The 57,671-nt window shown below is 42.3% G+C and carries 49 protein-coding genes (2 of these 49 running past the window's edge); 43 read left to right on the top strand and 6 right to left on the bottom strand.

Annotation, left to right across the window (positions count from 1 at the left end; all coding sequences use genetic code 11):
- From IGJ12_RS09955 to IGJ12_RS09945, 3 genes are all read left to right on the top strand, one after another.
- Positions 1-607, top strand: partial view of an AEC family transporter gene (locus IGJ12_RS09955; protein WP_005235411.1) — the 3' portion only. 305 nt of this gene lie to the left of the window's left edge; the window shows 607 of its 912 coding nt (coding positions 306-912); its start codon lies beyond the left edge, outside the window; its stop codon occupies positions 605-607.
- 88 nt (positions 608-695) lie between these two features.
- Complete coding sequence (locus IGJ12_RS09950; RefSeq protein ID WP_008378462.1) at positions 696-1,589, top strand: deoxyribonuclease IV; 894 nt, start codon at positions 696-698, stop codon at positions 1,587-1,589.
- Between the two features lie 44 nt (positions 1,590-1,633).
- Complete coding sequence (locus tag IGJ12_RS09945) at positions 1,634-2,020, top strand: cytidine deaminase family protein (protein WP_430618970.1); 387 nt, start codon at positions 1,634-1,636, stop codon at positions 2,018-2,020.
- 140 nt (positions 2,021-2,160) lie between these two features.
- Here the strand turns inward: IGJ12_RS09945 and IGJ12_RS09940 are convergent, their stop codons facing one another.
- Entirely contained in the window at positions 2,161-2,778 is a 618-nt protein-coding gene (locus IGJ12_RS09940; protein WP_430618969.1) for an FMN-dependent NADH-azoreductase, read from the bottom strand.
- A gap of 162 nt (positions 2,779-2,940) precedes the next feature.
- Here IGJ12_RS09940 and IGJ12_RS09935 point away from each other — a divergent pair, with 162 nt between their 5' ends.
- From IGJ12_RS09935 to IGJ12_RS09850, 18 genes are all read left to right on the top strand, one after another.
- Positions 2,941-3,636, top strand: a complete 696-nt coding sequence (locus IGJ12_RS09935) for a response regulator (protein WP_430618968.1) — start codon at positions 2,941-2,943, stop codon at positions 3,634-3,636.
- Entirely contained in the window at positions 3,633-4,580 is a 948-nt protein-coding gene (locus IGJ12_RS09930; protein ID WP_008378454.1) for a sensor histidine kinase, read from the top strand. Before IGJ12_RS09935 ends, IGJ12_RS09930 begins: the two co-directional genes overlap by 4 nt.
- An 89-nt stretch (positions 4,581-4,669) precedes the next feature.
- The gene (locus IGJ12_RS09925; protein ID WP_008378452.1) at positions 4,670-5,446 is read left to right on the top strand and encodes an ABC transporter ATP-binding protein; all 777 of its coding nucleotides are present in this window, start codon (positions 4,670-4,672) and stop codon (positions 5,444-5,446) included.
- Positions 5,418-7,508: an ABC transporter permease gene (locus IGJ12_RS09920; RefSeq protein WP_422705922.1), complete on the top strand. Its 2,091-nt coding sequence runs from the start codon at positions 5,418-5,420 to the stop codon at positions 7,506-7,508. The genes IGJ12_RS09925 and IGJ12_RS09920 overlap by 29 nt, the downstream gene beginning before the upstream one ends.
- 265 nt (positions 7,509-7,773) lie before the next feature.
- Complete coding sequence (locus IGJ12_RS09915; RefSeq protein ID WP_101699155.1) at positions 7,774-9,324, top strand: Ig-like domain-containing protein; 1,551 nt, start codon at positions 7,774-7,776, stop codon at positions 9,322-9,324.
- Positions 9,325-9,506: 182 nt separating this feature from the next.
- On the top strand, positions 9,507-10,556 hold the full coding sequence (locus tag IGJ12_RS09910; RefSeq protein WP_430618967.1) for an LPXTG cell wall anchor domain-containing protein: 1,050 nt from the start codon (positions 9,507-9,509) through the stop codon (positions 10,554-10,556).
- Positions 10,557-10,854: 298 nt separating this feature from the next.
- The gene (locus tag IGJ12_RS09905) at positions 10,855-12,378 is read left to right on the top strand and encodes a helix-turn-helix domain-containing protein (protein WP_082741613.1); all 1,524 of its coding nucleotides are present in this window, start codon (positions 10,855-10,857) and stop codon (positions 12,376-12,378) included.
- Between the two features lie 252 nt (positions 12,379-12,630).
- Positions 12,631-13,539, top strand: a complete 909-nt coding sequence (locus IGJ12_RS09900; RefSeq protein WP_005235429.1) for an ABC transporter ATP-binding protein — start codon at positions 12,631-12,633, stop codon at positions 13,537-13,539.
- 2 nt (positions 13,540-13,541) lie between these two features.
- Positions 13,542-14,345, top strand: coding sequence for an ABC transporter permease (locus IGJ12_RS09895; protein ID WP_005235431.1), 804 nt, complete (start codon positions 13,542-13,544; stop codon positions 14,343-14,345).
- Between the two features lie 107 nt (positions 14,346-14,452).
- A complete protein-coding gene (locus IGJ12_RS09890) occupies positions 14,453-14,671 on the top strand; it encodes a YneF family protein (RefSeq protein ID WP_005235432.1) in 219 nt (72 codons plus the stop codon).
- Between the two features lie 198 nt (positions 14,672-14,869).
- A complete protein-coding gene (locus IGJ12_RS09885) occupies positions 14,870-16,618 on the top strand; it encodes an ABC transporter ATP-binding protein (protein WP_220426609.1) in 1,749 nt (582 codons plus the stop codon).
- Complete coding sequence (locus IGJ12_RS09880; RefSeq protein ID WP_430618966.1) at positions 16,618-18,393, top strand: ABC transporter ATP-binding protein; 1,776 nt, start codon at positions 16,618-16,620, stop codon at positions 18,391-18,393. Before IGJ12_RS09885 ends, IGJ12_RS09880 begins: the two co-directional genes overlap by 1 nt.
- A gap of 668 nt (positions 18,394-19,061) precedes the next feature.
- Positions 19,062-20,414 (top strand): SLC13 family permease, encoded by a 1,353-nt coding sequence (locus IGJ12_RS09875; protein WP_008378434.1) that lies wholly within the window; start codon positions 19,062-19,064, stop codon positions 20,412-20,414.
- A 62-nt stretch (positions 20,415-20,476) separates the two neighbouring features.
- Positions 20,477-22,606: a hydantoinase/oxoprolinase family protein gene (locus IGJ12_RS09870; RefSeq protein ID WP_430618965.1), complete on the top strand. Its 2,130-nt coding sequence runs from the start codon at positions 20,477-20,479 to the stop codon at positions 22,604-22,606.
- A complete protein-coding gene (locus tag IGJ12_RS09865) occupies positions 22,603-23,337 on the top strand; it encodes a hypothetical protein (protein WP_005235446.1) in 735 nt (244 codons plus the stop codon). Before IGJ12_RS09870 ends, IGJ12_RS09865 begins: the two co-directional genes overlap by 4 nt.
- A gap of 148 nt (positions 23,338-23,485) precedes the next feature.
- Positions 23,486-24,595, top strand: a complete 1,110-nt coding sequence (locus IGJ12_RS09860) for a LacI family DNA-binding transcriptional regulator (protein ID WP_005235448.1) — start codon at positions 23,486-23,488, stop codon at positions 24,593-24,595.
- Between the two features lie 414 nt (positions 24,596-25,009).
- A complete protein-coding gene (gene licT / locus IGJ12_RS09855) occupies positions 25,010-25,852 on the top strand; it encodes a BglG family transcription antiterminator LicT (RefSeq protein ID WP_005235451.1) in 843 nt (280 codons plus the stop codon).
- A 197-nt stretch (positions 25,853-26,049) separates the two neighbouring features.
- Positions 26,050-27,969 (top strand): beta-glucoside-specific PTS transporter subunit IIABC, encoded by a 1,920-nt coding sequence (locus tag IGJ12_RS09850; protein WP_005235453.1) that lies wholly within the window; start codon positions 26,050-26,052, stop codon positions 27,967-27,969.
- A 76-nt stretch (positions 27,970-28,045) separates the two neighbouring features.
- On the opposite strand, the gene IGJ12_RS09845 is transcribed toward IGJ12_RS09850, so the two are convergent.
- Positions 28,046-28,966, bottom strand: a complete 921-nt coding sequence (locus IGJ12_RS09845; protein ID WP_005235454.1) for a MurR/RpiR family transcriptional regulator — start codon at positions 28,964-28,966, stop codon at positions 28,046-28,048.
- Positions 28,967-29,226: 260 nt separating this feature from the next.
- On the opposite strand from IGJ12_RS09845, the gene IGJ12_RS09840 reads away from it, so the two are divergent.
- Both IGJ12_RS09840 and IGJ12_RS09835 read left to right on the top strand, forming a co-directional pair.
- Entirely contained in the window at positions 29,227-30,618 is a 1,392-nt protein-coding gene (locus IGJ12_RS09840) for a 6-phospho-beta-glucosidase (RefSeq protein ID WP_005235456.1), read from the top strand.
- Positions 30,619-30,638: 20 nt separating this feature from the next.
- Complete coding sequence (locus tag IGJ12_RS09835; protein WP_008378424.1) at positions 30,639-32,072, top strand: 6-phospho-beta-glucosidase; 1,434 nt, start codon at positions 30,639-30,641, stop codon at positions 32,070-32,072.
- Between the two features lie 231 nt (positions 32,073-32,303).
- On the opposite strand, the gene IGJ12_RS09830 is transcribed toward IGJ12_RS09835, so the two are convergent.
- Together IGJ12_RS09830 and IGJ12_RS09825 are read right to left on the bottom strand one after the other, a co-directional pair.
- A complete protein-coding gene (locus tag IGJ12_RS09830) occupies positions 32,304-32,774 on the bottom strand; it encodes a glutathione peroxidase (RefSeq protein ID WP_005235460.1) in 471 nt (156 codons plus the stop codon).
- Between the two features lie 153 nt (positions 32,775-32,927).
- Positions 32,928-34,313: an MATE family efflux transporter gene (locus tag IGJ12_RS09825; RefSeq protein WP_008378420.1), complete on the bottom strand. Its 1,386-nt coding sequence runs from the start codon at positions 34,311-34,313 to the stop codon at positions 32,928-32,930.
- Between the two features lie 185 nt (positions 34,314-34,498).
- Between IGJ12_RS09825 and trxB the strand changes: the two genes are divergently transcribed.
- From trxB to thrB, 6 genes are all read left to right on the top strand, one after another.
- The gene (gene trxB / locus IGJ12_RS09820) at positions 34,499-35,431 is read left to right on the top strand and encodes a thioredoxin-disulfide reductase (protein WP_008378419.1); all 933 of its coding nucleotides are present in this window, start codon (positions 34,499-34,501) and stop codon (positions 35,429-35,431) included.
- Between the two features lie 147 nt (positions 35,432-35,578).
- Entirely contained in the window at positions 35,579-37,306 is a 1,728-nt protein-coding gene (locus tag IGJ12_RS09815) for a phospho-sugar mutase (RefSeq protein ID WP_016620427.1), read from the top strand.
- Positions 37,307-37,552: 246 nt separating this feature from the next.
- Positions 37,553-37,846 carry an ArsR/SmtB family transcription factor gene (locus tag IGJ12_RS09810; protein WP_005235473.1) on the top strand — a complete coding sequence of 98 codons (294 nt, stop codon included), beginning with the start codon at positions 37,553-37,555 and terminating at the stop codon, positions 37,844-37,846.
- A gap of 116 nt (positions 37,847-37,962) precedes the next feature.
- Positions 37,963-39,213, top strand: a complete 1,251-nt coding sequence (locus IGJ12_RS09805) for a homoserine dehydrogenase (RefSeq protein WP_139960173.1) — start codon at positions 37,963-37,965, stop codon at positions 39,211-39,213.
- Between the two features lie 2 nt (positions 39,214-39,215).
- Complete coding sequence (gene thrC, locus IGJ12_RS09800; RefSeq protein ID WP_016620425.1) at positions 39,216-40,274, top strand: threonine synthase; 1,059 nt, start codon at positions 39,216-39,218, stop codon at positions 40,272-40,274.
- Positions 40,271-41,140, top strand: coding sequence for a homoserine kinase (gene thrB / locus IGJ12_RS09795; RefSeq protein ID WP_008378411.1), 870 nt, complete (start codon positions 40,271-40,273; stop codon positions 41,138-41,140). The genes thrC and thrB overlap by 4 nt, the downstream gene beginning before the upstream one ends.
- 79 nt (positions 41,141-41,219) lie before the next feature.
- Here thrB and IGJ12_RS09790 read toward each other — a convergent pair whose 3' ends face one another.
- The gene (locus IGJ12_RS09790; protein ID WP_430618964.1) at positions 41,220-42,107 is read right to left on the bottom strand and encodes a pyruvate, water dikinase regulatory protein; all 888 of its coding nucleotides are present in this window, start codon (positions 42,105-42,107) and stop codon (positions 41,220-41,222) included.
- Positions 42,108-42,202: 95 nt separating this feature from the next.
- Between IGJ12_RS09790 and IGJ12_RS09785 the strand changes: the two genes are divergently transcribed.
- The 9 genes from IGJ12_RS09785 (at position 42,203) to recO (ending at position 49,474) form a co-directional block, all read left to right on the top strand.
- A complete protein-coding gene (locus tag IGJ12_RS09785; protein WP_008378408.1) occupies positions 42,203-42,634 on the top strand; it encodes a Fur family transcriptional regulator in 432 nt (143 codons plus the stop codon).
- A 160-nt stretch (positions 42,635-42,794) separates the two neighbouring features.
- Positions 42,795-42,971, top strand: coding sequence for a 30S ribosomal protein S21 (gene rpsU, locus IGJ12_RS09780; protein WP_002356740.1), 177 nt, complete (start codon positions 42,795-42,797; stop codon positions 42,969-42,971).
- 33 nt (positions 42,972-43,004) lie between these two features.
- Entirely contained in the window at positions 43,005-43,454 is a 450-nt protein-coding gene (locus IGJ12_RS09775; RefSeq protein ID WP_005235483.1) for a GatB/YqeY domain-containing protein, read from the top strand.
- Positions 43,455-43,640: 186 nt separating this feature from the next.
- Complete coding sequence (locus tag IGJ12_RS09770) at positions 43,641-44,600, top strand: PhoH family protein (protein ID WP_016612213.1); 960 nt, start codon at positions 43,641-43,643, stop codon at positions 44,598-44,600.
- A gap of 21 nt (positions 44,601-44,621) precedes the next feature.
- Positions 44,622-46,823, top strand: a complete 2,202-nt coding sequence (locus IGJ12_RS09765) for an HD family phosphohydrolase (RefSeq protein WP_016612212.1) — start codon at positions 44,622-44,624, stop codon at positions 46,821-46,823.
- Positions 46,823-47,299 (top strand): rRNA maturation RNase YbeY, encoded by a 477-nt coding sequence (gene ybeY / locus IGJ12_RS09760; RefSeq protein ID WP_008378268.1) that lies wholly within the window; start codon positions 46,823-46,825, stop codon positions 47,297-47,299. The genes IGJ12_RS09765 and ybeY overlap by 1 nt, the downstream gene beginning before the upstream one ends.
- Positions 47,283-47,672: a diacylglycerol kinase family protein gene (locus IGJ12_RS09755; protein ID WP_016612211.1), complete on the top strand. Its 390-nt coding sequence runs from the start codon at positions 47,283-47,285 to the stop codon at positions 47,670-47,672. The genes ybeY and IGJ12_RS09755 overlap by 17 nt, the downstream gene beginning before the upstream one ends.
- Positions 47,673-47,707: 35 nt before the next feature.
- Positions 47,708-48,607: a GTPase Era gene (gene era / locus IGJ12_RS09750; RefSeq protein ID WP_008378264.1), complete on the top strand. Its 900-nt coding sequence runs from the start codon at positions 47,708-47,710 to the stop codon at positions 48,605-48,607.
- Between the two features lie 93 nt (positions 48,608-48,700).
- Positions 48,701-49,474: a DNA repair protein RecO gene (gene recO / locus IGJ12_RS09745; protein ID WP_005235491.1), complete on the top strand. Its 774-nt coding sequence runs from the start codon at positions 48,701-48,703 to the stop codon at positions 49,472-49,474.
- On the opposite strand, the gene IGJ12_RS09740 is transcribed toward recO, so the two are convergent.
- Positions 49,468-50,274 carry an AraC family transcriptional regulator gene (locus IGJ12_RS09740; protein WP_008378261.1) on the bottom strand — a complete coding sequence of 269 codons (807 nt, stop codon included), beginning with the start codon at positions 50,272-50,274 and terminating at the stop codon, positions 49,468-49,470. The genes recO and IGJ12_RS09740 overlap by 7 nt on opposite strands.
- Before the next feature lie 121 nt (positions 50,275-50,395).
- Between IGJ12_RS09740 and IGJ12_RS09735 the strand changes: the two genes are divergently transcribed.
- The 5 genes from IGJ12_RS09735 to glyS form a co-directional block, all read left to right on the top strand.
- Positions 50,396-52,408: a beta-galactosidase gene (locus tag IGJ12_RS09735; protein ID WP_430601013.1), complete on the top strand. Its 2,013-nt coding sequence runs from the start codon at positions 50,396-50,398 to the stop codon at positions 52,406-52,408.
- Positions 52,408-54,165 carry a glycoside hydrolase family 35 protein gene (locus IGJ12_RS09730; RefSeq protein ID WP_008378257.1) on the top strand — a complete coding sequence of 586 codons (1,758 nt, stop codon included), beginning with the start codon at positions 52,408-52,410 and terminating at the stop codon, positions 54,163-54,165. The genes IGJ12_RS09735 and IGJ12_RS09730 overlap by 1 nt, the downstream gene beginning before the upstream one ends.
- Positions 54,166-54,463: 298 nt before the next feature.
- A complete protein-coding gene (locus IGJ12_RS09725; RefSeq protein ID WP_008378255.1) occupies positions 54,464-54,703 on the top strand; it encodes a hypothetical protein in 240 nt (79 codons plus the stop codon).
- Between the two features lie 15 nt (positions 54,704-54,718).
- Positions 54,719-55,630: a glycine--tRNA ligase subunit alpha gene (glyQ, locus tag IGJ12_RS09720; protein WP_430618963.1), complete on the top strand. Its 912-nt coding sequence runs from the start codon at positions 54,719-54,721 to the stop codon at positions 55,628-55,630.
- 1 nt (position 55,631) lies between these two features.
- On the top strand, positions 55,632-57,671 hold the 5' portion of the coding sequence (gene glyS, locus IGJ12_RS09715) for a glycine--tRNA ligase subunit beta (RefSeq protein WP_430618962.1). 33 nt of this gene lie beyond the right edge of the window; the window shows 2,040 of its 2,073 coding nt (coding positions 1-2,040); it begins with the start codon at positions 55,632-55,634; its stop codon lies beyond the right edge, outside the window.

Below are 57,671 nucleotides of genomic sequence, written 5' to 3'. Positions count from 1 at the left end.
TATCGGCAATTTTGCAATTCCTTTTGCCCAAAGTTTTTATCCTTTAGGGATTCCACTGATTTCGCTGTTTGATATGGGGAACAGTATCATGTTGGCAGGGGGAACGACGATTTTCATCGAGTTCTTGATTGGAAAGCGGACGACGTTTGAACCAGGAAAAATCTTTTTGAATCTCCTGCGCTCGCCAACATTTACCATTTATCTAGTGATGCTGATTATCCGCAGTGCGGATTGGAGGATTCCCGAGTCAGCCTTGGCGCTCGTTCAGCCAATCGGGATCGCAAATACGTTTCTGTCCATGTTTATGATTGGCTTATTTTTGGATTTCCGCTTACCGAAGCACACTACGCCAACGGTAATCAAAATTTTAAGCTTACGCTACGGACTGGCTTTCGTGCTGTTCGCGGCTTTCTATGTTTTACCGATCCCAGTTTTATTAAAACCAGTACTTTGTTTGTTAGTGTTTGCTCCGATCCCTTTATTTGGGGTCATTAATTCCGTGATTGCTGGGATGGAGGAAGAGGCGGTGGGATTTGTTTCTTCCATTAGCTTTTTGATAAGTATGCCGCTAATGACGGGTGTCCTGATGTTATTTGGACTCGCTTGATAAAAAAATACGGCAATGAGCAAAATAATCGCTTTACAAGGTGCTTTTATCGATAATAGAGAAGACTAGATTTAGGAGGAAAAGAAAAATGTTGATTGGTTCACACGTTTCAATGAGCGGCAAAAAAATGCTTTTAGGAGCAGCAGAAGAGGCGGCTAGCTATCAAGCTACTACGTTTATGATCTATACCGGAGCTCCGCAAAACACGCGGCGCAAACCGATCGAAGAGATGCAGATCGCAGCTGGACAAGATTTTATGACGGAAAAGGGAATTTCGAATATCGTTGTCCATGCCCCTTACATCATTAATTTAGGTAATACCATCAAACCAGAAAACTTTGGCTTTGCCGTTTCGTTCTTACAAGAAGAAATCCAACGAGCCCAAGCTTTAGGTGCAACTCAAATCACGTTGCACCCCGGTGCCCATGTCGGTGCAGGACCCGAAGCTGGGATCAAGCAGATCATTAAAGGCTTGAACGAGGTCCTTGAAAAAAATCAAACCGCCCAGATCGCATTAGAAACAATGGCAGGTAAAGGCACCGAGATTGGTCGCAGCTTTGAAGAATTGGCAGCAATTATCGATGGCGTTACCTTAAATGAAAAATTATCCGTTACACTAGATACTTGTCACACGAATGATGCCGGCTACAATGTCAAAGAAGACTTTGACGGCGTCTTAAACGAGTTTGACAAAATCATCGGATTGGATCGCTTGAAGGTCATCCATGTCAATGATTCAAAAAATCCACAGGGCAGCCACAAAGACCGACATGCGAACATTGGTTTTGGCACGATCGGCTTTGAAGCCTTGAATAAGATCGTTCATCATGAGCAATTATCAGCGTTACCAAAAATTTTGGAAACACCGTATGTCGGCGAAGACAAAAAGAACAAAAAAGCCCCTTATGGCTATGAAATCGCGATGCTGCGGGAAAAGAACTTTGATCCTGAGCTATTAACAAAAATCATGGCGGGTGCTTAAACGGTTCATTTAACTATGAACCAGCTTATTTTGGAGGAAGAAAAATGGACTTTCAGTTGCTGATCGATGCCGCGAAACAAAAACTGGGATTCAGACAGCTCTCTCAATTTGCAGAAGCAGGGAGTGTCGCGGCAGCTCTGGCTACTGCAAATGGACAGATTTATACAGGGATCTGTATCGATACCAGCTGTTCCATGGGTTTTTGCGCCGAACAAGCTGCGGCTGCGCAAATGATCACCGATGGGCAGCAGCGGGTGTTACAGATGGTTGCAATCAATTCGGCAGGTGAGCCGATCCCACCTTGTGGTCGTTGCCGTGAATTCATCAGCCAGCTGGATCCTGCCAACCACAACACGCAGGTCATGATCGCAGCAGGAAAAATCATGACGATAGAAGAGCTGTTGCCTTTTGATTGGAAAGCATCAAAATAAAAAGAGATTTAGCCCCTTAGACCGCTCTGTTCTAAGGGGCATCTTTGTTTTATCGATCCAATGGACGATCAACATGTTTAGATAAAAAAACTCCTCAACCAGCAATAGTGCTTTGTTGAGGAGTTGATCGATAGCAATGATTAGAATTTTTTCGCAGCTGCTGCTACGCGTTCTAAACCTTCAGCAATGATTTCTGCTGTTTTAGAAGGATCTGCATTGTGACCTTCGATGATTACTTCTTCTGTGATGTTCATGCCGAACATACCACCGAAAACTTTTTCCATAAAGGTTACAGCGTTTTCCATTGCGCTCATTTCGCCTGAGTAAACACCACCACGGGCATTCAGTAGAACGATTTCTTTGTCTTTCAACAATTGGTTCATTGAACCATCTTCGTTATAAGAGAAAGTAAAGCCAGCTTGGAAGATATAGTCGATGAATGTGTGCAAAGCTGCTGGGATCGTTAGGTTCCACATTGGGAAAGCGAAAACGATGGTATCTGCTGCTGCGAATTTGTTCATCACATCTTGACGGACAGTCATCAATTCTTGTTCTTCTTGGTTTAATTCTTGTTCTTGTGAAAGTTTGCCAAATGCTTCAAATAACGTTTGACCGATATAAGGCATTGGTTGTGCGTACACATCAAAGGTTACAACGTCCACATTGTTCGTATCAAGATTTTCAACGAACGTATCAAACATTTTTGCAGATACTCCATCAGGACGGTTATTGGCTTTAATAACTAAAATATTTTTCATTTTTTTCCACCTTTACTTTAAGTAAGTTTTAATCACAAAACGTAGTATACTATAAAATAATTTTGCTTACAATAAATAAGTGTACTTTTTTTAAAAAAGCTGGAATTTTGCAGTATTTTTCACGTAGTTTTGGTAAACTTTAGAGAAAACAGGAGGGGTTCTATGAAAATATTCGTGGTCGAAGATGACAAATCGTTAGTCAAAATGATGGAAAATCAATTATCCCGCTATGCGTATCAAACCTTTGCTCCGGAAAATTTCGCTGCGGTTTTAGCTGAATTCTTGCTGATCCAACCTGATTTGGTTTTGTTAGATGTCAATCTGCCTTATTATGATGGGTTTTATTGGTGCCAAAAAATCAGGGAACATTCATTGGTTCCAATTCTCTTCATCTCCGCACGTGACGGCAATATGGACCAAGTGATGGCATTAGAATACGGTGCTGATGATTATCTGGTCAAGCCTTTTTCTTATGACTTGCTGCTAGCTAAAGTGAAGAGCCATATTCGCAGAGTTTATGGGGATTATGCGCAGTCGGATCGGGCGAGAAGCTTGAAAGCTGGCGAATTGACCTATTATCCGGAAGCGTTGAAGATGGTCTATCGTGAAGCCAGTGAATGGCTGACTGTTCGAGAAGGAGAATTATTGACTCTTTTAATGTCAGCACACCCAGAGATGGTCAAACGAGAACGGATCTTAAATCTATTATGGGATGATGAGCGTTTCGTTGATGACAATACACTTTCTGTCAATGTTGGCCGTTTGCGAAAAAAATTGGCGGCAATGGGCATCAATGATCCAATCCAAACGATTCGCGGCAAGGGTTACGCCTTATCGGTAGTAGGTACAGAAGAATGAGAGCATATGTAAGTGTTCATTTACCTAAACTACTCGTTACCTTCCTAGCCATTTCATTTTTCGTTTTAGTGATTTGGTTGGATGGCTATCGAAATAACCTCGTGATTGGTTATGGTCTGCTTCTATTCGGGCTATTCATTGTTCTTGTTTATTTGGCAGATTACCTTTCCAATACTGCGTTTTATCATTATATCAAGCATGGAAGAGCGACACACCGAAGCAATGGCTACCTTTCCAGGCAATGGCGCAAGCAGTTCGATGCACAAGAGCAGCATGAGCAAGAGCGGCTGACAGAATTAGATCAGCACCATCAAAATCATATTCGTTTCATGAATATCTGGGTTCATCAAATGAAAACACCTGTCTCAGTGTTGGCGCTAATGGCTGAAAGTGAAGAAGTCGATAGCTATGATCTTTTGGCTGAAACAGATCGCTTAAAAAGTGGCTTGGCGACTGCGCTGAATTTTGTGCGCTTGGAAGATTTCACAGAGGACTTCGTTATCGAGTCAGCCTCACTGTTGGAATTGTTAAAACACAGTATCGGTGACCAGAAGCGGAATTTTATTCGCAGTGAAGTCTATCCGAAGCTGATGAGTGAAGCGGATATCACGGTGACAACAGATAAAAAATGGCTAGGTATTTTGCTCTTTCAGCTCATCAGCAACGCCGTCAAGTACTCAAAGCCAGACAGTAAGGTCTATTTTGAGATCGATCCTTTTTCTAGAAAATTGACGATCTCAGATGAAGGGTGCGGAATTGCAGAAGCGGATCTGCCAAGGGTTTTTCGCCCCTTTTATACAGGTCAGAATGGTCGGCAAACAGGCGAGGCAACTGGAATCGGACTTTACTTAGTCGAAACGATCAGCAAGCAATTGGATATCGATATCGCTTTGGTCTCTAAGGAGAATCTAGGCACGACGGTTACATTAACGTTTCGGACGTAAAGACTTTCTTACAATTTTGTAAGCTTTCTATCATGAAATCGATAACTGATTGCGGTGCCGCCTGCTAAACTGGTAGCAAAGGAGTGAAGATGATGGCTTTACTAGAATTGAAAAATGTATCGAAAACCTATACAGGGGAAGTGTCTGTTGAGGTTTTACAGCAAATCGATCTCAAAGTGCCAGAAGGAGAATTTATCAGCATTATGGGTCCATCTGGCAGTGGCAAGACCACCATGCTGAATTTGGTGGCAACATTGGATAAACCGACTTCAGGTTCGGTGATCATCAAGGGCGAGCAGCCCCTAGAATTATCTAAGCAAAAACTCGCGGAGTTTCGTCGTCGGCAACTAGGTTTTGTTTTTCAAAACTACAATTTACTTTCGCCATTGAGCGTGCTTGAGAATGTGATTTTACCACTGACATTGGATCGGGTGCCGGTTCTTGAGATGAAAGAACGTTCGGAACAGCTATTACGTGAGCTTGGGATCTATGAGAAAAAAGACAAACGCATCTATCAGCTTTCCGGTGGAGAGCAGCAGAGAGTTGCGATTGCTAGAGCTTTGATCCATCAACCGGAATTGCTTTTAGCAGATGAACCGACGGGCAATCTTGATTCAAAGGCAGCACGAGATGTCATGGAAATACTAAGTCAGATGAACAAGCAACTTAAGGTCACCACCATGATGGTCACCCATGATCCTTATTCTGCCAGCTTTTCTGATCGGGTCGTTTTCATCAAAGATGGAAAGCTGTATAACGAAGTCTATCGCGGGGCTGATCAACAGCAATTTTATCAAAAAATTCTTGAAGTCCTAGCACATTTAGGAGGTCGCCGTCATGAATTTCAGACAGTTGATCATTCGTAATCTGCGGGGGAATTTTCGAACCTATGCGGCCTACTTCGTCAGTAGCGCCTTTGCGGCGATGGTGTTTTATATCTTTAGTCTTTTGCTCTTTCATCCGCAATTGGAAGAAAATTTGTCCAATAGCGGTACACTTTCAGAATTGGCGAAGGTCGGTCTATCCGTCGCACTTGTGGTGATCGCTTTACTGTCGCTGTTGTTTTTATGGTATACATTTGTGGTCTTTTTAAAACGACGCAAACGTGATCTGGCAATCTACTTGATTTTGGGGATCGAAGAAAAAGATCTGCGAAAGATTTTGTTTGTCGAAAATGCCCTTTTAGGAACCTGTGCCACAGTGACCGGTATTGGGTTAGGGATTTTATTGACGAAATTATTGCTGCTGATTGCGCAAAATGTCATGTATCTAACAGAAGGACTGAAATTTATGGTTCCTATGGAAGGTTTAGGATTGACCTTTGGGATTTATGTTTTTATTTTTCTCTTGATCTCCTTTTTCAGTACTCGGGCTTTGCAAGGAGAGCAGATCATCTCCTTGATCAAGGAAAATGAAAAACCGCGTCCTGAGCCAAAAAGTCATTGGGCATTGGCATTTTCAGGAATTGTGCTGTTGCTAGTTGGCTATGGATTGGTCTTTTATTTTAGCTACCAAACGTACTCAATGCTGCCACTTATGCTAGGGGTCTTGTTGACTGTTGCAGGCACGATTTTGTCATTCCATCAGTTCAGCGTATTTCTGTTGAAACGATTAAAGAAACGGTCGACCTTCTTACGGGGCACTCGGATGCTGACTATCAGCGAATGGATCTTTCGCATGCGAGATAATGCGGCGATGTATAGTCTGATCGCTATTAGTACCTCCGTGGCATTCGTTGGGATTTCCGTGATGTTGGCAATCGGCAGCTCTTCTTTTTCTTCGATCCAAGGAATCAGTGTAGCCTATGTGTTTCCGTGGTCTGGGCCAGAAGACCTCGATCATACCGAGGGAAAAGTAAACGAAATTAAAACTGCTATAGAAGAAAAAGGGTATGCGCCTGTAACGGATAGTGTTTCCTTACTATGGGCATATGCGAATCTTGATGAATCTGCAGTTACGAATGATTCATTCTATACGACGAATGGCTTTTCAATTATGCGAGAAAGCGACTATCAGAAAATGATGAAACAAATCGGTGAGGAAGCTGATTCTGTTGCAGATAATCAAATAATGACACTTAGTGCTAATTATTCACGTCGAAAACAGCTTCTAGAAGTCCCTGAGAACGAACGTACAAGTATCTATCCAATCGAATTGGGATCAGAGACCGGTATAAAAAAAGATGTTACGATTGTCCACAGTCCCTCAATGCTTTCTCTGAATCACTTTGGACTGTCTGTTGTGACAGATAAAACCTTTGAGGAGTGGCAAGCCCTCTTGCAAAAATCCACCGACGATATGGAATCTGGTTTTATTTGGTTAGACTATCCAGAATGGGCTGAAACACCTGAATTGGTATCTGATTTCAATGGGAATTTAGATAAAGAAAATGCCTTGATCGATCAGCAATACGAAGAGCTCAGTCAGGAGTTTGAAGCCAAAGGTGACTATACGGATGAAGAGTGGGCAGAAGCAGCAAAAGACATTCCGATGCGTACGTCTTATACCTCGAAATACCAAGTTTTCCAAGAAAATCGTCAAGGAAATGGCATCATCTTAATGATCACGGTATTACTGGGTTCGGTTTTCTTTATTTTCTCCGCTTCAATTATCTATTTCCGTTTATTTGCAGATTTAGATAAAGATGGGGCGTACCACCGTTCCTTGCATATCTTAGGTGTGTCGCCGAAGGAGCGTCACAAAGTTCTGCGACGCCAACTGCAAGTGATGTACTTCTTGCCAACAGTCGTGGCAATGATCCATTTTGCGGTGGCAATGACCGCTTTGCGTATTTTAGTAGAATTGCCTGTATGGCAATACTATGGTGTGATTGTTAGTCTCTTTTTGATTTTCCAAATCGTTTTTTACTTTGTTTGTCAGTATCGGTACTTGCAGCAAATTGATAGGATCGCCGATCCTACAGAGTAATTTATTCTTCAAGCCAAATCTCTTTCAGTCTGTACTGATTGGGATTTGGCTTTTTATTAGCTAGTTTGTCTAAATTTCTATCCATGAAGCCTTTTAATTGTGCAAATCATTGAAAAGCAGATAAAATTAAGTAACGCTCATTTTGTCAAACAAACGAAGAGACACTGTTAGAACACGACAACTGTCAGATGCAAAATTCATTTCGAGTACAGTGAAGGCTGCGGTCGATGGATTTAGGGAAGCACTTATTTGAGGGAGGAGACCAATGATCACACGACTTGGAAAAGCATTTGCAGTCTTACTGTTGCTGATTCCTTTATTTGCTGGTATCCGGATTGTTTATGGGGAAACCGATGTGGGTGCCAACCTGATCACAAATGTATCGATCGTTAATAGCCGCAACGAGGTCATCACAAGTATTGAAAAGGATGATTCCTTCAAAATAGATATGACCTGGAGTTTGGAGGATTTAGGAGATTTAAAAGCCGGTGACAAAGCGACTGTCACCTTGCCAGTTGAGATTGAAGGCGTCAATAATACGTATGCTTTATACGATGAAAATAACAACTTAGTGGTCAATGTTACCCAAGTTGGCAATCAGTTGACCTTTGTTTTCACGGAATTTGTCGAACAAAATACCAATGTACACGGGGACTTTTATTTTTGGACAAAGTTCAGCGATGAAGTGACAGAGAACCAAATCAACAACATCAACTTCGAAACAGTAAATGGAACGCAATCGGTACCTATCTTTATTCAAGCAGTGGATGATACAGGGGAGGGAGCCTTACTCACCAAACAAGGACTGTATTTAGGTACGCAAGAACCCAAACGGATTATTGATTGGCGTGTGTACATCAACTCGTTTGATACAAATCAAGTGACGATCAAAGATGGAACGTTTATTGATATTTTAGGTCCCCATCAGACACTCATCAGTACGACTGCCCGAGTGGTTTACGGACCCAGCGTTTCCAACCCAACGTATGTTGAGCAAGTACCGATCGTTTTAAATAGTGATGGCTCCTTTGAAATTCCTTTGCGGGATACGGAGGAACGGATCTACATTACCTACAAAACAGAAACGGATGGTTCATTGGAACAATATACCAATCGGGGCATCCTTGATGCCGTGGTCAATGATGTGCCAAGAACAAGCAGTATTACTGGCTATACGCCACGCTATGGTGGCGGTGGTGGCGGAACCGGTGAACCAGGGGAGTCCAGCAGCACGGAACCAAGTAGTGAAAGCAGCACCAGTAGTACAACCGAACCAAGTAGTGGAAGCAGTACTAGTAGTACAACCGAACCAAGTAGTGAAAGCAGCACCAGCAGTAGCACAGAACCAAGTAGTGAAAGCAGCACCAGCAGTAGCACAGAACCAAGTAGTGAAAGCAGCACTAGTAGTACTACCGAACCAAGTAGTGAAGGTAGTACAAGTAGTACCACCGAACCAAGTAGTGAAAGCAGTACAAGTAGTAACACGGAACCAAGTAGTGAAAGCAGCACCAGCAGTAGCACAGAACCAAGTAGTGACAGTAGCACTAGTAGTAGCACGGAACCAAGTAGCGACAGTAGCACCAGTGAATCCACCGAATCAACTAACAGGAGTAGTTCTAGTAATACTGGGGCGGTGTCACCTGAAAATTCATCCTCTGGGATCAATAAGTCATCCAAAACAAATAATTTGCATAATCAATCAGAAAAACAGCACTTTCCTCAAACGAATGAAGTGTCTAATCATTTATGGATTGCAATAGGAATGGTTTTAGCAGGATGCGCATTGAAGTTAGGTTGGAGTAAATTTATCAGGTAGATAGAAACTGAAATTTTGGAGGCAGTTTTATTACTTGGAAGAAAAATTAATAAAGACTTATTTAAAGGAAAGATGCCATTTTATGGCCACTTTCCTTTTTTTTTCGGCGCATGTTTTCTCTGAGAATTTATTATAATTTCCTTATCAAGTTATCTTGAAATATTCATTTAGGAAGTGAGGAAATGAGAAAGCTGGTTGGAATCGTGTTGATTTTGCTGTTAGCGGGATTATTGCTGCTGGTGTTTGGTTTCGATCATACTTCAGCAAAAGAACGTTCCAGAGGAAATCTGTCGTTTTCTGTACAAACGAACCGAGTGATTTATGACGAAGCCTTGAAAATGATCACGGTTCCGGTACGTCCGAACAAAACACTGACTTCACAAAAGGTTCGTGTCTTACTAACTTATGGTTGGGATGGGAACGGACACAGTGAAAAAGTGATCGGCGAAACAGTTTTAACGAAAGTCGATTGGTTTTCAGGTGTTGAAAACTACTTAAGGATCCATGCGGAGATGGCTATTGATGAGATAAAAAGTATGGATAAAGTTGATTTAGTTGTTATATATGATGGTGAAACAACAATAACTGAAAACCTGAAGCCCGGTCATTGGCAAGTAACCGCGCCGCCAAGCAGTAATGAGAGTACGACAGCTGAGACAAGTAAAAGCTCAAACGAAACGGTAGCAACAAGCGCTTCCTCTAGTAGTATCGAGCCGAAATTTAGCGAGTCTCAATCGACGAGTCCAACGACTTCTGAGGCTGAAATTACCAGTGAAGACATCCAAAGCACACAAAGCACTATCGATATCAGTGATTCGGAAACCGTCAGCACCCAACCAGTCACTAAAAGCGAGCCAAGTCAGACAGAGAGCTGTCAAGAAAACGCAGCGACAGCCATAACGTCTACCGAGAAGGAATCTGCTTCGTCAAAGCATTCAGATTCACAAAAGAAAACCAAAGGATTGCCAGCCAATCAATCCCAGAAAAGTCAGGCGAGCGTTTCATCTAGTGTCCGTACAGAAGAGCACCAAGCGACAACATCTTCTCAAGACAAAAAGGAACAACTTCAACCCACGGAGATAAGCAGTGGCAAGGAGGTCAATGCAGCCGTACTACCGAAAACCGGCAGCAAAACTACCAATCTTCGCTATCTACTCTTTGGTCTAGTAGTGGTTCTGACTGTGTTTCTTTACTGGCTGAAGCGAAAGTTATTTTATGATGAGAAGCTGTAACGAACATACCCAAAAATCATGAGAAAATTGATAACCCACGATTGGAAATTTCTTCCCCAGAATGCACAATCACGTGTTGTTTTGCCGTAATTCATAATTAGTCTGACGATCGTTTTGAGGCGTCAGACTTTTTTTATGAAAATATACAGATAACAAAAGGAAAATTTGTTAAAAGTAATTTGACAGAAAAGAGGGCACAGTGGTACGATCACCAAACATTCACAGCTTACAATTTTGTAAGGTGATAGATTCAAAGCAAAAAACAGCTTTGGCTGACCATACAAGCGAGGGAATTTTCATGTTACACGCACTTTTGGATACCACAGAAAAACAAATTTTTCAGTTTCTAAGTTATTGTTACGAAACGAACAAACCAAAATATACAATTAAAGAGCTTTCTGATGTTTTCAATAGGAGAACGAATAAAATGCAGTCGATCGTGCAACAAGTCGAATGGTTTTGTGCCCGCTATCCTCAGTTTACGTTGATTTATGATGAACAAGAAAAAGAAGTGGTGATTGCTTTTTCTCCACGATTTTTATTGAGTCAAGCATATAATGTATTGTTACAGGGAACCGTTGGGTTTATCTTACTCGATGCACTCTTTCATGGGGACTATCACTCCCTTGAACAACTCAGCCTCAAAACCTTCAGCAGTCTCCGAACGGTCCAACGAAAATTGAAAGAACTAAATCACATTTTGGCGAACTATCATTTGTCCTATAGTCTGAAGAAAGGAGATCCCTTGACAGGTGAGGAATACGCAATCCGCTATTTTTATCATTTAACCTATTGGCAGATTTTCGATGAGAAGCACTCACAGGTCGTGGCATCGATCAAGGATAAAGAAAGCGTTATGGCTTTGTTTGAAACTCATGCTTCTTATATGAGAAAAATCGATATCGATAAGTTTCTTAATCTATTCGCTATCTCCCTGCAAAGAATTCATCAAAAGCATCCAATCACTTTTTTACCAGAGGAAGTAAGTACCTTTGAACATCCACTGATTGAAAGGAATCAGTTTTTTGAGGTCTTTTTAAAGCCATTATTCAACGGCAATCACCTTTCTCTATCTGAAATCTCGGAGCCTGAATGCAGCTTCTTGTATTTTATGTTTGGCGTAATGAACACCTATCTTGAAGAGGATCTTTGCGAGGCGGAACTCTCGTGGTTGACCCAACCCAAGTATCAGCCAGAAGTATTACTTGTTGAACAACTAGCCCAGTGTTTTCGTCTGAGGTTTACCGATGCTGAAAAAAACTATTTACTAGTTAATTTCGTAATGATCCATTCTGCTTCCAACCTTTTTGGTACCCGACAAAAAAGTGATAGTTTTGGTAAACCGACCGACAAGCAAGAGCTACAAGCGGCTTTCCCAGTGCTTTATCCGACCGTGAAACGATTTTTTGAGGAAGCGACTGTTTCTTTACCTGATTTGCGTGCATTGCTGCAAAAGAATGACCGATTGATTTTCCAATACTGTATGTTATTGAGAGTTATTTTTATCAAATATGAACAGCCAGTCACTTTCTCGATCCATTCGAAATACGGAAAAACGCAAGAACTTTGGATGAAGAACCGACTATTGAATGCAACGCATCGAGCGATGGCGCATCTTTCACTTACTCAAAAACCAGATTTGGTCATCAGTGATTATCCGATTCATCAAGAATTTTCTGAGGAAGAACAGCCCTATATCTTTTATTGGAACGGTCAACCAAGCGCAAAGGAGTGGAAACAACTTAAACAAACGATCAAACAGATCAGAAGTGCCAAGAACAAGGCAGCTTTTGAAAAGCTCGTTTTTGCCCAATCGATTTGATCGTACCATGTAAATAATCAGCCGCGTGGGTTGGCTGAGCAGACAGAACTTATAATTTCGTAAGTTTCGGCAGTAAGGCGAAAGTGAAAAGCGACTTTGATAAACACAGGTGTCAAGAAGCAAAAACAGGAACATCGTCGTTCCTTTTTCGCTTCTTGACTTTTTTTTACAGAGATGGCATGGTATACATATTATCATAACGTTTTTTATTTAAAATCGTTGCAGAAAAGGTGTTAGGAAGAAGGGGTAACTTTGACAGAAGTATTAGCACTGCAAAATGTTTCCAAATTGATTGGAACCAAACGAATCATTGAGGATGTTTCCTTTGTGGTGGACCAAGGACAAGTCGTTGGTTTATTAGGGCCTAATGGGGCTGGGAAGACGACGATCATTCGGATGATTGTTGGGTTGATGAAGCACAACACAGGATCGATTGCCATTATGGGGAATTTACTGGATTCTTCTTTTAAAACCGCGATTGCCTCAGTCGGTGCGATCGTTGAAAATCCTGAGTTTTATAATTATATGACAGGCTATGAAAATTTGATGCAGTATCAGCGCATGGCGAAGAAAAAAAGTACGACAGCAGAATTAGAAGCTCTTATTCGTCAGGTACATTTAGAAGGACACATCCATCAAAAAGTCAAAACCTATTCATTAGGGATGCGTCAGCGTTTAGGTGTTGCCCAGGCATTGGTCCATCAACCAGACTTATTAGTTTTAGATGAACCGATGAATGGCCTGGATCCTAAAGGCATGCGGGAGTTTCGAGAAATGATTCTTTCTTTGAGAGAAAAAGGCGTTTCTGTCTTAGTTTCCAGTCATCAATTAAGCGATATCGAACAAATTGCCGATCATTTGATCGTGGTGCAAAAAGGAAAAGTCACTCATCAAGTAGCAATGGCAGAGTTGAAAGCAGAGAAAAATGTACTGATTATTAAAACTGATGATAATGCGGAAACGGAAGCACTGTTAAAAGCTTCCTTTGAGGTCGAGGTCTTGCAGGTTGCAGATGAATTGCAAGTCACTCTAGCAACAGATCAGCGTTCGGCAATCGCTGCAGCGATCGTGACGGCTGGGATCGGCTTGAAAGAACTACGGACAAAGCAATCTTCTCTAGAAGATACATTCTTGGCTTGGACCGAAGAAGGAGGTTTGTAAGCATGCTGACATTGATTAAAAATGAATGGATCAAATTAACCAAAAAGCGTTCTACTTGGATCATGTTGCTTTTATTGGTTTTAATGACGTTTGGCTTGACCTATGTTGTACGCTTAGGTAGTCCAGAAATTGGTGCCAATGATTTGTTTGCTTCTTTGAGCGACATGACTTCCTTTTTAAACTTATTTGTAGTGATTGTGGCAGCTTCTTCAGTGGCGGAAGAGTTCAGTCGTGGAACGATCAAGTTCTTATTGATTCGGCCTTTTTCCAGAAGCCAAATCTTAGCAGCAAAAGCCATCAACACGTTTTTATTTGCGCTTTTAGGGACTGCTGTTTTACTAATCAGTAGTTTAGCAGCCGCCAATTTATTTTTAGCAGCTGAATCACCTTTTGCTGCTACTGGCTACAACGGGCTAGCGGCGATTTTCGTTGCCCTTGTTTTTGCGGGAACCAACTTGCTATTGATTGTCTTTTATATTGCATTGACCATCTTTATCTCAGCCGTCATTCGCTCTCAAAGCCTGGCGGTTGGCTTAGGCTTGGGTATGTTGTTTGGAAGCAGCATCATCAACTCGATCATGCTTTTTGCGCAAGAAAAATACCCATGGCTGAAGTGGAACCCGTTTAATTTTATGAATATCAAAGAGCAGATACCGAGTTTATTAAATAGTCCTGACATGCAGATGACTGGCTTTGATCCGGGATTGGGCTATTGGGAAATGGCGATCGGGATCCTTGTTTATAGTGTTTTAATCTACCTTTTAACAAATTGGTTATTCAATAAAAGAGATGTCGCATTAAGTTGAGGAAACGAGTGAAAGTTTTTGGATAAATCCAGCTTTCACTCTTTCTTTTTGTGTTTTTTTCTAGTAAAATGATTCATTGAGAGTACAAGAGAAAGGAGAGTTTTCAAATGGTTAGTGTAGGAATCGTAATCGTGATCGCTGTTGTTGCAGCATTACTAGGCGCTGTCGGCGGCTTCTTTTTGGCGCGTAAATATATGCAAGATTATCTAAAGAAAAATCCTCCCGTTAATGAGGATATGCTTCGCTCGATGATGATGTCAATGGGTCAAAAACCTTCTGAGAAAAAGATTCGTCAGATGATGCAGCAAATGAAAAACCAAAAGTAGGTTTTTTTCTAAGAAGCGGGCTGATTTTATCAGCTCGCTTTTTATTGCGGCAAAATGCAGAAACCAATAGAATGTCCCCAGGCTGCTTTTTCTATTTACGTTCTGTGAATAGCGGGGTAGCAATCGAATCTGAATCTAATAAATATTCGGAAAAATCGCAAAATTTAGGCAACAGGTCACAAAGAAATGGAGAGTGTTATGTCAATATTTAGGAAGTTAGGTTGGTTTTTTAAACAAGAAAAGAAACATTATTTGTTAGGCGTAGGCTCTTTAGTCCTAGTCGCCTTGGTACAGTTGGCCCCTCCCAAAGTTATCGGGATCATCATCGATGAAATTGCGGAAAAAGAGATCTCGATGCAGACGATCTTTTTTTGGGTTATGATCTTGATTGCTTCAGCTATCGCTCAATATGTGTTTCGTTTTGTCTGGCGAACGCATATCTGGGGCAGTGCCGCTCGGCTAGAAAAAACGTTACGCAGACAGCTATTTGCACATTTTACAAGGATGGATCAGTTGTTTTATCAAAAGCATCGGACAGGTGATTTGATGGCCCATGCCACCAATGACTTGAATGCCATCCAAAATGTGGCAGGGGCGGGGATCTTAACCTTTGCCGATTCCTTCATCTCGGGAGGGGCAACCATCATTGCGATGGTTCTCTTTATCGACTGGCGGTTAACGATCATTGCTCTATTGCCGCTGCCTTTCTTAGCAGTCATGGCACGGGTTCTTGGTAGCAAATTGCATGATGCGTTTCGTGACTCGCAAGAAGCATTTTCTTCCATCAACGACAAAGCCCAAGAAAGTATTACTGGGATGAAAGTCATCAAAACTTTTGGACAGGAAAAAGAGGACATCGCTGATTTTCAAACCAAAATTGACCATGCCATTATCAAAAACCGTAAAGTCAATTTTCTGGATGCCTTGTTTGATCCGTTTATTACGATCATCATCGGAATCTCCTATGTGCTGACGATCATCGTTGGCGGCAATTATGTTATGGACGGTACCATCTCGATCGGTCAATTGGTATCCTTCATCAGTTATATCGGTATGTTAGTTTGGCCGATGTTTGCCATCGGACGTCTGTTTAATGTGCTGGAACGAGGCAATGCTAGTTATGATCGGGTTGCCGAATTGTTGGCGGCAAAGACCCATATCATTGAAGCCAAAGATGCGGTCGATGCCCCAGCTCAAGGAACGGTGAACGTTCAAATCAATGAGTTTCACTATCAAGGAGATGATTTTGCCCTGCAAGACATCCACTTTACTTTGCCTGCCGGGCAAACACTTGGTGTCGTCGGGAAAACCGGTGCTGGAAAAACCTCTTTGATGAAGCTTTTGTTGCGAGAGTATGATTCATTTGATGGGGCGATCACCTTCGGGGGCATCGATAGCAAGCAATACTCTTTGAATGCTCTTTTGGGATCGATCGGTTATGTTCCGCAAGATCATTTCTTATTTTCCATGACGATTCGAGACAATATCCGCTTCGCGCAACCACGGGCTTCTCAAGCAGAAGTTGAAGCGGCTGCTGGATTGGCAGTGATCCACGAGGATATCAGTCAGTTTCCGGAAGGGTATGAAACGATGGTGGGGGAACGTGGTGTTTCTCTTTCCGGCGGACAAAAACAGCGTTTATCCATTGCCCGTGCTTTGATCACTGACCCAGAATTATTGATTTTAGATGACGCCCTTTCAGCAGTAGATGCCAAAACGGAAGAAGCTATTTTACAACAATTACGGACGTTCCGTCAGAATAAAACAACGATCATTGCTGCCCACCGCCTAAGCAGTGTCAAGCATGCAGAAGAAATTCTCGTGATCGACAATGGGAAAATCAGTGAACGTGGGACCCATGAACAATTATTGGCTGCAAATGGCTGGTATAAAAAAATGTGGGACAAGCAGCAACTAGAAGCCAAAATCGAAGGGAGTGAAGCCTAATGCAAGAATCAGAATGGAGCAAATCGATTCCCTTTAAAGAGCAAAAAAGCATCATCAAACGAATGTTTCTTTTTGCCAAACCGTTTCGAAAAACCTTCTATGCAGCGATCTTTTTTGCTTTTGTGCTATCGATCATCAATATCTTGTTGCCTTTGATCATTCAAACCTTTATGGATAATTATTTGACCAATCAGACGGCGACCCAGCAAGTCATTTATTTCTTTGCTGCGTTGTATTTCTTTGGGGTGTTGGTAAAAGCTGTGATTTGGTTTTTCCAATGGTTCCTTTATTCAATGGGTTCTTTAAAAACCTATCAATATATTCGAGCAAAATTATTTGAAAAATTGCATAGTCTTGGGATGCGCTATTTCGATCAGACGCCAGCGGGTTCGATCGTTTCACGGGTCAGCAACGACACAGAAACATTGTATGAATTTTGGTATGTCTTCTTGATGGTATTGACAGGGATTTTTGCGGTGGTTTCTTCTTTTGCCGCCATGTTCCGCATCAACGTCAAAATTGCCTTACTAAACTTGATTTTTCTGCCAATCCTAATGGTAGTCATCTGGTATTATCAAAAATTCAGCTCTCGTATCTATCGTCAAATGCGGGAAAAACTGAGTCAGCTGAATACGAAATTGAATGAATCGATTTCTGGTATGCAGATCATTCAACAATTCCGCCAAGAGGCGCGGCTGAATGAAGAATTCGAAGCGACCAACGATGATTATTTGAAAACCAGATACGCTATGATCCGCACGAATGCGCTGCTACTATCACCAATCATTAGTTTGTTGTATGCCTTAGCGATCGCCTTGTCATTGACGCTCTTTGGGTTTGATGCTTTAGAATCGCCGATTGAAGTTGGGTTAATTTTCGCCTTTACGACCTATATTCAAGGATTCTTTAATCCAATGACACAGATGATGGATTTTCTCAGCGTCTTTACTGATGGGATGGTAGCCGGCAGCCGGATTTTGAAGATTATGGATAACGAAGAATATACGCCGCAGCAAAATTCCGATGCCAGTCAAACCATCACCAAAGGAAAAATTGAATTTCGCGATGTCAGTTTTTCCTATGATGGAAAAAACAACGTATTGAATCATATTTCTTTCATCGCCTATCCAGGTGAGACCGTGGCTCTAGTCGGTCACACAGGAAGTGGCAAGAGCTCGATCATCAATGTGTTGATGCGTTTTTACGAATTTGGGGAAGGGCAAATTTTGATCGATGATCAAGATATCCGCGACTTCACGATGGAAGAGCTTCGGAAAAAAGTTGGACTCGTATTGCAAGATGCTTTCATGTTTTATGGGGACATCGCTGACAATATCCGCTTATTGAATCAGGACATTCGTGAAGAACAGATCGAAGCAGCAGCAAAATTTGTTCAAGCAGATGCCTTTATTCAAAAACTACCTGGTAAATACCACGCCAAAGTGATTGAACGGGGTGCCAGTTATTCAAGCGGGCAACGGCAATTGATTTCCTTTGCCCGAACGATGGTGACCGATCCGAAAGTGCTGGTCTTGGATGAGGCGACTGCCAATATCGATACTGAAACAGAAGGACTGATCCAAGAAGGCTTGGCAAATATGCGTCAAGGGCGAACCACGATCGCGATCGCCCATCGATTGTCTACCATTCGCGATGCTGAGTTGATTTTGGTGCTTGATAAAGGCTCGATCGTCGAACGAGGCACCCATGATGAACTTTTGGCTCAAAAAGGGTTGTATGCCGATATGTACCGTTTGCAGGCAAGTGAAGTTTAAACGGCCAATAGACCTTAAAATACCACGTAGGTATTTTAAGGTCTATTTTGTATAAATTGAACAAATGAAGCAAAAATTTCTATTTGTGATTGACAGCGTTTTCACCCTTTGCTATCATGTAGACATTAAAACAACTAGCACCTAGTCAAACAAATGATTAATCGGTTAGGATCCTTTTCGGTTTAGACTAGTAATTACGCTCGGTCAGGCGAGTGTCAGAGGAGCCTTATGTGAAATGTTGTGCAAACAAGAGGATCGAATCATAGAGGAGAAACAGGAGGGAAGCGGCTCTAATCAAAAGGCAAGCATCCTGAGCCTATCTTTTACGAAGAGCCCAACCGACGAGAGTGGAATATGGAGGTTGATTTGAATAGTGGCAGCTCCCCATCGAGAAGGGATCGAAGGAGAATCGAGTGGAAGCTTAAAGATAGTGGATAAACACGAGATATTATTCGTTGTTTTATTTTTTTAAAATTTTTGTTAACCGGTTAACTAAAACGGTTAACAAAAAAGAGGAGGGAAGCAAACGTGGGAAATGGTCACAAGTCTAGCCGATTATTTCATGATAAAGGTCGCATTCAGCGAGAATAGGGGAAGTAGCAAACGTAGAAACTTGCAACACGATGTATGAACAAAAAAAGTTCAAATGGAAAGATGAGGGAAAATTTATGGTAGAAATTATAATTGGTATTTTAATGATCGTTTCTTTCTTAGGAATGGTTTGGTACTGCGTCAAAGGGTTCAACCTGATGGTGGGTTTCTTCGTTATGGCAACACTTTGGACCGTTTTAGCTTTTATTGGCAATGCGTTGAGTCCGGATTTAACAGCTTTGAATTTTGTCGATACGATCACAAATATTTATCAAACAGGACCCGCCGGTTTTGCTAGTTCGATTCTGGTCAATATTTTCTTCGGTTCCTTCTTTGGTCGGATTTTGATGGATACAGGGATCGCAGCAACGCTGATTCGCAAGGTTGTTGAGCTTGGTGGGGATAAACCACGGATCACCATGACCCTTTTATGTACTGTTACTGCTTTATGTTTCACATCCATGACGGGCATTGGTCCTGTAATCTCTATCGCAGTGATCGTTATGCCAATTTTGCAAGCGTTGGGTATTCCAACAGCGATCGCTTTATTCGCTTTTATGGGTTCCATCATGGCGGGAATTTTTGCCAATGTAACAAATTTTGTGCAATACCAAGGTATTTTAGCGGCATTACAACCTGACGGAAGTCAATCCATGATGGAATATGGGTTTTCCGATTATTTCACATTCGGCATGATTGCACTAGTCGTTTCCTTACTTGTGACATTGGTTTTTGCCAATATTGCTTTAAGTCGTGCGAAATCATCAAAAGTCAAAGCGTGGGCTTCCACACCTGGCGCAACTTCAGGCGATGCTCCTTGGTATTCTTGGGTAGCTGTGATCGCACCAGTCTTACTCGTTGTGTTTGCTGAATTTCCTATTATTCCAGCATTTATTCTCGCAGCTTTGTACGCCTTACTGACTTGCGGAAAATTAAAAGGTGGTTTCGTGAATATTTGCCGCATGTTAGCTAAACAATTTGCAGATGGTGCTGTCGATGTTGCGCCCCTGGTAGGTTTCTTATTAGTACTGGCTATGTTTAATTCAGCTGCAAGTCTAGCGGTTCCTTTCTTTGAACCAATCGTTGGCGGTCTAGTTCCTCATAGTACCGTGGCTCTTGCGATCTTATTTGCCATCTTAGCGCCCCTTGGTTTCTTCCGCGGTCCTTTGAACTTAGTCGGATCAGGAGGCGCAGTAGCGGCAGTGATCTTAGCTGCCACAAATTGGGATCTGGCATTCATTTTTCCACTTTTCGCTGTGGTCACGATCGCTCCTCAGCATTTGGATATTACTCAGTCATGGGTAGCATGGGGTCTAGGACATCATAAAGTTGGTTCTAAAGATTTCATGAAGTTTTCGATACCAGCTGGGTGGCTTTCTAGTGCGATCCTGTGTATCATTGCGCTCATTTTGTTCGGTTTGAATAACTAGTCGATGAAAGAACGTAGCTAATCAATAAATCATGCAACTATGGATGTAGGAGGAAAGTGGAAATGTGTGAATTAAGAAAAGTTAGAATGGGGATCGATGTAGGCGGTACCCATACAAAAGCTGTCGCTATCGATAATCTGACTCACGAGATCATAGGAAAATCCAGCGTGAAGACCACTCATGATCATGAACGGGGGGTAGCTGCTGGCGTTGTCGAGAGTTTTCAAAATTGTATGAAAGAAAATGATATTGACCCAAAAAGTGTGATTTTTGTTGCTCATTCAACCACCCAAGCCACGAACGCTTTGATTGAAGGGGATGTGGCTGACATTGGTGTTTTCGGTATGGCTCGTGGTGGTTTCGAAGGATTTCTGGCAAAGCGTCAATTAAAAATTGCCGATATCGTTCTAGGGAATCAGCGATCCATTAAGATCATCAATGCCTTCTCAAAACTCAAAGGAATGAATAAAGCGAGTGTTGAAGAAATGATCGATGATCTAGTGAGGCAAGGATCAGAAGTGATCGTCGCTAGTATGGCTTTTGGTGTAGATAATAATGATGCTGAGAATCTAGTGATGGAAGTTTGTACAGAAAAAGGAATTCCATGTACTGTTGCTTCAGATATCACGAAACTTTATGGATTGACCAGAAGGACACGAACTGCCACTATCAATGCAAGTATTTTACCTAAAATGTTATCTGTCGCAAATTCCACGGAAGTCTCTGTGAAGGAGTCTGGTGTAGATGTACCCTTAATGATCATGAGAGGCGATGGTGGGGTTATGGAGATTGCTGAGATGAAAAAGCGGCCAGTTCTGACCATGCTCTCGGGTCCGGCAGCTTCAGTAATGGGTTCACTGATGTATTTACGAGCATCAAATGGCGTGTATTTTGAAGTAGGCGGCACAACCACCAATATCGGTGTCATTAAAAACGGACGGCCAGCGATCGACTATTCTGTCGTTGGCGGACATGAAACATACATTTCCAGTTTGGATGTACGAATCACGGGCTGTGCAGGGGGGTCCATGATTCGCGCAACTGCTAATGGAGTGGTAGATGTAGGACCTCGTTCTGCACATATTGCCGGTCTTGACTACGCAGTTTACTCTGATCCAATCAACTGGACAGGAGGAACGGTGGAATTCTTTAGTCCGAAAGAAGGCGATCCTGCAGATTATGTTGCAATCAAATTTGATAATGGTGATCGGGTAACCATCACCAACTCATGTGCAGCAAACGTGTTGGGCTTGATCAAACCGGAACATTTCTCTTATGGGAATATCGAAGCGGCTCGAAAAGCGATGGGCGTATTAGCGGATTATTGTGGCACGACGATCGAAGATATCGCGACTCAAATCATGGAGCGTTCTTACGCAAAATTAGAGCCAGTCATTTTGGCTTTAGCAGAAAAATACAAACTAGAAAAAAGCCAGATTTCATTAGTAGGAGTTGGTGGCGGCGCTTCGTCATTAATTATCTACTTGTCAGAAAAAATGGGCGTAAAATATTCGATTCCGGAGAATGCTGAAGTGATTTCCTCTATTGGCGTCGCCCTAGCGATGGTACGAGATGTCGTTGAACGGATTATTCCTTCACCTTCGAAAGAAGACTTGCTATCAATCAAAACAGAGGCTATCAATAAAGCCATTGAGAGTGGGGCTACCCCAGAAAGTGTGGAAGTCTTTATCGAAATCGATCCTCAAACGTCTAAAGTCACAGCCATTGCAACTGGTTCCACCGAAGTCAAGACGACGGATCTTTTAGCAGAGGCAACCGTCGAGGAAGCCCAAGAATTAGCAGCGGGCGATTTAGGGCTACCTACTAACGAAATTGATCTTTTAGAGAAAAGCTCGCATTTTTATGTGTTTGGAACCCGTGTTTCTACAGGAGACAATCCGGCAATTCGAATCCTTGATAAAAAAGGCTTTATTAAAGTACAACGAGCTTCAGGGAAGGTCATCAAAACCACCGCGGAGAATTATGTGCAAGCAGTCGAGCAACTATGGGATGATTTGGCGATCTATCAGACAGAAGTGATTTTGCGTCCAGATTTCTATATTTGTGCCGGACCTCGGGTGATGGATTTTTCAGTAAACGATTTGGAGGCATTGATGTTGTTGATCGATATCGAAATGTCGACTTTAGATTCTAATGAAGAAGTGATGATTCTGGCGGCGAACTCCCTATGATCAAGCAGAGGTTTTTCTTAAAACAGCAAAATACGGTTGATCTGGCATTATTAGAAAAGTGGTATGAACAGCTCATGCCCATCAGCGAATTCAGTTGGGGAGTATTTGAGTTTACCCGCGAGATGCTACGTAATAAAGTGAGGGAAGAGGAAAAAAACGAAATCATTGAAGAAGCCATCTTATGTGGTAGAACATGGGCGCAAAAAATGCTCGACCAGTTTGATTTGAAAAAACAGGAAAAGGCAGATCGTGCCTGGTACTTGGCGAATAAGCTTGGTTTATCAATTACGGAAAGATCTGGAAAACCGACGAAGTTTCGCATGGTCTTTGCGCAGTTTGTCATGGAGCGCTCCATTGAATTGATCACTGAACCCATTGCTGCCTACACTGTGCTGACTCAATCTTCGCAAATATTGCCTAAACCAGAAGTTGTCCGAGGGATCTTGATCGCCCATGAAATTTTTCACTATTTAGAAGAGCAACATGGTGCCACGATGTACCATATCACCAAAACGATCCCACTGTGGCGCTTTTTTTCCTACGAGCACCGGTCAACGGTTGGTTGTGCTTCGGAAATTGCTGCGATGGCTTTTGCAAAAGAACTGTGTGAGGCAGACTTTGTGCCTCAAATATTAGATATTTTGCTTTCCTATCCGTTGGAAGTGGACTTTTCAAAAAGTATATATGAAGTCGTGCAGCAAGAAATGCGCCACATTGAAGCAATGGGCTAGTTCTTTGAAAATAGCTCACTTAGCGGCTTCTTTACGATCTGTCACTATTGAGATAGGACAGTCCGTGTCGAACGAAATCGGTCCTTGTTCATTTTTCAAGGGTTCCATGATATAATTGACCAACAGCAAAAAGCAAGGCGTGGATTGAATGGCAAATGAGAAAATCACCATTAAGATGGTGTCAGAAAAAGCAAATGTTTCAAAAACCACCGTTTCTAGATATTTGAATGGCAAATATGAATTTATGTCAGCAGAGACAAAAAAGCGCATCGAAGAAGTGATCGCAGAGCTTGAATACCGTCCAAATGCGCTAGCACAGGGGTTGAAAAACAATAAAACGGGATTGATCGGCATCGTTGTCAGCAATATCATGATCCCGGAAGTAGCAGCTTTAGTTCGAGGCGTCAATGATTATTGTATACGAAAATCTTTTCAGGTGATTCTTGTTGAAACCGATCAAAAAAATATTTCTCAGCAGGATCAAATCCAAGCGTTGATCGACCGTCAAGTGGAAGGGCTTATTCTATCGTCGAATCAGGACGAAGCATTCGTGAAAAGCTTGACTGAGCAAAAGGTCAAAATCGTGCTGGCTGATTGCACGATCGAAGAATTGATGATTGATACAGTCATCGTTGATAATGAAAAAGCGACGGCCGAGATGATTCAACGTATTTATTCAGAAGGCTTTGATCGAGTCGCTTACTTTACACCACCGCTCACAACGCCTAGTCGGAAGAAAAAACTTGCTCTTTTTCTGGAAAGTTCTAAAATCGCAGTCAGAAATCCTGAGCAACTAGCATTTGAGATCGAAGAAACACAAGTGGCATTTGACGCGTGTAAGGAATCACTAAACGAATTGTTGAAAAAAAATCAAGGCTATCGTTTAGCAATATTAGCTGAAAACAGTGAGTTGATGTTTGCATTGATCCATGTGATCTATAGCTTGGGCTTGCGGATTCCAGAAGACGTTGCGATCGGGGGCTATGATGATTTAGGCTGGAACAAACTTTATCATCATGAAATGTCTGTGATTGAAAAACCGTCGTATGAAATTGGTTCGCAAGCTGCTGAACTTTTAGTCAAGCGGATCTCAAAAGGGAAAATGCAGTATAAACCAAAAGTGATCGAAGTACAGCCAAAAATCAAAATGAGTGGTTCGACACAAGTGAGTGACAATAGTTTTGATAAAATCGTTATCCGTATGAACCAAGAAAACCAGCCTTACATCAAAAAAAATTATCGTAAACAAGATGATTAGCTTTTTTTGAAAAAACAAGAAGCAAATGACATAATAGCCGACTCCCCATCATTAGACTGATCAGTCAAGTCTTTGGGGAGCGGTTTTTTATCGTTCGTTAAGGTTTTGTCTTTATCTAAGATAAGAACGAATAAAAATTGATCCCTCGTGTTTTCAACAAACGATCAATAGATTCGTATTAGGTGTCAGTAAAAATAACGAACAACGATTGACAGCGCTTTCTACCTTTGCTATGATAAAGATAATAGAACTGGTTCTAATGGATAGTGATTGTTGATTTTTAACAAGCTAAACCTGATGAAGCTGCGGTATTTGCGCTGCTTTCATGAGGTTTTTTCTGTGTTGACTGTTGGCTAAACAATAAAGACAAGCAATGAACCATATCCGCAATGATAAAGTAAGTGGGGGTAGGACATGAAAATCAGTAAAGTGTTAAACAATAATGTTGTGATCACTACCGATCAAAGTCAAAACGAGATTATTGTTATGGGGCGGGGGATTGCCTTTAAGAAAAAAGTGGGAGATGACATTTCTTCAGAAACGGTCGATAAAGTATATCGCTTAGAAAATCAGACGATCTTATCTCAATTTCAAGAGCTGCTTGCTGACTTACCACTGGAATATCTTGAATTATCCAATGAGATCATTGAGTATGCTCGGCGAGAATTGTCATCCCCCATCAATGATTCCATCTACATCTCGCTGACAGATCATATGCACTGTGCCATTGAACGATCGAAAAAAGGAATGACGGTCAAAAATGTCTTATTGTGGGATATCAAGCGTTTTTTCCCCGATGAGTACCAAATAGGCTGCAAAACAGTAGAAAAAATCAAAGAACATTACGGGATTCAGCTGCCAGATGATGAAGCTGGCTTTATTGCTCTGCATCTGGTCAATGCGCAAACCGAAAATGGTGACCAAGGCAATATTGCTGAGCTAACCCAAACGATGCAAGACATCATTAACATTGTTAAATATTTTTTCAAAACCACCTTTGATGAAGAGTCCGTTTATTTTTATCGCTTCACTACGCATTTGAAATTTTTTGTCTCAAGAATGCAAAACCATACCCCTCATACGGATGAAACCGATGAAGATCTTTTGGCTATGGTCAAAGTGAAGTACCGAAATGCGTATCAATGCGTACAAAAAATCGCTGAACTATTAGAAAATCAATATCAGTATCAAATGTCCAGTGACGAAAGTTTGTATTTAACGATTCATATTGCCAGACTTGTGCAAAAAAATCGTTGATTGAAATAAAGAAGAAAGGAGAAGGAGTTTTACTCAGTGCAAGATATAGAAGAAAGAATAATTTTTTGGCAATGATTTTTATTAAAACGTATTTTTAGGACCGCTAGTTAAGAAGCAGCATATCAAAGACGAAACATTTTGGATAGTGACATTCAGTTGGCTAAACCTTCAATACAAAAAAATTGGAGGAATCAAAAATGGGTAAATATCGTGAATTAGCAGAAAAAATTGTCGCAAATGTCGGTGGGAAAGAGAACATCAATAGCTTGACGCATTGTATCACACGCCTGCGTTTTAAATTAAAGGATGAAGGCGTCGCAAATGATGAAGTCTTAAAGAACATGGAAGGTGTCGTGACGGTCATGAAGAGTGGCGGTCAATACCAGGTGGTTATCGGAAACCATGTGCCAGATGTCTATGCAGAAGTGATCGATGTTGCAGGAATCAGTGGTGATGCTGAAGAAACAGCCTCAGGTGGCAACTTGTTTGATCGTTTGATCGATATTTTGAGCGGCTGCTTCCAACCCTTCTTAGGTGCTTTGTGTGCGGCTGGGATGATCAAAGGACTAAACGCACTGTTGCTTTTTATTGGTACAACAGGTTTGATCGATTATACAACAACGACTGGTACCTATGTGATGTTCAATGCGATCGGTGATTCGATCTTCATGTTTATGCCGGTGATTTTAGGGTATACGTCAGCAAAAAAATTCCGCTTAAATCCAATGGTGGGAATCGTGATCGGGTCGGCGCTTTGCTATCCGACGATTCAAGGATCAGCCTTGCAAGCGGCATTTGTTGCCGGAGCTGGCGAGGGAGCTGCTGCACCTTATAGCTTATTAGGCTTGCCAGCGTATGAAACCTTCTTAGGGATTCCGTGGGTTGGTGCGACATATACTAGTAGTGTGGTTCCAGTAATCTTTATCATCGCATTCGCTGCACAAGTTCAAAAATTGGCGAAGAAAATCATTCCGTCTGTTGTCCAAACATTTTTAGTGCCTTTCTTGGTTTTATTGATTGCATTGCCAATTGGCTTTTTGGTGATTGGACCTGTGATCAGTATGTTGACGGATCTTTTAAGCTCAGGATTTGAAGCATTGATGGACTTCTCTCCAGCGATTTATGGTTTGTTATTAGGCTTCTTCTGGCAAGTCTTGGTTATTTTCGGCTTGCATTGGTCAGTTGTGCCACTACACATTATGCAAGTGACACAGCTCGGCTACAGTCAAATTTTGGTAGCATCATTTGGTGCCAGCTTTGCCCAAACAGCGGTAGTGATGGCTATGTACTTTAAACTTAAAGACAAAAAACTAAAAGCTCTATGTCCACCAGCCATTATCTCAGGACTTTTCGGTGTAACAGAACCAGCAATTTATGGGATCACGTTACCGAAAAAAATGCCGTTTTTCTTCTCAATGATTGGTGGGGCGGTCGCAGGTGCCTTCTTAATGATCAATGGCACAACGAGCTATACCTCTGGTGGTTTAGGCGTCTTTGGAATCTTTAACTATATCACTCCAGAAGGCGATGCCAGTGGCATGTGGTTCTCGGTCATCGGGATCTTGATCGCTGCAGCGATTGGTTTTGGTTTGACGATGGCTTTCTGGAAAGATGATGCGGTGGAAGAAGAAATCGCAGAAGGACAACCAGCGATGACTGTTCGGAAAGAAGTAATCACTTCCCCTGTTGAAGGAACGATCGCACCACTAAGCAGTGCAAAAGATGAAGCCTTCGCACAAGGGATTCTAGGAAAAGGCATCTTGATCCATCCCTCAAAAGGCGAAGTTGTGGCTCCTTTTGACGGAACAGTAATGACCTTGTTCCCAACCAAACATGCCATTGGGTTGATCTCTGAGAACGGCTTAGAGCTTTTGATCCATATTGGTTTAGATACTGTTCAATTAAACGGTGAATACTTTGAAGCCCATGTGAAGCAAGGAGACACGGTGACTCGCGGACAAAAATTGATCACCTTTGATAAGGATGCATTGATCAAAGCTGGATTTAATATTGAGACCCCAGTGTTAGTCACCAACTCCGCCGATTATTTGGATATCATCGAGTCAGACAAACGTGAGGTAGGCTGTTCCGATGATTTGATCACGGCTTTAGTTTAGCCAAAAACTTTCTAACAAGTTCTACGTAAGGTTAAAAGCGATCGCCCATGTGAAGCAATCGCTTTTTGTCAGTCATTTAATTGGGAAACAGTGAGTCTTTATAATGAAGATTTTTATCGTAGGTTGGCTCAGCGATTATCGTCGATGATGTAGGGCGCTTGTCATAAGCCATGCCAATATCGATCAAATGCTGCAAGTTTTTTTCATAATGCTCCGAAAAGACGACTGCGTACAACAAATCCAGCAAGTAGCAAACGGACGTATTGATCGTAAAGTTGGCGATCTTTGAGTAGAGCCGTTCTCTTGTCGTGATATTCAAAACACAATTACTTAATTTCGCCAAGGAGTTCTCCCCGATACTCGTCATGCCAATGATGGAAACCTGCCGCTCGGCAAGGATCTTACCGATTTCTTTGACCATTTTGTTTTCACCGGTGTAAGAAATCAAGATCGCGGTCGTATCGGAGGTACAGTTAGATGCCTCGTAAGCACTCTCGCCGAAGGTGTCGCAGACGTGAATGTTTTTTCCTAAACGCCGCATCTTCAAAACAAAGTCTTGAGAAATCAAGGTATTGGCATTACTGGCGAAGATCTTGATATGGTTGGCGTTGAGCAACGATTGTTTCGCTTTTTGTAATTCATCATGATGGATCAAGGAAAGCGTATCTTCAATCGTTGTTTGTTCAAGCTTTGCCAACTTTTTGGCGATGGTCATAATGCCGTCATGGGAGGAAAAAGGGAAGTTCGCATCTACATCAGTAAAATGGCTGCTCATATAAGTTTGCTCTTCCACAAAGGCCGTTTTTAAGTCGAGCCAACCATTGAAGCCTAATTTTTTGGCAATCCGAATAAAAGTAGAAGGATGAACGTAGGTCTTTTCTGACAATTCCTTAATGGTTTGATCCGCCATCGCAGTCGGGTTGGCTAATAAATAATCGATCAACGATCGTTCCGCTGGTGCTAGTTTGATTTGGCGCATTTTTTCTTGTAACAACATGGTATATATGCTCCTTTTTACATTTTTTTATGATTATTTGTAAATGGTTTTTACAAAAATTCGTTTTTATTCAGTACCTAGCGAATCGTTTACATCCTAATTATTCCTTATTTGATGCTCTTTGTAAATCTTTTTTACAAAACATCTGCAAGAAGAAGCGAGATTTGCAAACGCTTTTTCTAAATATGCTATTTACATTGAATCAAATGTTTTTATGAATGATAATAAGAATGTAAATAAAATAGCAAAGGAGCAATACAATGACAAAAGGAATTAAAATTGCAACCATTGGTGGCGGCAGCAGCTATACCCCGGAGTTAATGGAAGGCTTTATCAAACGCTATGAAGAATTGCCGATTCGTGAGATTTGGCTAGTAGATATCGAAGCAGGAAAAGAAAAATTAGCAATCGTTGGTGCGATGGCACAACGGATGTGGGATGCGTCACCCTACGATGTAAAAATCCACATGACATTGGATCGAGAAGAAGCGTTAAAAGATGCTGATTTCGTTACGACTCAATTCCGAGTAGGATTGCTGAATGCCCGTATCAAAGATGAACGAATTCCTGCCTATTACGGCATGATTGGTCAAGAAACCAACGGCCCTGGTGGTATGTTCAAAGCGTTTCGTACGGTTCCAATCATTCTTGAAATCGTTGAAGACATGAAACGCTTGTGTCCCGATGCCTGGTTGATCAACTTTGCGAATCCAAGCGGTATGGTGACTGAAGCAATCGTGCGTTACGGAAAATGGGACAAAGTCATCGGGTTGTGTAATGTGCCAGTCATGGCAACCATGATTGAGCCAGCCTTGATCGGTAAAGAACCGGACGAATTGATCTACAAATTTGCAGGATTGAACCACTTCCATTGGCACAAAGTTGCTGATTCACACGGCAACGATGTAACGATGGATATTATTGATAAAATGTATGAAGAAGACAATGGCTTACCGAAGAATATCTTTGATGTACCATTTTACAAAGAACAGCTGGAACAAATGAAGATGATTCCTTGCGGGTATCACCGTTATTACTATCGTCAAGAAGAAATGTTGAATCATGCGATCGAAGAGTACAAGACTGTCGGTACACGCGCACAACAAGTGAAACAAACCGAAGCCGAATTGTTTGAGTTGTACAAAGATCCTGAATTGGATCATAAACCAGAACAGCTGCAAAAACGTGGTGGTGCTTACTACTCAGATGCAGCGTGTGAAACGATTGCTTCCATTTATGCTAATAAAAATACCCAAATCGTCGTTTCAACCAAAAATGAAGGCGCCGTTCCAGATCTTCCTGCCGATTGCGTAGTCGAAGTAACAGCTTACGTTGGCGGACAAGGGGCTAGAAATGTTGCCTTTGGTGAGTTACCGACAGCTGAAAAAGGTTGGTTACAGGTAATGAAAGCAATGGAATTATTAACGATCGAAGCAGCTGTGACGGGGGATTACAATATCGCATTACAAGCCTTCACCATCAACCCATTGGTTCCATCAGGTGATACGGCAAAACGTGTCATGGACGAACTGTTTATTGCCCACAAAGATCACTTGCCTAAATTTAAGGAAACGATCGCACGTCTTGAAAAAGAAGGCGTAGAAGTACAAGATGAAGTAGCCCGCGAACTTGATCGCGAACTAGTTAAATAAAGAGAAAGTAGGAAAGAAACATGGCATTTAGAAAAGACTTTTTATGGGGCGGCGCAACAGCTGCCAATCAATGTGAAGGAGGCTACCAAGAAGGCGGACGCGGCTTGGCAAACGTTGACGTGGTACCGATCGGCAAAGATCGTTTTCCAGTCATTACTGGTCAAATGAAAATGTTCGATTTTGATGACGAACATTTCTATCCAGCAAAAGAAGCGATCGATATGTATCATCGCTACAAAGAAGACATCGCGCTATTTGGCGAAATGGGCTTTAAAACCTACCGTTTGTCGATCGCTTGGAGTCGGATTTTCCCTAAAGGGGATGAAACAGAACCAAATGAAGACGGCTTGAAGTTCTATGAAGATCTTTTCAAAGAATGCCACAAATATGGGATCGAACCATTAGTAACGATCACTCACTTTGATTGCCCAATGCATTTAGTTGAAAAATACGGAGCATGGCGTTCTCGTGAATTAGTCGGATTCTATGAAAACTTGTGTAACGTGATTTTCAACCGCTACAAAGGATTAGTAAAATACTGGTTGACCTTCAACGAAATCAACATGATTCTACATGCGCCATTTATGGGAGCGGGACTTTATTTTGAAGAAGGCGATAACGTTGAGCAAGTGAAATATCAAGCGGCTCACCACGAGTTGTTGGCATCCGCAATCGCAACGAAAATCGCTCACGAAGTTGATCCTGAAAACAAAGTAGGTTGTATGCTGGCTGCTGGCGCGTACTATCCATATACAAGCAAACCAGAAGATGTCTGGGAATCACGCAAAGCAGATCGCGAAAACTATTTCTTTATTGATGTTCAATCACGTGGGGAATATCCACAATATGCGCTGAAAGAAATGGAACGCAATGGGATCGAAATCAAAATGGAAGAAGGCGACCTTGAGCTGTTGAAAGCTCACACCGTAGACTTTATTTCTTTCTCTTACTATTCTTCACGCGTATCAACAACGGACGCTGAATTGTTAGAACAAACGGCTGGCAATATTTTTGCCTCTGTGAAAAACCCATACTTGGAAGCAAGTGAGTGGGGTTGGCAAATTGATCCACTTGGTTTGCGGATTACAATGAATGACATTTATGACCGTTACCAAAAACCATTGTTTATCGTTGAAAATGGTCTAGGCGCTGTGGATACACCAGATGCAGATGGCTATGTGGAAGATGATTACCGCATCCAATATTTGGCAGAGCATATCCAAGCAATGAAAGATGCGGTTGAACAAGATGGTGTCGACTTATTGGGTTACACGACTTGGGGTTGTATCGATTTAGTTTCAGCTGGAACAGGTGAAATGAAAAAACGCTATGGTTTCATTTATGTGGACCGTGACAATGAAGGAAACGGCACCTTGAAACGAACCAAGAAAAAATCATTTGATTGGTACAAACAAGTGATTGCTTCAAATGGTGAAGATTTATCGAATAACTAATCAAAAGAAGCTGCAGTTGATCCCGTTGAGAAATCAAAGGGGATCCACTGCAGTTTTTTTAAAGTCTTTTTGAAATCTTTGTAACGAATGGTTTCTTTAAGAAGAAATAGACATTCAGATATTTTGACAAGCGCCAATGTGATTGTTGTATAATGTTTATGTTGCAGCAATCACAAAAAGGTGACCTTAAGGATGACATGTTTTGTCCTCAAAATCGCCTTTCTCTGTTTTTTAAAGAACTTTTTCAATTTCTGGAATCATTTTTTGAGGATTTGTCTGGGGAGCAAAACGCTCAACGACTTTACCTTGGCGATCCACCAAGAATTTCGTGAAATTCCATTTAATGGCTTTTCCTAGCGTGCCAGGTGCTTCTTCTTCCAAATAGCGAAACAAGGGATCCGCGTCTTTTCCATTGATCACTGTTAACTTGTGCATCGGAAAGTCGACACCATAGGTGGTTCGGCAAGCGGCTGCGGCTTCTTCGGCTGACCCGACTTCTTGTTTGAACTGATCAGAAGGAAACCCTAAAACGACCAATCCTTGGTCTTTATAAGTTTCATAAAGACCTTGTAGTTCTTTGAACTGCGGGCTCAAACCACACTTCGTAGCTGTATTGACGATCACTAGCGGTTGACCTTCGTATTTTGCTAGCGAATAAGTTTCGCCATTTTCCAATGTTGCTTGGTAGTCATAGATTGACATAGCAAACGCTCCTTTTAATGTAAATCGTAGTCGATAGCTTCTGAGACAAGTATAGAGCAAAGTCTTCAAAAAAACCAAGCAAACTTCTTGGCGCATTTTATTTTTTATGGAAAACAAAAAAGTCCAGCAGTCACCGAGACCGCTGGACTTTAATTATGCTTCTGGCAATACTTCGGGTTCTGTTTCTTGTGGATGAACGACAGATTTAGTTTTCCATACACCGGAGTGCCAACGATAAATCATTAAGACGCTGCGCAATGCTTCGTCAATGGCATAAGCGATCCAAACGCCGATCAAGCCGAATTTAAAGACGATCGCCAGTGAATAGGAAAACGGTAAGCTGATGACCCATAGAACAACTAGACTACAGATCAATGGGAACTTCACATCGCCACTTGCATTTAAGGAACCCACAAGGATCATATTGACTGCACGCGCCGTTTCTAAAACGATCTCTACCAAAAAGACACCTTTGGCAATCTCGATCACTTCCGCGTTGGTGGTAAAGATTCCCATGATTGGCTCAATAAACAAGTAAGTCAATAAACAGATCGTTACCGAGGCAATGATCCCGATCACCATCGTGCGCATGCCTCGCTGATGCGCGCGATCGTATTCTCCAGCACCGACATTGCGGCCAATCATGATTTGATTCCCTTGACTCAATGCGGAGGCAATCAAATAAACAAATTGGGTGATAGCTGTTACGTAAGATTTTGCAATCAAGACGCTGGCACCAAGTTGAGCCACGATCATCGTCACTACGACTTGCGCTCCTTGATAGGAAAGAGACTCGCCAGAAGAAGGCAATCCGTAAGTCAAAATGTTTTTCATCACACCCCAAGAGACATTCGAGAAACGGGCAGATAAAACAGAAAAATTCACATGCTTCTTCAGCAACATTGCGGCAATTATTAAACCAATCGAATTACCAAAGACGCTAGAAAATGCCAATCCGGTCACACCAAAATTCGGTAAACCAAAGGGGCTATATAAGACAAAGTAATTCCCAATGACGGCTAGGATACTAGCAAACATCGGCACCAATAACGCAGGTTTTGTGAAACTGTGGCTACGCATGACAGCAATTATGACCGCCGTGATCGATGAAAGGAACAGACTTCCCCCATACACTTGTAAGTATCCATGACCTAAAGCAACTAATTCAGCATCCAATCCCATGAAACGAAGGAGATAGGTTGAGCCGAAAAGGAACATTAAGCTGATCAAAATCCCGATGAACAATGAGCCAAAAAGAGCGGTATTGATGACTTTCGGTATCTGGTCGCGTTTTTTCGCACCAATCAATTGTGCGATAATGATCTGAGTACCCACGGTGATGAAACCGTAAATAAAGACCGTTAAATTCAATAGTTGATTGGCAGCACTGACGGCCGCTACTGCTGGCTCGGAGTAATGAGAAATCATCCAAACGTTGACATTCCCAATAACGACCCGCAAAAATAGCTCAACAAAAATCGGCCAGCTGAGGAAAAGCAGTTCACGGTCTGATTTTCCTAAAAGTTTTTTCTTATTCAATTGTAAGGACTCCTTATTTTCTATATAATAGACGTATCGTGAAAATTTTACAAAAATTGAAAAGAAAGTCAATGTAATTTTCAAAAGTAAAAGCAGGAATATCTTATTATTTTTTGTAAGCAGATGAGTTGAAAGAATTTGCTTTTGAAAGTAAAGTATGGGTAGTCCAAATTGGAGGGAAATATATGTATGATGTAATTATCATCGGCGCAGGCCCTGCGGGGATGACAGCAGCGCTTTATGCGTCAAGATCGAATTTATCAGTACTAATGATTGAACGAGGCGCACCTGGCGGTCAAATGAACAATACGGCTGAAGTTGAAAACTACCCAGGATACGAATCAATCTTAGGCCCTGAATTAGCATTTAAAATGTATGAAGGTGCCATTAAATTTGGTGTTGAAAATGCCTATGGGATCGTTCAGAGCATCACGGATCAAGGTGAATTCAAAGAAGTTGCCACCGAAGACAAAACCTATCAAGGGAAAACAATCATCATTGCCACAGGATGCGTACATAGAAAGTTAGGCGTCAAAGGCGAAGAAGAATTCGCGGGACGCGGTGTTTCATACTGTGCGGTTTGTGACGGTGCCTTTTTCCGTAACAAACGCTTGATTGTTGTTGGCGGAGGCGACTCGGCAGTCGAAGAAGCTATCTACTTAACACAATTTGCTTCCGAAGTAACGATCGTTCACCGTCGTGACGAATTACGAGCACAAAAAATCATTCAAGACCGCGCATTTGCCAACGAGAAAATCTCTTTTATTTGGGATTCTGTTGTTGAAGAAATCAAAGGCAATGAGATGGTCGTGACTGGCGTGCAAATCAGAAACGTAAAAACGGATGAAGTGACAGAAGAAGCTGCTGGCGGTGTCTTTATCTATGTTGGTTTAGATCCGTTGACAGAACCATTCAAAGCCAGCGGTATCACGAATGATGCTGGCTGGATTTTAACCAATGAGCAGATGGAAACTTCAATTCCTGGTGTTTACGCGGTTGGCGATGTTCGTGAAAAAGGCTTGCGTCAAATCACGACGGCAGTCGGCGATGGCAGTATTGCTGGTCAACAAGTGTTTGATTTCATTGAAACACAAAAGGATGCTCAATTAACGAAATAGTTTAATGGAATCAGCTGTTATTTTTAAAGTGTCAATCACTTTTGATAGCAGCTGTTTTTATTTTTCGTTTGGTTATTCTTTGAGAAATCTGTAAGTAGTGTTATACTAATTTTAGAGCATTTTAACGGAAAAAGGAGAGGTTATTTTATGGCATGGGAACAAACATTTAATCAATGGAAAAACAGTGAACACTTAGATCCACAATTAAAAGAACAATTGACCGCATTAGAAGCAGATCCTGCGATGTTAGAAGACGCTTTTTATATGCCTTTGGAATTTGGGACTGCCGGTATGCGAGGAATTTTAGGACCTGGTATCAATCGGATGAACATTTATACGATTCGTCAAGCAACCGAAGGATTGGCTCGCTTTATGGATACACAAGATCCTGAAACAAGACGTCGTGGCGTAGCGATCGCCTATGATTCCCGTCATTTTTCACCTGAGTTCGCGATGGAAGCGGCAAAAACATTGGCAAAACACGATATTCCAGCCTTCGTCTTTGAAAGCTTACGTCCGACGCCAGAATTATCTTTTGCTGTGCGTTACTTAAAAACCTTTACTGGAATCATGATCACAGCTTCTCACAATCCAGCCGAATACAATGGCTACAAAGTATATGGGGAAGATGGTGGACAAATGCCACCAGCAGATGCGGATGCATTGACAAAATTCGTTCGGGAAATTGAAAATCCGTTAGAGATCCCTGTATTAAGTGAAGAAGAAGCCAAAAACAGCGGCTTGATCTCTATTATTGGTGAAGAAATCGATACTGCCTATCTGAAAGAGATCAAAGAAGTCACGATCGATCAAGAATTGATCGATACGGTGGGCAAAGATTTGAAACTTGTCTATACACCACTTCACGGAACAGGGCGGATGCTTGGGGAGAAAGCGTTGAAACAAGCTGGTTTCCAACAATTCATTATTGAACCTTCTCAAGCGGTTGCTGATCCAAATTTCAGTACAGTAAAATCACCGAATCCAGAAGAGCACTCTGCCTTTGAATATGCGATTGCTTTAGGAGAAAAAGAAGGTGCTGACCTGTTGATCGCAACAGATCCAGATGCCGATCGCTTAGGAGCTGCAGTAAGAATGCCAGATGGCAACTACCAAGTGTTGACAGGTAATCAGTTAGGCGCATTGATGATCCGTTACATTTTAGAAGCCCATAAAACAGCTGGGACATTGCCAGAAAATGCAGCAGTCTTAAAATCGATCGTTTCTAGTGAATTGCCAACAGCGATCGCTAAATCCTACGATGTGGATATGATCAACGTATTGACCGGCTTTAAATTTATTGCCGAAAAAATCCAACAATTTGAAAAAGACCATTCTCAAACCTTTATGTTTGGCTTTGAAGAAAGCTATGGCTACTTAGTAAAACCATTCGTACGGGACAAGGACGCGATCCAAGCGCTCGTTTTATTAGCAGAAGTGGCTGCTTTTTACAAACAATCAAACAAAACATTGTATGACGGTCTGCAAGATATTTTTGAAGAGTACGGTTATTATGCAGAAAAAACGATTTCTGTAACGATGAGCGGCATGGAAGGGGCAACTAAGATTGCTGCCTTGATGAAGACTTTCCGTGAAAAAGCACCTTCTGTCTTCGCAGGAACCCCTGTCGTACAAACAGAAGACTTTAAACTGTTGACTCGTGTGGGCTTAGATGGTCACCAACAAAAAATGACCACACCGCCTTCTGATGTTTTGAAATACACCTTGGAAGATGAAAGCTGGATTGCGGTTCGTCCTTCTGGGACCGAACCGAAAATCAAGTTTTATATTGGTGTAAAAGGCGAAACGGCAGAAGCAGCAGAACAAAAAATTGCTGATCTGCAAGCAGCGATTGAAGAAATCACAGGTGAATAAAGTCATCTGCTGCCTTCATAATCAAAAAATTGCAATTTGACTGAATGATCCGAGTGATAGAAAAAGAAGCATTTGTTTCCCCAACGAACAGTTGTTGAGGGACCTAAGCTTCTAAAGGGAATTTTCTGACACTTGGATCTATTCTTGTCTTTTATCTAATTACTTCTCCTTGTTTGGCGGCCGCTGATTGACAAGCCGTCTATCAGGGGCTAAAATGCAAAAGGAAATAAGAGAGGATGTGGCGCGATGACTCCGCCTAAATTAGAGGAAATTCAGCAAGTAACGCAGATTTTTAAGATGCTTAGTGATCCGACCAGATTAAAAATTTTGTTGTCCCTTCAAGAGGGTGAACGCAATGTCACTTCAATCGCGGAACAAGTACATATGGAACAATCAGCAGTCTCTCATCAGTTGAAACTATTGAAAGATAATCGGATCGTAAAGTCGGAAAGACAAGGAAAAACCATCCTTTATAGTCTTGATGACAAACATGTTGTGGATATTTTGCAAAAAACATTCGAACATATCCATCACCGTTAAAACTAGGGCGAGAATTTCTCAAAAGTCCTAGTTTTTTCTTATTGTTTTTGGTATGCTAGTGGAAATATTAAAATTAGATGAACGGTTTTTAATAACGTTTTCAGTTAGGGGGCTTTATGGGTAAGCAATTGAACATTGGATTATTAGGAATGGGTGTTGTCGGCAGCGGGGTATGCCAAGTGTTGGCAGAGCAAAAAGAAGCCATTCTGGCACGCACAGGAGTCAGTGTGCAAATCACGAAAGCATTAGCTTCGCCTTATGAGGATAAGTCTGCGTTAGCAGCTAAGTATGGGTTTGCTTTGACGAATGAGGCAAATGAGTTGTTTGAAGATGAGACCATCGACGTAATTGTGGAATTGATCGGGAAGATCGATCCGGCAAAAGCGTTTATTTCAGCTGCTTTAGAAAATAAAAAGCATGTTGTGACGGCAAATAAAGATTTGATTGCCACCCATGGACCTGAACTGCTGGCAATTGCTGAAAAAGCCGGTGTTTCTCTTTATTATGAAGCCAGTGTGGGGGGAGGAATTCCGATTTTGCGCACATTGAGCACCCACTATCTACCTGATACGATCACAGGGATTTTTGGCATCGTCAATGGGACGACCAATTATATGCTGACGAAAATGACGGAAGATGGCATGACCTATGAAGATGCGTTGTCACAAGCTCAAGTAAAAGGTTTTGCCGAATCAGATCCTTCCAATGATGTTGACGGTATCGATGCGGCTTATAAAATGGTGATCCTGACCAAATTTGCTTTTGGGAAAACAATCGACGTTGCTGATGTTGCAACAAAAGGTATTCGCGGATTAGCTGTAGAAGATATTAAGCAGGTACAAGCTTTTGGCTATGAAGTGAAATTGATTGGCGCAGCTCAAAAGACTGATGACGGTTCCCTTACTGTATCGGTTGGGCCGGTGTTAGTGCCAAAAAACCACGCCTTGGCGACGATCCAAAATGAGTTCAATGGTATTTTTATCAAAAGCGACGGAATTGATCAGTCGATGGTTTATGGACCAGGGGCTGGATCGCGTCCGACAGCCACTAGTGTGGTTGCCGATTTGACGGTATTGGCTAAAAACAAAACATTCGGGATCGTTGAACCTTTTTTAACCTTTGAAAAAGAAACAGCATTGGCTTCGGTACAAGAAGTTCCTGTGCAACACTATGTTTCCTTTTCAAGTAAAGACCTTAATGCAGCTTCTTTCCCAGAATGGTTTGAATCAAAGCACACAGCATTTGATGAAGCAAGCCAACGAATAGCTGGAATCACGAAGCCAATCAGTGAAAAGGAACTAACAGTAGCACTCAAGGCATACGCGAATACGCAAAACGTGCAAATAATGAAAGTGATGGAGGAATAAACATGTATCAAGGATTATTGCATCAATATAAAGAATATCTCCCAGTTAATGAAAATACCCCAGCATTGTCGCTGGCTGAAGGAAATACACCTCTGATTCCATTACCAAGTCTTTCAAATGAATTAGGGATCCAATTGTATGGAAAATACGAAGGCCTGAATCCGACAGGCTCATTTAAAGACCGCGGCATGGTGATGGCGGTGGCAAAAGCGGTAGAAGAAGGCGCGAAAGCGATCGTTTGTGCCTCGACAGGAAATACTAGTGCAGCCGCAGCCGCTTATGCGACCAGAGCAGGAATCAAAGCTTATGTCGTCATTCCAGAAGGCAAGATCGCTATGGGGAAACTGGCGCAAGCGATCGTTTATGGAGCGGACATCATTTCGATTCCAGGAAACTTTGATGAAGCGTTAAAAGCAGTCCGGGATATTGCGAAAACAGAAGCTGTGGCATTAGTGAACTCTGTCAATCCTTATCGTTTAGAAGGACAAAAAACAGCTGCCTTTGAAGTATGCGAACAGCTAGGACAGGCGCCTGATGTTCTTGCAATTCCAGTTGGTAATGCTGGGAATATCTCGGCTTATTGGAAAGGATTCAAAGAATGGCATGAGAAAAAAGGCACCACGTTGCCAAGAATGCATGGGTTTGAGGCAGAAGGTGCGGCTGCCATCGTTCGTGGGGAAGTCATTGAACAGCCGGAAACCATCGCTACAGCGATTCGTATCGGCAATCCAGCCAGCTGGCAGTTGGCAGAAGCCGCTCGTGATGAATCAAAAGGATACATCGATGCAGTAACCGATGAGGAAATTTTGAATGCGTATCGTAAAATTGCTGCGCAAGATGGTGTGTTTATTGAACCAGGCTCAGCTGCCTCGCTGGCTGGTGTCATCCAGCACGTGAAAGCAGGGAAAATCAAACCAGGTGAGACTGTCGTTGCCGTCTTTACTGGAAATGGTCTGAAGGATCCTGATACAGCTATCAAAGCGACAGAAGTAACCATCAATAAGATGAGTGATTTAGAAGAAATGCGTCAGCATCTTCGTGAAGGAGTTGCCAAGTTATGAAGATCCGCGTTCCTGCAACCAGTGCGAATTTAGGGCCTGGTTTTGATTCCTGCGGGATTGCCCTGTCAAAGTATTTGTTCATCGAAGTTTTAAAAGAAAACGATACATGGGAGATCATCCATGAGCTAGGCTCAGAGATCCCAAACGATGAAACTAACTTACTTTTGCGTGTGGCACTAAAATTAGCACCAGACATGAAACCCCTGAAGATCCGTATGAGTTCGGATATTCCTTTGGCACGAGGCTTAGGCAGTAGTTCCTCGGTGATCGTCGCTGGTATTGAACTAGCCAACCGAATGGCACACATGAATCTGAGTGCAGCACAAAAGCTTGAGATCGCAACTGCCATTGAAGGGCATCCTGACAATGTTGGACCAGCGATCTATGGAGATTTTGCAGTTGCTGCTTATGACCATCAGCACAAGCATACGTATTTAGTAAAGCATCATTTTCCAGAGTGCGAAATCATTGCCTATATTCCTCATGAAGAACTGTTGACTGAAGCAAGTCGTCAAGTCTTGCCGCAAACACTTTCTCACGAGCAAGCAGTCGAGGCCAGTGCGATCGCCAATGTTATGATCGCAGCGGTCATCAATGGCAATCTGCCTCTTGCAGGGAAATTAATGCAGCAGGATCGTTTTCATGAAGCTTATCGGGAAAAGCTTGTGCCACACTTGTCGACCATTCGCCAGATTTGCGAAGAAGAAGGCGGCTATGGCTGTTTCTTAAGCGGCGCTGGACCAACGGTCTTAGCGATCGTCCCAGAGGAACGGGCAGAACGAATCTCAAAACTTTTACATGCCTTGGAGAGCAATGCGTATATCGAACAATTACAAATCGATCGTGAAGGGCTGCAAGTTTTTTAAAAAACTTTGAAATGATAGATATTCTAAAAAAGATGAGCAGACGGCAGTCTGTTCATCTTTTTTTATTGCGTTATCGTTATCAGTCTTTTGTCTCTGAAGTGTAATAGCTATGGTCTTCTAAGTTTAATGCATTTAAAATCATTGAGGCGGTTTCTTCGATGGAAAGGGAAGCGACATTGATCACGACACAACCTAATTTGTCATAAAGATCATTAGCAAACGTCAGCTCCGCTTTGATTTTTTCAATATCGGAATATGCAGAGTCAGGGTTCAGGCCGTAAGAACGCATCCGTTCTTTGCGGATACTGTTTAACACATTCGGATCGTTTGTTAACCCGACGATTTTTTTCGGATCGATTTCCCAGAGCTGTTTCGGGATGTGGGCTTGTGGAACCAAAGGCAAATTAGCGACTTTTAAGTTTTTGTTCGCTAAAAATAGACTCAACGGTGTTTTTGAGGTTCGAGAAACCCCTAGTAACACGACATCTGCTTCCAAGAAGCCACGAGGGTCTTTTCCGTCATCGTACATGACCGCAAATTCCATGGCTTTGATGCGTTTGAAATAATTTTCGTTCAGGTGGTGCAAAGCCCCTGGCTCTCGTGAAGGTGCTACTCCAGTGCGGCGTGCCACTTCACTGACAGGCGGTGTTAATACGTCGAAATGATAGAGATCCGCTTCTTCACAAAAATGATTCGTCAAATCCACGAGTTCTTCTTTGATCAAAGTGTGAAGAATAATGGCATTGTGTTTCTTAGCATCTGATAATGCTTTGATCAAGTGCTCTTTCGTGTGGATAAATGTGCGTCTAAAAAGGTTAAATTCGACGCTGGGGTACTGTGCCATTGTCGCTTGGGCAAGCTTCGATGCTGTTTCACCGGCAGAGTCCGACAAAACGAACATCGTCACTGCAGCACTGGTTTGCAATTTTTCTTGCAAGTCTAGTTGTTCTGGTTCATTTGGCTTCATAAGAAAAATCCTCTCTTGCTTTTTTATTGATTTCATTATACCATACTTAAGATTGATAGAATCGGAATGATTTTGATTTATCAGGAGGGTCTACGATGAAAAATCAAACGCTCATAGAGCATGCCATGACAACGTTGAAAGAAAATGGCTTTAAAAATACGAAAAAAAGAGAAGCGATCATTACCTATTTAGTGAAACGCAATCGCTATTTACCGGCAAAAGAAATTCACGAATACATGTCGGAAAAGTACCCTGGCTTGAGTTATGATACGATCTACCGGAATTTGCACGATTTTTCTGAGATCGGTATTTTAGAAGAAACAGAACTGAACGGTGAGATGAAGTTTCGCTATAACTGTTGTGCAGAATTAGAAGACCATCATCACCATCACTTTATTTGCACGGTTTGTGGCAAAACAAAAGAACTGCATATTTGCCCAATGGACTTCTTTCAAGAACAGCTTCCCGGTTGTTTGATCGAGGGTCATCGCTTCGAGATTTTGGGTCGTTGTGAAGAATGTCAATGAAAACCCAAACAAACTTGACAGTATCGAAGACTTTTTTAACAGAATGCCTTGACACTTTTTCAGGGGTTAGCTATAATTTTTAAAGGACAGTCGTGTTTTTTGGGATTTTATTTCAATAACAACTACGGTTACTTTTTAAGCTCGGAGGGAGGGAATTTACATGTCAAAAACAGTCGTTCGCAAAAACGAATCACTTGACGATGCTCTTCGTCGCTTCAAACGTTCCGTGTCAAAAGCGGGTACTTTACAGGAATCTCGTAAACGTGAATTTTACGAAAAACCTAGCGTAAAGCGTAAGAAAAAATCTGAAGCAGCTAGAAAACGCAAAAAATTCTAATTTTCTACTGTTTTGAGAATTGGAGCTGGTAGTGTGACACTACTAAGTACACTGAATGATGACATGAAGACAGCGATGAAAGCCAAAGACAAGGAAACCTTGCAGGTGATCCGCATGTTGAAAGCATCAATTCAAAATGAGCAGATCAAAAAAGGTTCTGACTTGAATGAAGAAGAAGAGTTGACCGTTTTATCTCGTGAGATGAAGCAACGTCGGGACTCTTTACATGAGTTTGAGAAAGCTGACCGAAATGATCTAGCTGAGAAAGTCAAAGTTGAAATTGCAGTTGTTGAAAAATATTTGCCAGCACAACTTGATGAAGCGGAAATCCGCCAAATCGTTGCTGGAGCGATTGAAAAGACTGGTGCTTCTTCTTCCAAAGAATTTGGAAAAGTGATGGGTGCTGTAATGCCGCAAGTCAAAGGCAAAGCAGACGGCAATCAAGTCAATGCGATCGTTAAAGAATTATTGGATCAAATGTAAGCTCACGCCGCGAGTATGGATGACATGCTCGCGGCTTTTTTTCTGATTTCAAAAACTTAAAAAAAGCATAAGGACAAAAAGGAAACTACCCTTGGACTTTATAAGTAATTTTTCTTTTTTCCATCTTATGTTATTATTAATAAGAACGCCAAAAAAGGAGCTGTAACATATTTGACAGACAAAACTATGACGATCGAGATAACACTTAGTGAGAACGATGACGTTCGTTTACTCTTAGGTGCTCACGATAAGAACATTAAAATCATTGAAGACTCGACGGGGACAGTCATTCACACTCGTGGGGAGCTGATCCAAATCGTCGGCGAAGCGGAAGCTACAGAAAAAGCACAATCCGTGATCCGAGCGTTGCAAGAGTTGATCAAACGAGGCATCAATATCAGTACTCCTGATGTGATCACAGCTTTGAACATGGTAAACAAAGGCAGTCTTGATTATTTCAAAGATATGTATGAAGAAGAAATCATCAAGGACCGTAATGGGAAACCGATTCGGGCAAAAAATGCCGGTCAAAAGAAATATATCGAAGCTGTCCGTAAACATGATGTGGTCTTTGGGGTCGGACCAGCCGGAACCGGAAAAACCTTTCTGGCCGTCGTAATGGCGATCGCTGCTTTAAAGAAAGGTCAAGTGCAAAAGATTATTTTGACACGGCCCGCGGTTGAAGCAGGAGAGAACCTTGGCTTTCTGCCAGGCGATTTGAAAGAAAAAGTCGATCCTTACTTGCGACCGGTTTATGATGCGTTGTATCAAATTTTCGGGATGGATCATACGAACCGTCTGATGGAACGAGGCGTCATTGAGATCGCACCATTGGCATATATGCGTGGACGTACGCTAGAAGATGCCTTTGTCATTTTAGATGAAGCGCAAAATACGACGATCGCTCAAATGAAAATGTTTCTGACGCGTTTAGGATTCAACTCCAAAATGATCGTCAATGGCGATACGAGTCAGATCGACTTGCCAAAAGGGACTTTAAGCGGTTTGATCCATGCGGAGCGAACGTTGCAGGAGATCCCTAAAATTGCTTTTGCTAATTTTGAAGCAGGAGATGTGGTGCGGCACCCAGTTGTGGCCGATATCATTCGAGCTTATGAAGAAGCAGATCTTAAAGACAAGCGCTGATCGTCTTTCAGGAGGAGAACTATGATCATTCAACCACTACGGAAACTTAGAGAAAGACTCGGGAAGTTTTATTTACCAGTTTTGATGTTTCTCTTCTTTCTTTTTTCGATTGGTATCATGTACACCAGTGTCAAACAGAATAATGTCGATTATAGCGAAGGCCAGGTGGCGGAAGAAAACATTCGTGCCAATAAAACGATCGAAAACACTACTGCAACGGAACAAAAACGCAAATTGGCAGCAGAAGCGGTTCCGCCAGAGTACACCTATCAGGATACTCTAGCGCAGACACAGCACGATCGCATCGACCACCTTTTTGACTTAGTTGATTCAGTCAAAAAATCAACGGATGAGACACATGCAAAAGAAGTTGCTGAGGCGGATGAGGATGAAAATATCCCTAAACCGAGTACGGATGAATACATCGCAGCCTTAAAAAAAGAGTTTGAAAAAATGAGTGATGATGAACTTGATTTCTATCAGTCATTGACGAATAATTTTTTGTCGACATTGTTTTCATTAAGTACCGATGAATTGAATACGGTACGAACCTATGCGTTGCAGCTAGTAGACGAGCAAATGGCCAAACAGATCCGTCAAACAGAACTCAGTACTTTCCGCTCAGAGGCGGAAGACAAGATCCAATTTCTAGATGTTACTTCGGATATGGCGTCCGTTTTACGCTTCATTGTCAATCAAGGAATCGTCGTCAATGATATTCCCAATGAAAAGCGGACGGAAGAAGCGAGACAAACCGCCATGGATGCTGTTCCACCGGTAATGATCTATCAAGGGGAGATCATTGTTCGTGAAGGATCACAGATCGATGCCAACGCATTGGAAAAGCTGCAGCTTTTAGGAATGACCAATCAGACCTTCTCAGTTTTTCCATTAATCGCCTTAGTTTTAGCGACCTGCTTACAAATGCTCATGCTGTTTTATTATACAAGACAGACAAAAGATGTTGAAAAGCGAATGAACGCCGTCACTTTTTATATTTTGGCGATGGCATTCAGTATCTTGATCATGAAATTTTTCCAACTGTTCCAATCAGAATTAGTGACCTTTATCCCGCTCTTTTTCCCAGCAGCCTTTACACCGCTGATTCTAAGCATTTTCTCCAGCAGACGTTTAGGGATATTAGCCGCGATTTTCCAAGTGGTCAGTGCACTCTTCATTTACTTTGATTCCAGTGGGACCAACTTGTTGACGACTGTTTTAGTGACCTATCTCTTCTCTGGGTTGATGGGGACGATGATCAAACGAGCACGTATCGCCAGTCAAGGGAAAATCGCAGTCATGTGGGTGATCGTTTTCCCATTACTCTTAAGCATCATGTTGGTCATTTTCCAAGGAATGGATTTGGCCCGCGGCAATACGTGGACAACACTCGTCTGTGGATTGGCCGGCTCGCTTCTTAGCTATTTGCTGACGATGGGGCTGCATCCATATATCGAATTATTGGTAACGGATGAAAGTATGATCGTGTTGAATGAATTGAGTAACCCGAACCACCCGTTATTGAAGCAGTTGCTGGAAGAAGCACCAGGGACCTATCATCACAGTATGATGGTTGCTAATCTTAGCGCCAATGCCGTCGCCGAGATCGGTGGGCAAAGCTTACTGACCCGCGTGGCTTGTTATTACCATGATATTGGCAAAGTCAAACATGCCAATTTCTTCGTAGAAAATTTACCTGCTGGTGCCGAAAACCCGCATAATTTTTTGCTGCCGGAAGACAGCAAACAAATCATCTTCGGTCACGTGATCGACGGAGCGGAAATTCTCGAAGAAGCCAAAATGCCGCGGATGGTGATCGATATTTGCCGTCAACACCATGGCACAACTCTGATGCGTTATTTCTATGTAAAAGCTCAAGAGCGTAATCCCGAGGTGACAGAAGAAGATTTCCGTTATCCTGGGCCAAAACCGCAGACACGAGAAGCGGGTGTCGTGAGTATCGCTGACAGTTGTGAAGCAGCTGTTCGAGCGATGGAAAATCCGACCAATCAAAAAATTCAAGAATTTGTTGCGAATCTCATCAATGATCGGATCTTAGACGGTCAATTAGATGAAACGGGACTAACGTTGAAAGAAATCCGGATGATTGAAAAATCACTGGTCAACGGACTATGCAGTACCTTCCATTCACGGATCAAATACCCAAAAATGAAATCGGAAGCAGAGAAAATGAAAGAAGAACAAGAAAGAAGAGAGCGCTAATGGAGATTACCTTTTTAGATGAGACAAATTCAGTGGGGGAAACGAAGATCAAAGAGATCGAAGGACTTCTGCAATTTGCTGCAGGACATTTAGACCTTCCAGAGGATACGGAAATGTCCGTCACGTTTATGGACAATGCAGCCATCCAAGAAATCAATCGGGAGTATCGCGGCAAAGATATGCCGACAGATGTCATCAGTTTTGCCTTCGAAGAAGAAACGGCGGAGGAGATGCCGATTATTTTTGACGAAGCCCTTGAAGAGATGCCTCGTGATCTAGGAGACATTATGATCTCCATAGAACGGGCAAAGGAACAAGCTGCTGAATATGGGCATACCTATGATCGGGAACTTGGTTTCTTGGCGCTGCATGGTTTCTTGCATATCAATGGCTATGATCATATGACACCAGAAGATGAAAAGGAAATGTTTGGATTGCAAAAGGAAATACTGGATGCCTATGGACTCAAAAGATAAGAATATTGGGAAAAATAAACAGTTTATCTCGTCAATCGAATTTGCTTTCACCGGTATAAAAACCGTTTTTAAAGAGGAACGTAATATGCGTAAACATGTTGGGTTAGGCATCGTTGCGATCATTGCAGGTTTTATTTTCCGTTTGAATCAAATGGAATGGCTTTGGCTGCTGTTAGCCGTTTTCTTGGTCTGGATCGTGGAGATCATCAATACAGTCTTTGAGAATGTCGTTGACATGTTTACGGACTTTCATTTCCATCCAATCGGGAAAAAAATCAAAGATATGGCAGCTGGTGCTGTGCTGATGACCGCAGTTTTTGCATTAGTGGTCGCAGCGATCATCTTCTTGCCAAAATTACTGCAGCTCTTCTGATACGCACTAAAACCACAAGATAAAGGGGAACAACAATGACAACACACAAATCAGGCTTCGTTGCGATCGTCGGACGGCCAAATGTTGGGAAATCCACACTACTAAATCGAGTTGTAGGACAAAAAATCGCTATCATGAGTGACAAGGCGCAAACGACTCGTAATAAAATCCAAGGGGTCTATACGACAGATGACGCACAGCTGATCTTTATCGATACACCAGGGATCCATAAACCCAAACACCGTCTAGGCGATTTTATGGTGGAAACCGCCTATAGCGCACTTCGTGAAGTTGACGTGACACTATTTATGATCAGTGCCGATCAAAAGCGCGGCAAGGGTGATGATTTTATCATCGAACGGTTGCGTCAAAGCCAGACGCCGGTTTTCCTAGTGATCAATAAAATTGATAAAGTCCATCCGGATGCTTTATTGGCAATCATTGAAGATTACTCCTCACAAATGGACTTTGCCGAGATCGTACCGATTTCTGCAACGGAAGGCAATAATTTCGAAACGCTAATGAAACTATTGGTCGATGAAATGCCTGAAGGTCCTCAGTATTTCCCAGAAGATCAAATCACTGACCATCCGGAATACTTTATCGTTTCCGAGCTGGTACGGGAAAAAGTCTTGCTGCTGACCAGAGATGAAGTGCCTCACTCGGTAGCGGTCGTCGTTGACTCCATGAAACGAGATCATAATGATAAGGTGCATATTCAAGCGACGATCATTGTCGAACGTGACAGCCAAAAAGGCATTATCATCGGTAAAGGCGGTAAAATGCTGAAGCAGATCGGGACGAAAGCCCGTCTAGATATTGAACACTTACTAGATGACAAAGTCTTCTTGGAATTATGGGTGAAAGTTCAAAAAGATTGGCGCGACAAGCAAACCTTCTTAACGGATTACGGCTATCGTAAAGATGAGTATTAAGGAAAGGCAGATCCATCACGGTCTGCTTTAAAGAGGAAAAACTGATGCAGTTAGCGAACTGGATCAGTTTTTTTCAAGAAATGAGGTGCGACGATGAATCTTGTTGAAACAAAAGGAATTTTGCTTTTTTCAAAGGACCATAAAGAAAAAGACAAGCTAGTCAAAATCTTTACGGAATCTGCCGGGAAGCAAATGTTTTATGTCAAGGGTGCTCATCGGAAAAATAACCCCTTGGCACCAGCGTTGCTCTCCTATACTGAAGCCACCTACATGGGAACCATCAAAACGGAAGGCTTGTCCTTTTTAAACAATGCCAAAGACATCCATCCTTTTCGTACGATCCAAAGTGATATTTTTATTGCTGGTTATGCGACCTACTTGTTGAATTTGGCTGATTCTGCTATCGATGATCGGGTCTATGACCCACATCTATACCAATTTTTACATGAGGCATTGCACTTAATGGATCAAGGGAACGACGCAGAGATCATCACCAATATCTTTGAGATCCAGATTTTGCACCGTTTCGGGATCACTCCGAATTGGACCCATTGTGCCATCTGCGGAAAAACCGACGGTCGGTTTGACTATTCCTCAAAGTATAGCGGTATTTTATGCGAACAACACTGGGGGATGGACGAACGTCGCTATCATGCGGATTCTCGTGCGATCCATTTTATTCGCTTATTTTCGCAAATATCCTACGAGCAGATTGCTTCGATCAAATTAAAGCCAGAAACGAAAGCAGCGATTCGACAAGTGATCGATCTATTGTATGATGAATATGTGGGCATTCATTTAAAAAGTAAGAAGTTTATCGATCAGATGGGGCAATGGCAAGACGTCTTAAAACCGAAAAATCAATGATAGAGTTGGCGAAACTTCAATGGAGTTAAGCCGACTCTTTTTTTGAATAATGCGGTAAAGTGACTCGCATCCTGAAACCCTACAGCAAAAGCGGCTTGCTGAATGGGCAGATCCGGCTGTGCCACCAAAAGCTCTTTGGCACGGGTCATGCGATAGTTTAATAAGTATTGGGCGGTGGATTGTCCTAGAAAACGCTGGAACAACCGAGAGAGATATTGAGGCGAAACATAGACTAAACCAGCCAATTTTTTGATCGTGATCGCCTGATCATAATTGGTTTCGATTTCTTGTATAACAGGGACCAGATATTGTTGAAACAAGGGGTGTTTTTCGGTTGGATTCCCAGAGCGCTCTTGCATGATCGCCAGCAAAAAACGATAACACTCACTAGAAGCCCGTAACGGATCCCAGCTTATTTTTTGGTCTTCTTTAATGCGTTGTTTGATCCAAGTCATATAGGAAAAAGTTTTAGACTCTTCAACTAAAAGATAAGGTTGACTTGTAAATTGTTTTAATATCTCAGCTGCCAAAGGTCCTTGAAAGGTAGCGAAGGAGGTTTTCCAATCTGATAAGGGATAGTAGCGATGAGGAGTGAAAGGGAAAATCAAGATGCCTTCACTGGGACGTAAAATAAAGGATTCTTGACCAAAGGTGACGCGACCTTCTCCTTGTTCTGTCTGCAGCCAATGAAAGTAAGGGTAGCCATCGAGACGAACAACGTCATCTTGTGGCCAATCGTTTCCGATACTTTCAAGCGACAAAGGCAACTGCTGGTTTGTTTGATAAAAATAAATAGGCATGTTCAACCTCCATGTTTCGAAAAGTTATAAAATAGTGTTTCATGTATTATACTACAACAAAATGAAAAGCCTTACAATAAGAGAGTAGAAATCATTTTATTTTAAAGGAGCGTTCACTTATATGACAAAATTTTTTGATCGAATTCTATTCGGCGGCGATTATAATCCAAATCAGTGGCCGAAAGAGATTTGGGAAGAAGACATTCGGATCTTTAAAAAAGCAAGTATCAATAGCGCGACCGTCAATGTTTTTTCATGGGCAAAGATCCAACCCTCTGAAAATTGTTATGATTTTGAGGAATTGGATCAAATCATCGAAAAATTAAGTACGGAAGGCTTCGACATCGTCTTAGCCACTTCCACAGCCGCTTTGCCAGCTTGGATGTTTAAGAAGTATCCGGAAGTCGCTCGCACCGATTATGATGGACGCCATCATAAGTTTGGGCAACGGCATAATGCCTGTCCCAATAGTTTGGTTTATCAAAAATACGCAGAACGTCTGGCAACGAAATTAGCCGAACGTTACGGCGAAAATCCACAAGTGACTTGTTGGCACATCAATAATGAATACGGCGGCGAATGTTATTGCGACAACTGTGAAAAAGCGTTTCGTGTTTGGCTAAAGGATAAATATCAAACGATCGAAGCACTGAATAAAGCCTGGAATATGGAATTTTGGGGTCATACTGTATATGAATGGGATGAAATCGTTCTGCCAAATGCGCTGTCAGAAGGAATCGGCTATGACAAGACGGCATTTGCAGGAATTTCTATTGACTACCGACGCTTCAACTCGGATAGCCTTTTAAAAAACTATATGATGGAGCGGGACGCTATTCGGAAAATCGATCCCACGACACCGATTACAACGAATTTGATGGGAACCTTTAAAGGACTGGATTATTTCAAGTGGGCGAAGGAAATGGACCTTATTTCGTGGGATAATTATCCAGCGTATAATACGCCATGGAGTTTAGTAGCCATGACACATGATCTAATGCGCGGCTTGAAACAACAGCCCTTTATGCTGATGGAACAAACACCCTCTCAACAAAACTGGCAACCCTATAACTCATTAAAAAAACCGGGACAAATGCGGGCGCAAAGCTACCAAACGATCGCTCATGGGGCGGACACGATCCAATATTTCCAATTGCGACGTTCCATCGGTGCTTGTGAGAAATTCCATGGAGCTGTTATCGAACATGTCGGTCATGAAGACACGCGAGTTTTCCGAGAAACGGCAGCTCTTGGTGCTGAATTAGCGCAGCTTTCAGACATTATTGGGACGCAAACTCAAGCACAGGTTGCCGTGATTTTCGATTGGGACAATTATTGGGCATTAGAATATACGAGTGGTCCGACCGTTGATCTGAAGTATGTAGAACAGATCCATCGCTACTATCGTTATTTTCATGAACAAAATATTGCCGTCGACTTGGTTCCCGTGGATGCTGACTTATCAAAATACAAATTAGTCGCAGCACCTGTTCTCTACATGATCAAAGAAGGAATGCAAGAGCGGCTCACTGATTTCGTCAAACAAGGTGGTTCTTTACTTACCACGTATATGAGCGGTATCGTTGATCAATCTGACAACGTTCACTTAGGGGGCTATCCTGGGCCATTGCGGGAGTTAGCTGGCATCTGGGTGGAAGAAATCGATGCATTAGCCCCAGAACAATCAAACGGCGTTTCCTTAGTCAATGAAGAACTGACAGGAACCAGTAATTTAGTCAGCGATTTGATCCATTTAGAAACCGCCGAAGCGCTAGCGCATTACACAAGCAATTTCTATGCAGGAATGCCGGCAGTGACGAAAAATATGTTTGGCGATGGCACCGTCTATTACTTTGGTGGACAGTTGGAAGATCAGCTGCAAGATCAGCTTTTCAAAACGATTGTCGAAGAAAACGATATCACCCCAGTGATCGAGGAAGCAACAAAACTAGAAGTTGCCTGTCGTGAAAATGCAGAGGCGAAATTCTTCGTTATCATCAATTTCCACGAAGAAGCACAACCGTTGCCAGCAATGTTTGTTGGAAAGACGGATCTTCTGACGGGTGAGGTTCTTTCTTCAGAAACGAAACTGGCACAGTACACCACCTATATCGTCAAAGAGGAGCGTAACTGATGCGAACTTTTGCTATTGAAGATGACTTTTATTTAGACAACAAGCCGTTTAAAGTGATCTCTGGAGCGATCCACTATTTTCGTGTCGTTCCTGAATATTGGCAAGATCGTTTAGAGAAGCTGCGCTTGATGGGCTGTAATACAGTGGAAACCTATGTTCCTTGGAATCTCCATGAAGCACAAGAAGGTGTCTATCAGTTTGAGGGGATCCTTGATTTGCGGCGATTTATCCAAACGGCACAAGAAGTAGGGCTTTATGTGATTTTGCGACCAGCACCTTATATTTGTGCGGAGTGGGAATTTGGTGGGTTGCCTTATTGGCTATTGCAAGATCCTATGATGAAGCTTCGGTTTGATTATCCACCATTTATGGAAAAAATCACTCGTTATTTCGCCCATTTGTTTCCACAAGTGCGGGATCTGCAGATCACCCAAGGCGGTCCGATTTTAATGATGCAAGTAGAAAATGAATACGGCAGCTACGCCAATGATAAAGAGTATTTGCGGAAAATGGTGGCTGCGATGCGGCAACAGGGTGTAGAAACGCCGTTAGTGACCTCTGACGGACCTTGGCACGATATGTTAGAAAACGGCAGTATCAAAGACTTGGCATTGCCAACGATCAACTGCGGCTCCAACATCAAGGAAAACTTTGAAAAACTTCGAAGATTTCACGGAGAAAAACGGCCACTGATGGTCATGGAATTTTGGATCGGCTGGTTTGATGCTTGGGGTGATGACCATCATCATACAACATCAACGGCTGATGCAGTAAAGGAACTTCAGGATTGCTTGGCAGAAGGTTCTGTCAATATTTATATGTTCCATGGCGGGACCAATTTTGGCTTTATGAACGGGTCAAACTATTACGAGCGTTTAGCGCCGGATGTCACTAGCTATGATTATGATGCCTTGTTGACAGAATGGGGAGAACCTACTGCCAAATACCAAGCCTTCAAAAAAGTGATCGCTGACTATGCGGAAATTCCTGAGTTTCCCTTGAGTATGAAACTTGAGCGAAAAGCTTATGGAACATTCTCAGTGAAAGAACGAGTCTCCTTGTTTTCGACGATCGACACGATCAGTCAACCGATCATAAGGAATTACCCTTTATCGATGGAAGCCTGCAATCAAGCGACAGGTTATATCTATTATCGCTCACTGATTGGGCCTGCTCGGAAGATTGCCGACTACCGTCTGATCAATACGATGGATCGTGCCCATACGTTTATCAACCAGGAACTTTTGCGCATCGATTACGATCGAGAAATCGGTCAATCCTATAGTTTCGATCTATCAGAATCAGAAAACGAGTTGGGGATCTTGGTGGAGAATATGGGGCGGGTCAATTATTCCGTTAAAATGAACCATCAGCACAAAGGCATTAAAGACGGTGTGATCATTAATGGCGCATTCCAAAGCAACTGGGAAATCTATCCCTTGCCGATGGATAATTTGCATGCCATTGATTTCCAAGGGAAATGGCAAAAAGGCCAACCAAGTTTCTCACGCTTTGAATGTGTTTTTGATGAATGTGCAGATACCTTTATCGAATTGCCGGGCTGGGGCAAAGGGTTTGTCCAAGTCAATGGTCATATGATCGGCCGTTTCTGGGAAAAAGGACCGCAGCAGCGCTTGTACGTCCCGGCGCCGTTTTTAAAAACTGGAATGAATGAGATCATTGTTTTTGAAAGTGATGGGAAAATCGCTGATGAGATCGTCTTTCATGATCAGGCGGATTTAGGTCCAGAAGGATAAAAGTTCAAATTAATCATTGACAAACCCTAGCTTCAACTACTATCATAAGGGTAATCGAATCCGTGCTATGACCGGAAGAAAGAAAGAAGACCATTCCATGAAGCGAACTTGGGAGAGTGAAAGCCAAGTTGGAACCTTATTTCGCAGGCGTCCGTGAGCATGATCAATGAAGCTGCCGACTTGTCGGAAGTAGGGTGGAACCGCGAATGTATCGTCCCTATATCTATACACTTTGTATAGATATAGGGACTTTTTTATGTTTCACACTAAGAATAGCCAAAAATAAAGGAGGGTTTTTATGTTATTTGATATGACGATTCCAGCAAGTGCGTTTACCGAAAAAAAGCTCAAAGTATTAGCAAGTATTCCACTGCAGGTTCGCCTTTTAAAGGATGAACAGCTTTTACATGAATTTACAACGAGTCCAGACCAAATGCTTTACGACTTATCTGATATTTTAGAAGCAGATGCCGTGGTCGAAGTGAAATTGATCCCCGGATCAGTTGTCGAGTTTTATCCTGTCGTCAATGCGTTATAAGAAAGGAAGAAAAAGATGAGTAAACTAACTGTGCAAGAGATGATTTTGACTTTGCAAAAATTCTGGTCTGAAAACGGCTGTATGCTGATGCAGGCCTATGATACAGAAAAAGGGGCTGGAACCATGAGCCCATACACATTTTTACGTGCAATCGGTCCAGAACCATGGAACGCCGCTTACGTAGAACCTTCTCGCCGTCCAGCTGATGGCCGCTACGGGGAAAACCCAAATCGTTTGTATCAGCACCACCAGTTCCAAGTCGTGATGAAGCCCTCTCCTGAAAATATCCAAGAGCTTTATTTAGAAAGCTTGCGTCTTTTAGGGATCGTTCCATTAGAACATGATATTCGTTTCGTCGAAGATAACTGGGAAAACCCCTCAATGGGTTGTGCAGGTCTTGGTTGGGAAGTTTGGTTAGATGGGATGGAGATCACCCAGTTTACTTACTTCCAACAAGTTGGTGGCTTAGCGTGTAAGCCAGTGACATCAGAGATCACTTACGGCTTAGAACGTCTAGCATCTTATATTCAAGAAGTTGAAAGTGTCTACGATCTTGAATGGTCTGCAGGTGTCAAATATGGTGAGATTTTCCGCCAACCTGAGTATGAACATTCAAAATACTCCTTTGAAGTCAGTGACCAAGACTTGCTTTTAGGGAACTTCGATCGTTTTGAAAAAGAAGCAAAACGCTGTATCGATGAACGCTTAGTTCATCCAGCTTACGACTATATCTTAAAATGCAGCCATACCTTCAACCTGTTGGATGCTCGTGGCGCAGTCTCCGTCACTGAACGTGCTGGGTACCTCGCACGTATCCGTAATATGGCCCGTCAAGTAGCAAAACTATTTGTAGCAGAACGGGAAAACCTCGGTTATCCATTGCTTGATCCAGAAGTGGCGCAAAAACTGATTGAGGAGGGAAAATAAGATGGCACAAAACCTATTATTAGAAATCGGCTTAGAGGAATTACCTGCGCATGTCGTAACCCCAAGTATGAAACAATTACAAGAAAAAACGGCAGCTTTCTTAGATGCTCATGCATTACCCTATACAGCGATTGAAGCTTATTCGACACCTCGTCGTTTGGCAGTCTATGTCACTGGTCTTCCTGAAAAACAAGCCGATACACAAGAAGAGGTCAAAGGGCCAGCGAAAAAAATCGCCTTAGACGAAGCAGGCAATTGGTCGAAAGCAGCTCAAGGATTTGTTCGGGGGCAAGGCTTGACAACTGATGACATCACCTTCCGTGAATTAAAAGGTGTTGAGTATGTCTATGTAACGAAACATACCCAAGGTCAACCAACCGTTGAGGTATTGAAAGGATTGCAGGAAGTAATCACGAGTTTGACTTTCCCAGTAACGATGCACTGGGCAGACTACGATTTTGAATATATCCGACCAATTCATTGGATCGTCGCACTCTTTGGTGAGCAAGTCATTCCTTTCCAAATCCTTGATATTGTTACCGGACGCGAGTCAAAAGGTCATCGTTTCTTAGGTGAGGCAGTCACGTTTGATCATGCGGACGACTATTTGGAGAAAATGAAGCATCAGTTTGTCATTGCTGATCCTAGCGAACGTCAACAAATGATCACCGCACAAATCAATGCGATCGCTCAAGAAAACAACTGGCGGATCGATTTAGATGAAGACCTACTCGAAGAAGTGACAAATCTGGTTGAATACCCAACAGCTTTTGTAGGGGACTTTGAAGAAAAATATCTTTCTGTACCTGAAGAAGTGTTAGTTACTTCTATGAAAGAACATCAACGCTACTTCGATGTCCGCACCCTTGATGGAGAATTGCTGCCGCATTTCATCTCTGCCCGCAACGGGGATGCCGTGAAAATTGATAATGTCATCAAAGGAAACCAAAAAGTACTGACCGCCCGTCTAGAAGATGCTGAGTTTTTCTATAATGAGGACAAAAAATTGACCATCGACCATTGCGTGGAAAAGCTTAAGCAAGTCACCTTCCACGAAAAAATTGGAAGTTTGTATGAAAAAATGCAGCGTGTTGGATTAGCTGCACAAATCATCGGGAATACTGTTGGTTTAACACAAGAAGAACTGACTGATCTCCAACGGGCAGCTCAAATCTATAAATTTGATTTAGTGACAAATATGGTGGGAGAATTCCCTGAATTGCAAGGAATCATGGGGGAAAAGTATGCCTTGATCCAAGGAGAAAAACCAACAGTTGCCCAAGCGATTCGTGAACACTACATGCCAATCTCAGCAGAAGGTGAACTGCCGCAATCGAAAATCGGGGCTGTTTTAGCCATTGCGGATAAATTGGACAGCTTGCTTGCGTTCTTCGCTGTCGATATGGTTCCGAGTGGTTCAAACGATCCTTACGCACTCCGCCGGCAAACTTACGGAATTATCCGCATCCTAGCTGAAAAACGCTGGTATTTCCCATTTGCTCAGTTACAAGAAGAGATTCGTGAAGCTATTAATGCCCAACCGGAAATTTTTGGTATTCAACTTGCCGCAGGTCAAGAACAAGTGACTGATTTTGTGAAAGGCCGTCTGCGTCAATTCTTACTCAGCAAAAATACGCGTCATGATGTCATTGAAGCTGTTTTAGGCGCACGCCAAGCAGATATCAGTACGCTATTTGAAACGGCTCAGATGTTAAGAGAACATCTGCAAGACACCGACTTTAAACCATCGATGGAAGCCTTGACCCGAGTAATCAATTTAGCGAAAAAAGCCGAATTGGAACAAGCAGCAATTGATCCTGCCTTGTTTGAAAACGACTCTGAAACTGCCTTGTATGAAGCGGTCTTAACAGTAGAGAACAAGTTCCCACATCAAACGATGGAAGAAAACTACCAAAGCTTAGTGGCACTGCGCCCATTGATTGAAGCTTATTTTGATCAAACAATGGTCATGGTGGAAGATGAACAGATTCGCCGCAACCGTTTTGCCTTGTTGGATAAAATCGCGAAGATGAGTCTGGCA

The sequence above is a fragment of the Enterococcus sp. DIV0802b genome (genome assembly GCF_050543535.1).
Classification (GTDB): Bacteria; Bacillota; Bacilli; order Lactobacillales; family Enterococcaceae; genus Enterococcus_D; species Enterococcus_D entomosocium.
This window is presented reverse-complemented; position numbering and strand designations above follow the sequence as displayed.

Excerpts from the sequence above, each read along its gene's own strand:
- IGJ12_RS09890 (WP_005235432.1), top strand. The coding sequence starts at position 14,453 with ATGGTTAGTGTAGGAATCGTAATCGTGATCGCTGTTGTTGCAGCATTA.
- IGJ12_RS09805 (WP_139960173.1), top strand. The coding sequence starts at position 37,963 with ATGGGTAAGCAATTGAACATTGGATTATTAGGAATGGGTGTTGTCGGC.
- IGJ12_RS09770 (WP_016612213.1), top strand. The coding sequence starts at position 43,641 with ATGACGATCGAGATAACACTTAGTGAGAACGATGACGTTCGTTTACTC.
- IGJ12_RS09920 (WP_422705922.1), top strand. The coding sequence starts at position 5,418 with ATGAATTTCAGACAGTTGATCATTCGTAATCTGCGGGGGAATTTTCGA.
- IGJ12_RS09725 (WP_008378255.1), top strand. The coding sequence starts at position 54,464 with ATGTTATTTGATATGACGATTCCAGCAAGTGCGTTTACCGAAAAAAAG.
- IGJ12_RS09840 (WP_005235456.1), top strand. The coding sequence starts at position 29,227 with ATGACAAAAGGAATTAAAATTGCAACCATTGGTGGCGGCAGCAGCTAT.
- licT (WP_005235451.1), top strand. The coding sequence starts at position 25,010 with ATGAAAATCAGTAAAGTGTTAAACAATAATGTTGTGATCACTACCGAT.
- IGJ12_RS09935 (WP_430618968.1), top strand. The coding sequence starts at position 2,941 with ATGAAAATATTCGTGGTCGAAGATGACAAATCGTTAGTCAAAATGATG.
- IGJ12_RS09860 (WP_005235448.1), top strand. The coding sequence starts at position 23,486 with ATGGCAAATGAGAAAATCACCATTAAGATGGTGTCAGAAAAAGCAAAT.
- IGJ12_RS09810 (WP_005235473.1), top strand. The coding sequence starts at position 37,553 with ATGACTCCGCCTAAATTAGAGGAAATTCAGCAAGTAACGCAGATTTTT.
- IGJ12_RS09915 (WP_101699155.1), top strand. The coding sequence starts at position 7,774 with ATGATCACACGACTTGGAAAAGCATTTGCAGTCTTACTGTTGCTGATT.
- IGJ12_RS09870 (WP_430618965.1), top strand. The coding sequence starts at position 20,477 with ATGTGTGAATTAAGAAAAGTTAGAATGGGGATCGATGTAGGCGGTACC.
- IGJ12_RS09885 (WP_220426609.1), top strand. The coding sequence starts at position 14,870 with ATGTCAATATTTAGGAAGTTAGGTTGGTTTTTTAAACAAGAAAAGAAA.
- IGJ12_RS09785 (WP_008378408.1), top strand. The coding sequence starts at position 42,203 with ATGAAAAATCAAACGCTCATAGAGCATGCCATGACAACGTTGAAAGAA.
- IGJ12_RS09850 (WP_005235453.1), top strand. The coding sequence starts at position 26,050 with ATGGGTAAATATCGTGAATTAGCAGAAAAAATTGTCGCAAATGTCGGT.
- IGJ12_RS09910 (WP_430618967.1), top strand. The coding sequence starts at position 9,507 with ATGAGAAAGCTGGTTGGAATCGTGTTGATTTTGCTGTTAGCGGGATTA.
- IGJ12_RS09740 (WP_008378261.1), bottom strand. The coding sequence starts at position 50,274 with ATGCCTATTTATTTTTATCAAACAAACCAGCAGTTGCCTTTGTCGCTT.
- IGJ12_RS09830 (WP_005235460.1), bottom strand. The coding sequence starts at position 32,774 with ATGTCAATCTATGACTACCAAGCAACATTGGAAAATGGCGAAACTTAT.
- IGJ12_RS09895 (WP_005235431.1), top strand. The coding sequence starts at position 13,542 with ATGCTGACATTGATTAAAAATGAATGGATCAAATTAACCAAAAAGCGT.
- thrC (WP_016620425.1), top strand. The coding sequence starts at position 39,216 with ATGTATCAAGGATTATTGCATCAATATAAAGAATATCTCCCAGTTAAT.
- IGJ12_RS09835 (WP_008378424.1), top strand. The coding sequence starts at position 30,639 with ATGGCATTTAGAAAAGACTTTTTATGGGGCGGCGCAACAGCTGCCAAT.
- ybeY (WP_008378268.1), top strand. The coding sequence starts at position 46,823 with ATGGAGATTACCTTTTTAGATGAGACAAATTCAGTGGGGGAAACGAAG.
- rpsU (WP_002356740.1), top strand. The coding sequence starts at position 42,795 with ATGTCAAAAACAGTCGTTCGCAAAAACGAATCACTTGACGATGCTCTT.
- IGJ12_RS09945 (WP_430618970.1), top strand. The coding sequence starts at position 1,634 with ATGGACTTTCAGTTGCTGATCGATGCCGCGAAACAAAAACTGGGATTC.
- trxB (WP_008378419.1), top strand. The coding sequence starts at position 34,499 with ATGTATGATGTAATTATCATCGGCGCAGGCCCTGCGGGGATGACAGCA.
- IGJ12_RS09735 (WP_430601013.1), top strand. The coding sequence starts at position 50,396 with ATGACAAAATTTTTTGATCGAATTCTATTCGGCGGCGATTATAATCCA.
- IGJ12_RS09940 (WP_430618969.1), bottom strand. The coding sequence starts at position 2,778 with ATGAAAAATATTTTAGTTATTAAAGCCAATAACCGTCCTGATGGAGTA.
- recO (WP_005235491.1), top strand. The coding sequence starts at position 48,701 with ATGAATCTTGTTGAAACAAAAGGAATTTTGCTTTTTTCAAAGGACCAT.
- IGJ12_RS09950 (WP_008378462.1), top strand. The coding sequence starts at position 696 with ATGTTGATTGGTTCACACGTTTCAATGAGCGGCAAAAAAATGCTTTTA.
- IGJ12_RS09815 (WP_016620427.1), top strand. The coding sequence starts at position 35,579 with ATGGCATGGGAACAAACATTTAATCAATGGAAAAACAGTGAACACTTA.
- era (WP_008378264.1), top strand. The coding sequence starts at position 47,708 with ATGACAACACACAAATCAGGCTTCGTTGCGATCGTCGGACGGCCAAAT.
- IGJ12_RS09790 (WP_430618964.1), bottom strand. The coding sequence starts at position 42,107 with ATGAAGCCAAATGAACCAGAACAACTAGACTTGCAAGAAAAATTGCAA.
- IGJ12_RS09925 (WP_008378452.1), top strand. The coding sequence starts at position 4,670 with ATGATGGCTTTACTAGAATTGAAAAATGTATCGAAAACCTATACAGGG.
- IGJ12_RS09765 (WP_016612212.1), top strand. The coding sequence starts at position 44,622 with ATGATCATTCAACCACTACGGAAACTTAGAGAAAGACTCGGGAAGTTT.
- IGJ12_RS09865 (WP_005235446.1), top strand. The coding sequence starts at position 22,603 with ATGATCAAGCAGAGGTTTTTCTTAAAACAGCAAAATACGGTTGATCTG.
- IGJ12_RS09875 (WP_008378434.1), top strand. The coding sequence starts at position 19,062 with ATGGTAGAAATTATAATTGGTATTTTAATGATCGTTTCTTTCTTAGGA.
- IGJ12_RS09880 (WP_430618966.1), top strand. The coding sequence starts at position 16,618 with ATGCAAGAATCAGAATGGAGCAAATCGATTCCCTTTAAAGAGCAAAAA.
- IGJ12_RS09905 (WP_082741613.1), top strand. The coding sequence starts at position 10,855 with ATGTTACACGCACTTTTGGATACCACAGAAAAACAAATTTTTCAGTTT.
- glyQ (WP_430618963.1), top strand. The coding sequence starts at position 54,719 with ATGAGTAAACTAACTGTGCAAGAGATGATTTTGACTTTGCAAAAATTC.
- IGJ12_RS09930 (WP_008378454.1), top strand. The coding sequence starts at position 3,633 with ATGAGAGCATATGTAAGTGTTCATTTACCTAAACTACTCGTTACCTTC.
- IGJ12_RS09730 (WP_008378257.1), top strand. The coding sequence starts at position 52,408 with ATGCGAACTTTTGCTATTGAAGATGACTTTTATTTAGACAACAAGCCG.
- IGJ12_RS09755 (WP_016612211.1), top strand. The coding sequence starts at position 47,283 with ATGGACTCAAAAGATAAGAATATTGGGAAAAATAAACAGTTTATCTCG.
- thrB (WP_008378411.1), top strand. The coding sequence starts at position 40,271 with ATGAAGATCCGCGTTCCTGCAACCAGTGCGAATTTAGGGCCTGGTTTT.
- IGJ12_RS09845 (WP_005235454.1), bottom strand. The coding sequence starts at position 28,966 with ATGTTGTTACAAGAAAAAATGCGCCAAATCAAACTAGCACCAGCGGAA.